The following is a 57,671-nucleotide window of genomic DNA, read 5'->3' as shown; positions in this document are numbered from 1 at the left end:
GGGAGCAACGGTGCGCTCATCGATCTCGGGATCGAGGATAACCATCAGCTCGTACTGGTGCATGACTAACCCACCTCCTTCGGACTCAAACGGCTGCAGGATCTCTGCAGCAGGAGGGTTGTGCATACGTCACCCGAGGAGGCCTCACATTCGAGGCGCACGGGCAACCTTGACAGTCTAACGGATGCCGCGCGCAGGCGCCATTCGGTCGCCATGCCGCCCGCTGCGGCCACCGGTCGGGTCGACCTCAGGCCTCGCCGCGCTCGGCCCACCAGGCCCGCAGGCGGTCGGCCGCGGCATCCGCACCGATGGGGCCCTCGTCGAGGCGCACGTCGAGCAGGTACTTGTAGGCCTGCCCGACGACGGGCCCCGGCTTCACGCCGAGCAGGGCCATGATCTGCTGGCCGTCGAGCTCGGGGCGCACTGCTGCCAGTTCCTCCTCCTCGGCGAGCACGGCGATGCGCTCCTCGAGGTCGTCGTACGCGAATCCGAGGCGGTCGGCCTTGCGGCGGTTGCGCGTCGTGACATCCGCCCTCGTGAGGATGTGCAGGCGCTCGAGCTGGTCGCCCGCGTCGCGCACGTAGCGGCGCACGGCCGAGTCGGTCCACGCGGCATCCGCATAGCCGAAGAACCGCAGGTGCAGCTCGATGAGGCGCGAGACGGCGTCGATCGTGTCGTTGTCGAAGCGCAGCGCGCGAAGGCGCTTCTTCGCGAGCTTCGCGCCCACGACATCGTGGTGGTGGAACGAGACGGCCCCGCCCGACTCGAGCCGACGCGTGTTCGGCTTGCCGATGTCGTGCAGCAGCGCCGCGAGGCGCACGACGAGGTCGGGGGAGTCGAGGTTGCCGCGCGAGACCTCGTAGTCGATCGCCTGGTCGAGCACGGTCAGCGAGTGCTCGTACACGTCCTTGTGGTGGTGGTGCTCGTCGACCTCGAGGCGAAGGGCGGGCACCTCGGGCAGCACGCGCTCGGCGAGCCCCGACTCCACGAGCAGACGGATGCCGCCGCGGGGCGACGACGTCAGCAGCAGCTTCGAGAGCTCGTCGCGCACCCGCTCGGCCGAGATGCGGTCGATCGCGGGGGCGAGGTCCGAGAGCGCAGCGCGCGTGCCCGCTTCGACGTCGAACCCGAGCTGGGCCGAGAACCGTGCCGCGCGCAGCATGCGCAGCGGGTCGTCGCCGAACGAGCGCTCGGGCGCGGCAGAGGTGCGCAGCGTCTGCGCGAGCAGGTCCTCGACGCCGCCCGTCGGATCGACGAGCTCGAGCTTCGGCAGGCGCAGCGCGAGCGAGTTCACCGTGAAGTCGCGGCGCACCAGGTCGCCCTCGAGGCTGTCGCCGAAGACCACCTCGGGCTTGCGCGACTCGCCGTCGTAGGCGTCGGCGCGGTAGGTCGTGATCTCGACCTGCTCGCCGGCGATCTTCGCGCCGATCGTGCCGAACGCGCGCCCGATGTCCCAGTGCGCCTCGGCGATGGGCTTCACGACCGCGAGGATCTCGTCGGGCGTGGCGTCGGTGGTGAAGTCGAGGTCGTTGACCGGGCGACCGAGGAACGCGTCGCGAACCGGGCCGCCGACGAGCGCCAACTCGAACCCGGCCCGCTCGAACGCCGTGGCGAGCTTCGAGACCGTCGGCGAAGCCGCCAGCTCGCCCAGCCGGTCGAGGGCCGCCGCGACACTCTGCATGACGTCCATATTAAGCGGGACGGATGCCTCGGGCCGCCCGCGCTTCCGGCGCGCACGCCTGCGCGGCCCGCCGGGGCGAGGCCGCGAGCACTTCGCCGTAGCTGTGCACATACGCACAAGCGGCGGGCAGCCACGCCGTAGAATCCCTGCATGGCCGACTCGAATGCTGCGCGTCGTCGCGCCCGCAGGCGAGTCGGATCCACCGCCGCGACGGGCACGCGCCGTGCCCTGCTCATCACCGGCGCCTGCCTCGCGGCCGCGACCCTGGCGCTCCTGCCGCTCAGCGCGGCCACCGACGCCTCGGGGCCGGTGCGCGGCATCCAAGACGTGCTGTTCGGCACCGAGAACGCCGGCGACCCCGAAGCCGCGTCCGGCGCGGAGGCCGCGAGCAGCACCTCCATGCTGCACGCGGTCGACCCCGAGGGCGGGGTGGAGGGCGTGGTGCTGAGCATCGCACCGACCCTCAGCTCCACCTTCTCGATCGGCGATGCGAACACCCCGGTGACCATCACCGTCGAGCTCGAGAACCGCAGCGCCGCGATGGTCTCCGCCGGAACCGTGCGGCTGGTGCGGGCGTCGACCTCGATCGACAACGACGCCGAGCTCGACGCATGGCTCGCCGCACCGAGCGCGGGTACGGGCTTCGGCGCCGGCAGCGTCGCGCTCGGCGAAGCGCCGTCGCGCACGCTCGCGGCGGGCGGCGTCACCCAGGTCTCGTTCACGGTTCCGTCGTCGGCGTTCGCCGACCTCGCCGACTCGCCTGTCATCGGCCTCGGCGCCGAGCTGGTCGACGGCGAGACCGTGGCCTCGACCGGCACCGCGTCGTTCGCGAACACGGCGGTCCCCACGGCGGGCACGCCGCTGGCGATGGCGGCGCCGATCACGGTGCCCGCGACATCCTCCGGCCTCATCGACAGCGACGACCTCGAGACGTGGACGTCTCCCGAGGGCCTCCTCACACGTCAGCTCGACGCACTCGACGGCCGCCAGGTGGCGATCGGCGTCGACCCCCGCATCATCGCCTCAATCCGCGTGCTCGGCACGTCGGCGCCGCAGAGCGCCGTCGACTGGCTCGACCGTCTCTCGGCGGTGCCGAACGAGACCTTCCCGCTCGCGTACGCCGACGCCGACCTGGCACTGCAGGCGCAGATCGGCCTGTCCGCACCGCTCCAGCCCACGTCATTCGCCGACGTGCTCGACCCCGACGACTTCGTCGCCGAGCCGACGACCGAGCAGGGCACCGGCGTCGACGACGCCCAGGCCGGCGCACCGGAGCCCACGCCGAGCCCCACACCGACACCGACCGAGGGCGCTCCGGCCGTGCCGAGCACCGAAGAACTGCTCGACTGGCCCTATACGCGCACCGACATCGCGTGGCCCGGCGACACCACGGTCACCTCGGGCAACCTCGCGTTCTTCAACTCCGCGGGCCTGACGACCACGGTGCTCGACGCGTCGAACGTCGCCCCGCTCGCGGGGGCCCGTGCCTCGGCCCTCGTCGACGGCGGCACGGCGATCGTCTCCGATCCCGAGATCACTGATGCCCTCCGCGCCGCCACCACCGCGGAGACCGATCTCGAGGTGCGCGACGCAGCAGGCGAAGTGCTCGCGCGCGCCGCACTCGACTCGGCCTCGACCGGCTCGAACTCGTCAGGTGCGCCGTTGCTCGCGACGTTCGGTCGGCAGGGCGGCCAGGTCTCCGATCGCGTGGGCGACCTGATCGACGAACTCGCGACCAGCCAGTTCGTCACCCTCACCGGGCTCGCACAGGCCATCGGGGCGCCGCCGACGGCTCGAACGCTGGTCGACTCCGGCGAGACCGAGCCGCGCCGCTCCCTGGCCTCCGACATGGTCGAGGTCGAGACCGACGTCGACGCGTTCGCGTCGGTGCTCGACGAACCGACCGACCTCACCGCACCGGTTCGTCGCGACCTGCTCGCCCTCCTCGACGTCGGCTGGCTCGACCGTTCCGTCGAGTGGAGCAGCGCCTCGTCGGACTGGCTGACCGCGCAGCGCGAGGTCGTCGACTCCGTCTCCGTGGTGCCGAGCAGCACGGTGCTGGTCGTCGCGAGCGAGACCGGAATCCCGATCACCGTGCAGAACGCCTCCGTGTTCCCGGTCACGGTCGAGGTCGTGGTCGAGCCCTCGAACGGACGACTCGTCGTCGATGAGCCCGTGCAGGTCGCCGTCGAGCCCGAGTCGCGCAACACCGTGAGCGTTCCGGTCGCGGCGGGCGTCGGCAACGGCGAGGTGCGCCTCGCCGTGTCGCTCCGCTCGGCCACCGGAGTCTCGGTCGGCTCCACGGTGATGATCACGGCCGACGTCCGCGCCGACTGGGAGGGCCTCGGCGCGGCGTTCCTCGCCGGCATCCTGATCCTCGTGTTCGGCATCGGGCTGTGGCGCAACATCCGCCGGCGTCGTCGTTCGCGCGCGGCCGAGGCTGCGGCGGCGGCGGCGGCCGACACTGTCGTCGAAACCGACACCGCCGTCCCGGGCGCCGACACCCCAGACGCCGACTCCGACATCCCGGCCACCGAGGCGTCCCCTGAGGGCGTTACCGACGATCCAGCTCCCGCGGCAGCCTCGTCCGCAGACGGCGACCGATCGGATGCCTCAGCGGAGCATGGCGGGCTCTCGGATGCCTCAGCGACCGAGCGCCCCGAGAACCCCGAGAACCCCGAGAACCCCGACAACCCCGAGAACGATGACGCTCCCGAACCCGACGAATCGAGCGAACGACGCGATGACTGACGACCGCATCGGGCGCGCGAGCCTGTTCCTCGCCTCCGGCACCCTGGTCTCGCGCGTGCTCGGCTTCGTGAAGGCGATCGTGCTCGCCGGCACGATCGGCGTCGTGGGCTCGGTCAGCGCCGACGCCTTCGCGGTCGCGAACGGCCTGCCGAACACGGTGTACGTCATCGTCGCGGGCGGTGTGCTGAGCGCTGTGCTCGTGCCGCAGATCGTTCGCGCATCCGCGCACGCCGACGGCGGAAGCGGGTACATCAACAAGCTCCTCACGCTCTCGATGGTGATCCTGCTCGGTGCGACCGTCGTCGCGACAGCCGCGGCGCCGCTCCTCACCTCGCTCTACGCGGGCTCGAACGACGAACTCCTCCCGCTAGCGATCGCCTTCGCCTGGTGGTGCATGCCCCAGATCTTCTTCTACGGGCTCTACACGCTGCTCGGCGAGGTGCTGAACGCGCGCCGGAGCTTCGGCCCGTTCACCTGGGTTCCGGTGCTCAACAACATCGTCGCGATCGCCGGCCTCGTGGTGTTCGGAATCGCATTCGGCTTCGATCCCGACGGCGCTCGAACGGTCGCCGACTGGACACCCGGCATGGTCGCCCTGCTCGCCGGGTCCGCGACCCTCGGCATCGTGGCGCAGGCGGTCGTGCTCTTCTGGTTCTGGCGCCGCATCGGGCTGCGATTCAAGCCCGACTTCGCATGGCGCGGTGTGGGCCTGCGCACCGCGGGCAGGTTGGCCGGATGGACCTTCGGCATGCTGCTGCTCACCACGCTCGCGGGCATCGTGCAAACCCGGGTGCTCGTCGTCGCCTCGAACCACGGCGCATCGGTCGCGGCATTCGACACCGCGTGGCTCGTCTTCATGCTGCCGCACTCCGTGATCACGGTGTCGATCGCAACCGCGTACTTCACCCGCATGAGCGAGCATGCGGCGGTGGAGCGGATCGATGGGGTCCGCGAGGACTTCTCGAGTGCCGTCCGCGGCGTACTGGTCATCCTCATGCTCGCCGCAGCCGGACTCATCGTGGTGGCGTACCCGTTCGGCGCGGTGTTCCAGACCGGCTTCGCCGCGGCATCCGCCATCGGTAACATCCTGATCGCGCTCGCGATCGGCCTCGTTGCGTTCAGCCTGCTGTTCGTCGTGCAGCGCACGTTCTACGCGCTGAACGACACCCGCACGCCGTTCTTCTTCACGCTGTTCCAGGTGATCGTGTTCTCGGCCGCGGCCTTCGCGTGCCTCCTGCTGCCCCGCGAGTGGATCGGTGTCGGCGTCGCCATCGCGACCACGATCGCCGTGCTCGCGCAGTTCACGCTCGCGACCGTGCTGCTGCGCCGCCGACTCGCGACGCTCGACGGGCGTCGCATCGCAGTCGCCGTCGGTCGCTCGCTGCTCGCGTTGGTGCTCCCCGTCGCTGCTGGCCTCGTGCTGCTCGTCGCGCTCGGCGGAACTACCGATGGTGGTTACGCCGTCTCGAGTCGTGCGGGTGCCATCATCTCGATGATCATCATCGGTGTCGTCATGTCGGGCCTCTACTTCGGTGGGCTGTGGCTGCTGCGTTCGCCCGAGTTCCGCGGTTTCGCGGAGCCCGTGCTCGCACGACTCCGACGTCGCTGAGAGGCAGCGAGCTGCGGCGAAGCCCACCGGTCGCCCCGCCCATGACCCCGTGGGAAACGCGGTGAGCCGCGGCATCCGTCACATACCGCGTGCGACTCGGGCGTCGGAATACGCGACGCCTAGACTGTGTTGACCATGTCGGTGCCTCCGATCGAATCCATCGATGCGGATGACACGAACCGCAGAACGACGACAGGAGCTTCCTTGCGCGACATCATCATCATCGGCTCAGGTCCCGCGGGCTTCACCGCGGCGATCTACGCGGCCCGCGCAGAACTCAAGCCCCTGCTCATCGCGAGCTCGGTCGAGATCGGCGGCGAGTTGATGAACACGACCGAGGTCGAGAACTTCCCCGGCTTCCCCGAAGGCATCATGGGCCCCGACCTCATGGGCAAGTTGCAGGCGCAGGCCGAGCGCTTCGGCACCGAGGTGGTCTACGACGACGTCGTGTCGCTCGACATCGACGGCCCCGTCAAGCGCGTCACCCTCGGCAACGGCGAGACCCACGAGGCCGCCGCGCTCATCTACGCGACCGGCTCCGCCTACCGCAAGCTCGGCCTGCCCGAAGAGGAGACCCTGTCGGGTCACGGCCTCTCGTGGTGCGCGACGTGCGACGGGTTCTTCTTCCGCCAGAAGACGATCGCCGTCGTCGGCGGCGGCGACTCGGCCATGGAGGAGGCGACGTTCCTCACGCGCTTCGCCGACAAGGTCTACGTGATCCACCGCCGTGACTCGCTCAAGGCGTCGAAGATCATGCAGCAGCGCGCCGTCGACAACGAGAAGATCGAGTTCGTCTGGAACTCCGAGGTCGCCGCGATCCAGGGCGAGGCTGCCGTGACCGGCGTCACCCTGCGCGACACCGTCACCGGCGAAGAGCGCCTGCTCGAGCTCGACGGCCTCTTCGTCGCGATCGGCAACGACCCGCGCACGCACTTGGTGCACGGCAAGCTCGACCTCACTCCCGAGGGCACGATCTGGGTCGACGGCCGCACCTCGAAGACCTCGATCGAAGGCGTGTTCGCCGCCGGCGACGTCATCGACCCGCACTACCGCCAGGCCATCACCGCCGCGGGCTCGGGCACGGTCGCCGCGCTCGACGCCGAGCACTTCCTCGCCGCACTCGGCAACGAGAACGCCGCCGAGGCGCTGCTCGAGAACGAATTCGTCTCGGTCGACTGACCCCGACATCCTCATCGTCAGAACCCCTCATCAAGGAGAGATCCACATGACTGCACGTGCTGTGACCGAGGCGACCTTCGAGCAGGAGGTCCTCAACAACGAGAAGGCCGTTCTCGTCGACTTCTGGGCCGAGTGGTGCGGCCCGTGTCGCGCGGTGAGCCCGATCCTCGACCAGATCGCCTCCGAGCACGCCGACAAGCTCGACATCGTCAAGCTCAACGTCGACGAGAACCCGCAGCTCGCGATGAAGTACCAGATCACCGCGATCCCCGCGTTCAAGGTCTTCGAGAAGGGCGAGGTCGTCAAGACCGTCATCGGCGCCAAGCCGAAGCCCGCCCTTGAGGCCGACCTCGCCGCCTACATCGCGTAGTCGGCCGCCTCGCAACGCTTCGAGACCCGCCCGGCATCAGCCGGGCGGGTCTTTCGCATCTCCGGAGCACCTCGCGGATGCCACGGCATCCGATCTGGCCTGCTTCGCGCAGTGACATGGGGCGGGCACGCCCGCTCATGCCAATTAGCATGGAACGATCCCCGAACAGAACGGATGAACCCTCGTGACCTCTGACGGCGTCCCCCAGCGGACCGGCAACAACCTCGACCCGTGGTACGCGAACTACGCCGAGCGAGCCGCCGGCCTGGCCGCCTCCGAGGTCCGAGCCCTGTTCGCCGTCGCCTCTCGGCCCGAGGTCGTCTCGCTCGCCGGCGGCATGCCGTTCGTGTCGGCGCTGCCGCAGGACCTCATCATGTCGTCGATGGACCGCGTCATGCGCGAGAACGGGCCGACAGCCCTGCAATACGGCTCTGGTCAGGGAATTCCCGCCCTGCGTGAGCACATCCTCGACGTCATGGCACTCGAGGGCATCCAGGGTTCCGTCGACAACGTCGTGACGACGACGGGCTCCCAGCAGGCCCTCGATCTCGTGACCAAGCTGTTCATCGACCCGGGCGATGTCATCCTCGCCGAAGCACCGAGCTATGTGGGCGCCCTCGGGGTCTTCCGGTCGTATCAGGCGAGTGTCGTCCACGTCGCGATGGACGAGCACGGGCTCATTCCCGAGGCCCTCCGCCAGACCATCGCGCACCTTCGCGGCCAGGGCCGCCGGATCAAGTTCCTCTACACGATCCCGAACTTCCACAATCCCGCGGGCGTCACCCTCTCAGCGGAGCGTCGGCCGGAGATCCTCGAGATCTGCCGATCGAACGAGATCCTGATCCTCGAAGACAACCCATACGGCCTCCTGCACTTCGACGAGCCCGTGCCGAACGCCCTCCGGTCTCTTGATCCAGACGGGGTCATCTACCTCGGCTCCTTCTCGAAGACGCTCGCCCCCGGCTTCCGTGTCGGCTGGGCTCTCGCTCCGCACGCGATCCGCGAGAAGCTCATTCTTGCGGCGGAGTCGGCGATCCTCTCGCCGAGCTCTTTCAGTCAACTCGTCGTCTCGGAGTACCTCTCGACGGCCGACTGGCGCGCACAGATCGACACCTTCCGAGGCGTGTACCGGGAGCGCAAGGACGCCATGATCGAGGCACTGGGGGAGCACCTGCCACAGTTGTCCTGGACCAACCCGAACGGCGGATTCTACGTCTGGGTCACGATGCCAGACGTGCTCGACTCGAAGCAGATGCTTCCGCGCGCCGTGAAGGAACTGGTCGCGTACACGCCCGGCACGGCCTTCTTCGCAGACGGTCGAGGCCGCCACGCCATGCGCCTCTCCTTCTGCTACCCGACCCCCGAGGCGATCCGGGTCGGCATCCGTCGTCTGGCGACCGTCGTCAACGGCGAGCTCGACCTGCTCGATACCTTCGCGGGCACCGGCCCACTGCAATCCCCAACCCGGCCCGGCATCGAGCTGGCACCCCCGACCGACCTCAAGTAGTGGAGAAACCCCAGATCATGAGCGATTCCAGCGGGCTGTACGTCGTCGTCCTCGCGGGTGGCATCTCCCACGAACGCGACGTCTCTCTTCGGTCAGGGCGACGGGTCGCCGACGCGCTCGTCGCGGCCGGCCACCGTGTCGTGCTCCGCGATCCGGATGCCGGTCTGCTGCCGTTCCTCGTCGAGGAGCGGCCCGATGTCGTCTTCCCTGCTCTGCACGGCTCGAGCGGTGAAGACGGCTCGCTGCTCGGCCTGCTCGACGCCATCGGTATCCCGACCGTCGGATCCAGTGCGGCCGCAGCACGACGTGCGTGGTCGAAGCCGGTCGCGAGCTCGCTCCTCGGCGCGTCGGGCGCGTCGGTTCCCGAGTCGATCGTGCTCTCCCACGAGTCGTTCCGCGAGCTCGGTGCCGCCGGCGTGCTGCGCGTCGTTCGCGACGCGCTTCCCGGCGATCTCGTCGTCAAGCCCGCGATGGGCGGCTCGGCGCAAGGGGTCGGCATCGTCACCGACCCGAACGACCTTCCGCGCGCCATGGTCGATGCCTTCACGTACTCCGATGTCGTCGTGATCGAGCGACGCATCGTGGGCACCGAGATCGCGGTCGGCGTCATCGACACCGGCGACGGCCCTGTCGCCCTGACTCCGGTCGAGATCGAACCGACGACCGGCATCTACAGTTTTCAGGCGCGGTACAACGCAGGGGAGACCACCTTCTACGCGCCCTCGCGTCTCGACACGGCAGCCATCGAGACGGTGGCCGCAGCGGCCATCCATGCCCACCTCACGCTGGGCCTTCGCGATCTTTCGCGCGTCGACTTCATCGTCGACGGTGCCGGCGTGCCATGGTTCCTCGAGGCGAACGTGCTGCCGGGTCTGACCGAGACCTCGCTCGTGCCGCTCGCGATCGATGCCTCGGGCACCGACGCCGCCACGACGTACTCGGGCCTGGTGCAGGCCGCGCTCGCTCGCGCCGGGCGGAACTCGAAGGTCTGAATCGAAACTCCTCGGCCGCGGACGAAGGCTTCGCCACGAAAACGGGCACCCGATCCGAATGGATCCGGTGCCCGTTTCTCGTCGGTTTCAGTTCGTCAGGAACGATTCTGAGCCGACTCGCGATTCACACGCCGTCGAGATCCTCACCGAGATCCGTCAGAATCCGTCGAAGGTCCTGGACCGTCGCGAAATCTATGCTGATCTGGCCTTTTCGAGCGCCGAGAGAGATCCGGACCCGGGTGTTCAGACGATCTCCCATGCGGGTCGCGAGATCGTCGAGAAAGTCCTGGCGTTTGCCGGCGGCGGGCTTCACTCGAGATGCGGCGGGCGCCTCGGAGGTGGCGGCCGCCTCGGCTGCGCGCACCGAGAGCTCCTCGTTCACGATCTTGTCGGCGAAGCGCTGCATCGTGGCCGTGTCACCACCCGTGGCGAGGATCGCACGGGCGTGTCCGGCGCTGAGCACGCCGGCCGCGACGCGGATCTGCACCGGCTCGGGGAGCTTCAGGAGTCGAAGCGTGTTCGAGATCTGAGGACGCGAGCGACCGATGCGGGAAGCGAGCTCCTCTTGCGTGATACCGAAATCAGCGAGGAGCTGCTGGTAGGCCGATGCCTCTTCAAGCGGATTGAGCTGTGATCGGTGCAGGTTCTCGAGGAGGGCATCGCGAAGCATGTCCTCGTTCGCGGTGTCCTTGATCACTGCCGGGATCGAGTCGAGGCCCGCAGCCTTCGTCGCGCGCAGTCGACGCTCGCCCATGACGAGTTCGTACTTGCCGTTTTGCTCGGGGTGGGGGCGAACCACGATCGGCTGAAGCACGCCGAACTCCCGCACCGAGTGCACGAGTTCCGCGAGATCATCCGGGTCGAAAACGCTTCGCGGCTGCACGGCATTGGGCACGATGTCTTCGGGATCCAACCGGGCGAGCCGCGCCCCAGGTACGGTCAGGAGCTCGGACTCGACAGCCTGCTCGATCACGGCCACGGAAGCGACCGGGGCAGCGGACTCGGAGCCCGCACCTGGGAAGAAGACATCCACCGGGCGTGCGGCGCCCTCTTGGGTGTCGGTCGAGGGGATGAGAGCGCCGATGCCTCGACCGAGACCGGTCCGCTTGGTGGCCATCAGATTCCTTCCTTCTGAGCTGCGATCGCTGCACGCTGCGCGATCTCAGCTGCCGCCTCACGATATGACAGCGATCCCGACGACGAGTAGTCGTAGCTGATGACGCTCTGGCCGTAGCTCGGAGCTTCGGAAACGCGCACCGACCGCGGAATGATCGTCTCGAGCGTCTGGCCCGGGAAGTGGTCGCGCACCTCCTGTGCGACCTGCTGTGCGAGGTTCGTTCGCGAGTCGTACATGGTCAGCAGAATGGTCGACAGTCGCAGTTCGGGATTGAGGTGCTTCTCGATCAGTTCGATGTTGCTGAGCAGCTGAGAGAGGCCCTCGAGTGCGTAGTACTCGCACTGGATCGGGATGAGCACCTCGCGCGCAGCCACGAACGCATTGATCGTGAGAAGACCGAGCGAGGGCGGGCAGTCGATGAACACGTAGTCGTATGGGCGTTCCATCTTCGCGAGATGCTTGTCGATCGCACGACGAAGGCGCTGCTCTCGAGCGACGAGCGAGACGAGTTCGATCTCGGCGCCGGCGAGGTGAATGGTCGCGGGAACGCAATCGAGGCGCTCGTGCTCGGTCGACGGTCGGATGACCTCGGCGAGTTCGAGGTCGGCGACCAGCACCTCGTACACGCTCTGCTGGTCGGAGCGGTGATCGACGCCGAGCGCGGTCGATGCGTTGCCCTGGGGATCGAGATCCACCACCAGCACGTGGGCACCCGATCGAGCGAGTGCCGCAGCCAGGTTCACCGCGGTCGTCGTCTTGCCGACGCCGCCCTTCTGGTTCGAGATGGTGAAGACGCGGGTGGTCGCCGGCAGCGGGAGCACTGCCGTTTCGAGAGCGATACGCCGACGAGTCTCATCGGCAATCTGGTCAGCCAGGGGAGTTCCTCCGTATTCGGATGACGTTTCACGTGAAACGTCCGTTTGGTGCGAGATCTGCGCCTGCGAAGATGCAGCCGCGGCCGATCCTTGAGCGGCTGCAGCCGGCTCTTGCGGCAGGGTTGGAACCTCGGTCTGCAACGACACCGCTGGTTCGGCGACGACTGCATCCGTTTCACGTGAAACATGGAGGTCGGCCGGCTGGTTCGTCGCCAGGTCTTGTTGCGGCGTGGGGGAGTCGATGAATGCGGCAGTCGGGTCGGCGACGGGTGCCGCCGGCTCGGGGGAGTGGTCGAACGCGGTCGTGGGTTCGGGCCCACGATCCGCGAGCGGCTCGCTGGTCGTCTCGGCGGGCCCCGCGGACTTCTCGGCGGGCCCCGCGGACTTCTCGGTGGTCTCGGCGATCGTCTCAGCGGGCTCGACGATGATCGCCATCGGCTGAGCCTGGGCCTGCGTTGGCTCGGGCGTTGCAGATTCGAGAGTCTTCCGCTCGCCGGCCAGAGCTGTCGGGTCGGGAACGGGAACGACGGGGTCAGCGACCGCGAGCTGCGGTGCTGTTGCATCCACGCTATGGGGTGCGTCCGACTCGGCATCCGTCGCGTGCACCTCGCGGTCACTCGTGCTGCTGGCGTCGCTCACCGTCGGGGCGGATGACGACGCTGGAGAGCCAGTCGCGCTCGCCAGGTTGTCTGACCCAGTTTCTGACTCCGCCTCTGACGGGGTCGGATTCGACGCTGCACGGGCGGAGTGGAGCGAACTGACGGTCTCGACGGCTGCATCACCGACGATTTCTCGAATGATGTCTTCAAGAAGGCGTTCGGATTCAGTCGTCGCGTGCGGACTGGTGGGTTGCGCAGGCGCTGGCGCGTCGGAATCAGCGAACGCCGCCGCCGTCGCGGCATCCCAATCGTATGAAGCATTGCGGGTGACCGGGGGAGAAGTCGTGGCCGGCTGAGAGGTCGGCGCGGGCTCGGCAATCGGCGCCGAATGCACGGCAGGCGCCGGCTCGTCATGCGTGCTGCTCTGCACATGGTCAGGCGTGCCCGCGGTTGTTCCCGGGTTCGCAGACGCGGGCACGGCGGCCGGGGGAGCAAAGAGGTTCGCGTTCAGGTCGCCTTGCGAAGTGGACGCGTGCAATTCGCCTTGCGTCGTCGAGGCAGGACGACCGAGAGCGGCTGGGACCAGAACCGGTGGAGCGCCCACTGCGAACGAGGAGCCGTCCGCTGAAGTCAGCGGACGCGTAGGGTCCAAAGATGATGGCACGGGTTGTTCCGACTTCGTAGGGGGTGTGGACGATTCATTCTGAGAAGCCGGCTCTGGCTGGGATCGACGCCGATGGAACCATCCGCGTCCTCCACCCTGCGCCATACCGCACTCTCCAAACCTGATCCGTCATTCCCCACGACCTGGTGCCCCGCTCTGTGCGACGCGTCGTTTCCGACGCGTCAGACAGTCAAGCTTAACCGTCGGCACCGACGTGGAAAGACGGATCTCCGACGATTCACACCTTCCTTGACCCCCGATCGCCAACGGACGTGCCCGGCGCATTGGCCGCGTAGTGGCCCGGATGCGACTCGTCACCGTTTCACGTGAAACACTTGCCCTCGCTGGCCAGAATCTGGAGCGACGAATGCTGCGGTTCTGGGGTGGGCCAACGAAGGAGAGACAAGGGCTGTGCTCGCGACACATCCCATCGAGATTTCTAGTCGGTCGATCGATCGATCGATCGACCGACGCGACCCGACCGGACCCGACCGGATCCGACCCGACCGGACGGGACCTGCCGGACCCGACCTGTCCGACCCAACCAACCCGACGCAACGCCCAACGTCCTTGATCTCGCCACCCCAGCCGATTCCACAGATCCAGCTGGTGAGAATTGCGAGACTGATCTCACCCGCTCGATTCCACGGATCTGTCTTCATACATCAGCCGTTCGACACCCCAGAGCACCTCGGTCGGTGGTAACCCGATCCTGTACGGCATCGCGAAGATCTGGTGTACCGGCCTCGTTTCCGCGCCCCGCCGGCTCATGCGAGACAACCGACGGTCAGCTGCGCGAGCTCAAGGCGAGAGGTGTGTGTACATCGCGATCGACGAATTCGCTTGCTCGATCGATCGATCGATCGACCCAAACGCCGCACCCGTACGGGCGAGGCATGTTTCACGTGAAACATCACTCGCCATGACTTGATTCGTTGTTCGTCGGTCGCATCACCACCGCGCTCGCGCGAAGGGGACGGAGGGAAACGCCATGGAATCGAAGAGGCCCGCTGTCGCGTGCAGCGGGATGGCTCCCGATCCACAGAACCCTGGAGATGCAGATGCAGGGGGCACGAGTGGTTCCACAACCGGAGCCGGCCAGGTACGGGTTAAAGCTGTCTTGTGTGAAACTTGCGGGGGAGTACCGAGCCAGGCTCTTCTGAAGGCGGGCGGCTGCGCCGCGACACGCACTGACAATCCGTGGGCCAGAACCCGTTCTTCGTAGCCCACCGCGGCACGGGCTCCCAGCGCCCACGCCCTGGACTCGTGGGCCGTTAGCTGTGGGCGCGTGGGGTGGAGGTGTGCGGTGTGGTTGGTCTTTGGCCCCGGATCCGTGATCGGTGATCGGTACGGTGCGGTAATCCACCGTCGGTGATCGGTACGGTGCGGTAATCCACCGTCGGTGATCGGTACGGTGCGGTAATCCACCGTCGGTGATCCGTGATCGGTGCTCCACCGTCGGTGATCCGTGATCGGTGCTCCACCGTCGGTGATCCGTGATCGGTGCTCCGTGGCCTTGGCGCCCCGGAGCTGTGGTCGACTCGCCGTGGGCGCTGGTGAGCATTCACAACCGGCGGTCGCTTGGTCCTCTCAGCTGCCTGGGTATGAGGTGCGTGAGAACCTGACCACCCCAGACACAGCGGCGGCCCCGCACTCCGCTGCCAGACACCGCGTAGCCGTGGCATCGCACGCGTCCGTCTCGCGCCTGGGTGAGTGATCCGGCCAGCGAGCCGGTGCGATGAGCAGGTCGGCACACTAGATCTCCACACGAGTCCGCCGGCTCCATCGATCGCCGGCAGAAAGCGGCGGAGCATGAACACCGCACGCACAGATCAAGGGAGGCCTCGCAGCTCGAGCTGCAACGCGTGAGCACCCCCGGCAAAGGGTGGCATCGCACGAAGCACCGACTTTCACGTTCGCAAGCACGAGGCGCGCCGACTTGGAAGCACGCACGCAGGAAGAGATACGCGTCGCAGCCGCACACGCGCGCAGCCACACACACGTGCATCTAGACACGCGCAGCCACACGCGGGCACCGGCACAGGCACAGGCACAGGCACAGGCACAGACACAGACGCACGCGCACTGCCTCGAAGCACGCGACCATAGGCAGCTACGGCGCGAGCACGGTCGTTCCTTGAGCACCTCAGGCTGCGGAGACCAGATGTTCGATTGCCCGCGAGACCCCGAAGAATGGTGCCAAACCATGTCCCAGCCGACAGTCCGCGCGCACCTGCCTGACAATTCACCGAAGTCCGCGCACACGATCCGCCCACCCAACACGACCCCGGCACCGAGGGCCGGAGGAACACGACCCAGACGCCGAAGGCCGAAGACCGCTCGAGACGCGGCCGAAGAGGACTTCACCCCGACAACCCAAACGGGCGGCGCACCGAGAGGCGCACCGAGCGAAGGAGAGGGGTTCTCTTGTCCGAGTCTTAGGAGTCGGCGATCCGTGCGCGAAAGACGCGGGTGATCTCGGTATCGAGGTCCGCGCCGAGCTCGACGACCTCAGGATCGACGACACGGTACTTGCGGAACACCTTCTCGGCAGCGCCGATCTCACCGGCGACGCCGGCTCCCTTGAGCAGCACGAACTCTCCGCCCGCCTTGAGCAGGGGAGCGGTGACGGGAATCAACGTGCGCAAGGCACTCACCGCTCGAGCGGTCACCTGATCGAACTGACGCTTGAACGCCGAGTCCTCGGCGCGGGCGCGCTCGACGACCACGTTCTGCAGTCCGAGTTCGCCGACCTGACGGGTGAGCCAGTCGACTCGCCGTTCCATCGGTTCGATCAGCGTGAACGACACGTCGGGCCGGATGATGGCGAGCACGATGCCGGGAAGGCCCGCGCCGGACCCGACATCCGCGACCCGACCCGGTCGAAGCAGCGGCGCGACGAGCCCGGAGTTCACGATGTGACGCGTCCAGAGGCGCGGAAGTTCGAGCGGGCCGATGAGACCGAGTTCCTCGCCGTGACGGGCGAGAGACTCGGTGAACCGGCGCCCGAGCTCCAGCTGTTCGCCGAAGACCGCCGCGGCTGCTTCGGGCTCGGCCTCGAGCGCCGCAGTCGTCGCGCCGTCGCCGTGGGGGCTCAGATCGGGGGTCATCGTTTCACGTGAAACGGTCAGGCCGAGCGCGTGATGACGGTGTGACGATCTGCGCCCTCGCCGCGGGATGCCGAGTGGAAGCCGCGCTCGCCCACCAGGTCGTGCACCAGCTTGCGCTCGTACGACGACATCGGGGGCAGCGATGCCTCAGCCGAACCTGCCTCGATGCGCTCGACCGCGCGATCCACGAGACGCGCCAGTTCGTCGCGACGAGCGTCGCGCGAACCGCCGATGTCGAGAATGAGGCGCGAGAAGGCACCAGTCTTGGTCTGCACCGCGAGACGCGTGAGTTCCTGCAGCGCCGTCACCGTCTCGGGCTTCGAGAGCAGGTTCAGGTTGGCCCCGTCGCCGGCGTTCACCGAGACGTAGGCGCGGCCGTTGCGGGCGTCGATGTCGATGTCGCCGTCGAGGTCGCAGATGTCGAGGAGTTCCTCGATGTAGTCCGCGGCGATGTCGCCTTCTTCTTCGAGCTGCGGAACGGTGCGCTCGTCATTCACGTGCTGGACGTCGGTCATGGTCACTTTCCACCCTGCTGCTTCTTCGCGCGGTTCTTGCCCACGGGCTGCTGACGCTGCGTCGTCTTCTTCTCTTCGACGACGATCGTCGTCGACTCCTGGTCTTCGACCACGAGCTTGCCGCGCTTGGCGAGGCGAGCCTCGCGAGCCTTGGCGGCTTCGCTGCCCGGGGTCGGCATGTTGCGGATCACGAGGAACTGCTGGCCCATGGTCCAGAAGTTCGAGACGAGCCAGTAGAACATGACGCCGATGGGGAAGGCGACACCGGAGAACGCGAAGACGAGGGGGAGCAGGTAGAGCATGATGCGCTGCTGGCGGAACATCGGGCTCGCCTTGGTCTCGGGCGACATGTTCTTCGACACGATCTGCAGCTGCGTGATGAACTGCGACGCAGTCATGAGCACGATCATCGTGGCTGCGATGACCATGACCTGCCACGGGTACTCGCCGTTCATCGCACCGATGAACGTGCCCTTCAGCGGAGCGCCGAGGAACTCGGAGTTGGCGAACGAGTTCGCGAGCTCCTGCGTGAAGACGCCGACGCCGGCCTTGTCGTGCTGCGCGTCGTTGAGCACCGAGAAGAGGCCGAAGAAGATCGGCATCTGGAGCAGGAGGGGAAGGCAGGAGGAGAGCGGGTTGGTGCCCGTCTTCTTGTAGAGCTCCATGGTCTCGCGCGACATCGCCTCGCGCGAGAACTGGTCCTTCTTGCCCTTGTACTTCTCCTGGATCTTCTTGAGCTGCGGCGCGACCTCGAGCATGCGGCGCTGGCTCTTGATCTGGCGCACGAAGATCGGGATGAGCGCGGCGCGCACGACGATCACGAGGCCGACGATCGACAGGATCCAGGTGAGACCCGCGTCGGGATCGAGACCCGCGAAGGTCCACAGGGAGTGGAACGCGACGAGGATCAGCTCGATGACCCATTTGATGGGCCAGAGAATCAGGCTGATGATATCCATTGCTGCGGGTCAGTCCTTTCGGGACAATGCGGGGGAGGCCATGAGCACCGGCTCGCCGTGGAGCGGGTGGAGTTCGGGGGAGTCGACGTCTGCTTCGACGTCGAGATGCGCCTGCTCGTGCGCGAGACGTGCTGCCGCGGCATCCGCCTCGGCCTTGGGGAACATGCCCTTCGGAACGACCCAGCCGAACTTCGTCGTGCGGTAACGGTCGTGAGCGGGCGAGCGGACGTCGTCGATACCGCCGGCCGTCCAGGGGTTGCAGCGGAGAATGCGCCAGGCCGTCAGCGCACTGCCGACGACGAGTCCGCGCTGCTGCACCGATCCCAGTCCGTATGCGGAGCAGGAGGGGTAGTACCGGCACACGTCGCCGTAGAGCGGCGAGATCGCGGCGCGGTATCCGCGGAGGAGCAGGACCCCGAAGTTGCGAGGGATGAGCCCGACGAAGAGCAGGACGTCACGCATCGCGCACCGTCTTCGCAGGGTCATCGACCGAGACGGCGGAGCCGGCAGCGTCTCGGGACGGTTCGACTGCGCGAGCTGCGGTCTCGAGCCGCGACGGGTCGAACACGTGGCGGCGGGCCAGCGCAGTGAGCACCTCGGCGCGCAACTCGGGCCACGTGGTCTCGGCGGCTCCGGGAAGGGCGCGCACCACGACGTCGACGTCGTGCGCGCCGGCGAGGAGCGCCTCACGACTGACTGCCTTGAGGCGGCGGCGCAGACGGTTGCGACGCACGGCGGTGCCGACCTTCTTCGAGACGATGAACCCGAAACGCGCGTCGCTCTCAGCGACGCGCGATCGGATGTAGCTCACCGTATGCGGGGTCGCCACCTTCGCACCACGGCGCACGACGACTCGATAGTCATCGGCGCTCGTGATGCGATTGCCCTTGGCGAGCACCGAACGACTTATGCCGAGAGTTCGGTGCGACCCTTGGCGCGACGTGCCGAGAGGATGGCACGGCCGGCGCGGGTGCGCATGCGAAGGCGGAAGCCGTGCTTCTTGGCGCGACGACGGTTGTTCGGCTGGAACGTACGCTTGCTCATTCTTCTTCTCCGACTTTCGGATCTCCGCGTCTCACAGAGCGGCCGGCGCGAGCCGAACCAGGCGGTGACGGGAAAACTGGGTGCCCAAACGGGCTGGGGTCAACTGATTAAAACTACGGCCTCGAGGCCACATGGTCAAACCGGGCGGGAATCGAATCGGCGTAGCGCAAACGAAAGAGTATCCCGCGATCCTTCGGAATGCCTGTGGATAGACACGCCGAGAATGCTGAATCCCTCGATCGGCATTTGTCCGCAGGGCCGACTTTCGCTACCGTTTGAGACCAGTTATCCCCAGCTTCGGGCGCGGAATCACGGGCATCGCCCAGAATCTTCCCACAGCCAGTGGATAACACTGTGAATACTTCGCCTCGCGCCGCTCGCTCCGTCGTTCGGGGGGACGACGAGCGGATGACGAGAGCACCGAGAATGCGGGGAAAGATGACCGAACAGCCCGTCGGAGACACCTGGGCGTCCGTGCTCGATCGACTTTCCGAAGACGCGGCGATCACGCCGATGCTGCAGGGCTTCCTCAGCCTGGTTGAGCCGAAGGGCATCGCGGGCGGCACCTTCTATCTGGAGGTTCCGAACGACTTCACGGCGACCATGCTGAACCAGCGCATGCGCGTCTCGCTGCTGTCGGCCATGAGCGTCATCGCGGAGCCGGCGCCTGTGACCTCGTTCTACGTCGTCGTGAACCCCGAGCTCGAGGAGACCCGCGTTCCCGAACCGGAGCCGCTGTCGCCGGTGACGCTCTCAGCGGTGGAGGATCGTGTTGATCTTCCGGCCTCGCCGCAGTCCGTGTTCGAGAACACGAGTCCCGACCGACCGGGCGACACCCGCCTGAATCCGAAGTACGCATTCGAGAGCTTCGTCATCGGCCAGTCCAACCGATTCGCGCACGCCGCGGCGGTCGCCGTGGCCGAGGCGCCGGCCAAGGCGTACAACCCCCTCTTCATCTACGGCGACTCGGGGCTCGGCAAGACCCACCTCCTGCACGCCATCGGCCACTACGCGATGAGCCTGTATCCGGGCATCCGGGTGCGGTACGTGAGTTCCGAGGAGTTCACGAACGACTTCATCAACTCGATCGCGAACAACCGCGGCTCCCTGTTCCAACAGCGCTACCGCAATATCGACATCCTCCTGATCGACGACATCCAGTTCCTGCAGGGCAAGGCTGAGACGCAGGAGGCCTTCTTCCACACGTTCAACACGCTGCACGACCACAACAAGCAGGTCGTGATCACGAGCGACGTGCCGCCGAAGCACCTCACGGGCTTCGAGGACCGCATGCGCAGCCGGTTCGAGTGGGGCCTCATCACCGATGTGCAGGCGCCCGACCTCGAGACGCGCATCGCGATCCTCCGCAAGAAGGCGCAGTCGGAGCGCCTGCAGGTGCCAGACGAGATCCTCGAGTACATGGCGTCGAAGGTGTCGAGCAACATCCGCGAGCTCGAGGGCACGCTCATCCGGGTCACGGCATTCGCCAGTCTCAACCGCACCCCGGTCGACATGCCCCTGGTGCAGACCGTGCTGAAGGACCTCATCACCGACGACGCCGACAACGTCGTGGCGCCGGTCGACATCATCACCGCGACCGCCGACTACTTCAAGCTCACGGTCGACGACCTCTACGGCTCGAGCCGTTCGCAGGCGGTCGCGACCGCACGCCAGATCGCGATGTACCTGTGCCGCGAACTCACGAGCCTGTCGCTTCCGAAGATCGGGCAGCTCTTCGGCAACCGCGACCACACGACGGTGATGTACGCGAACAAGAAGATCTCGGAGCTCATGAAGGAGCGCCGCTCGATCTACAACCAGGTCACCGAGCTGACCGCGCGCATCAAGCAGACGAGCCGGTACCGCTGATCGGATGCCGCGGCACGGCGTCGAACGCACGCCGGCGCCGTTCGGCGACCGCTCGAACGCCCGCCGCAGGGGCGGGACACGCCCGGAACGCGACCGGCAGCAACATCCGGAACAGATTCCCCACCTGTGGACAGCTTGTGGATTGTTAACGAGCAACCGCCTGAACACTGTGAACCTTTCGCACAGGCCTGTGGAGAACTGCAGACGGCGTGCAGAGTCGACGAACCGCGACCGCACCGGAATCCACACACCGTGCACAGATCCGATGGGCCCCGATCGGCACCGTTCCGGGGATCTCCGAACACCATCCACAGTTTCCACAACGGTTAACACCGTTAAGAGAACTGGTTAATCCCGAAGGGCTCCACAACATGTGCGGCCGGCGCACGCTCCGCGCACCCATCCGCGGAATCGCTCGGCGTCGGCGTGCGCCCTGCGGATAGCATGGGAGCCATCCAGCACCTCCACGACGGGAGAACCGTGAAGTTCCAGGTCAATCGCGACGTCTTCAGCGAAGCCGTATCGTTCGCCGTCAAGCTGCTGCCGCAGCGCACCACGCTCCCGATCCTGTCCGGCGTCCTCATCCAGGCGAACGACGACGGTCTCGTGCTCTCCTCGTTCGACTACGAGGTGTCGTCGCAGACCGAGATCCAGGCCGATGTCGAGGAGCCCGGCACCGTCCTCGTGTCCGGCCGCCTCCTCGCCGAGATCGCGGGCCGACTGCCGAACGCGCCCGTGCGCATCGCGACCGAGGAGTCGCGCATCACGGTCAGCTGCGGATCGGCCAACTTCACGCTGCTCTCGATGCCCGTCGAGGAGTACCCCTCGATTCCCGAGATCGGCGAGCAGTCGGGCGTCGTGCCGGCCGAGGAGTTCGCGGCCGCCGTCGCGCAGGTCGCGGTCGCAGCGTCGCGCGACGACGTGACCCCGGTCATCACGGGCGTGCAGCTCGAGGTCCGCGAGAACAACCTGGGCCTCGTCGCCACCGACCGCTACCGCGTGGCGGTGCGCGAGATCGACTGGGACGGCGGCACCGTGGCATCCGAGGAGTCGGTCACCGCGCTCGTTCCTGCCCGCACGCTGCAGGAGGTCGGCAAGACGTTCGGCCATTCCGGCACCATCTCGGTGTCGATCACGAGCCGTGACGACCGCGAGCTCATCGCGTTCAGCGCCGACAAGAAGACCGTGACGAGCCTGCTCATCAAGGGCAACTTCCCGCCCGTGCGCCGGCTCTTCCCCGAGACCGTCGACAACTACGCGGTGATGAACACGGGCGAGCTCATCGAGGCGACCCGCCGTGTCGCCCTCGTGCTCGAGCGGGAGGCGGCCCTGCGCTTCACGTTCTCGGCCGACGGACTCACCCTCGAGGCGATCGGCAGCGAGCAGGCCCAGGCTCAAGAGAGCATCGACGCGATCCTCACGGGCGACGACACCGTCGTGTCGCTGAAGCCCCAGTTCCTGCTCGACGGTCTCGGCGCGGTCAACTCGGAGTTCGTGCGCATCTCGTTCACGAAGACCGAGAACCCGAACAAGCCGGGCCCCGTGCTCATCACCAGCCAGACCTCGCGCGAGCAGGCCGGGGCCGACACGTACCGGTACCTCCTGCAGCCGAACCTCCTGCTGCGCTGAGTCGTTCCGTCGCGGCATCCGTCATGAACTGTCGGAATCAGGACGATGACGGATGCCGGTGGCAGGCCACGACGCGATGGTCATGGTGCTCCCATGGCCGGTCGAACCCGAGCGCCGCGGCGCGGTGCGGAGGTGTCGGCGGCCGCGAGTACCGTTGATCGGGTTCAGTCGAAGGGAGCCGATGTGCACGTGGTGCGGCTCTCGCTGACCGACTACCGCAACTACGCGCGTGCCGAGCTCGAGCTCGGCCCGGGCACGACGGTCTTCGTCGGGCGGAACGGGCAGGGAAAGACCAACCTCGTCGAGGCGATCGGCTACCTGGCCACCCTCGGTTCGCACCGCGTCTCGAGCGACCAGGCGCTCATCAGGGCCGGCGCCGAGGCGGCGATCGTGCGTGCGATGCTCGCCCACGCCGAACGCGAACTGCTGCTCGAGCTGCAGCTGAACCGCAAGGGCGCGAATCGCGCGCAGGTCAATCGCGCTCCAGCCAAGACGCGCGAACTGCCCCGGTATGCGCACAGCGTGCTCTTCGCGCCCGAAGACCTGGCGATCGTTCGCGGCGAGCCGTCGGTGCGCCGTCGACTGCTCGACGAGCTGCTCGTGCAGCGCACGCCGCGACTCGCCGGCGTGATGGCCGACTACGACCGGGTGCTCCGGCAGCGGAACACGCTGCTCAAGAGCGCCCGGGCGCGCGGTCTCGCGGCGGACAAGCTCACGACCCTCGACATCTGGGACGAGCGCCTCGTGCAGTTCGGTTCGGAGATCATCGATCGCCGCGTCGGCCTGATCGACGAGCTCGCCGGGCCGCTCGCTGCCGCGTACGCCTCGATCGTCGACGCCGATCATGCGCCCGGACTGCGGGCGATGCTCTCGATCGACGGAGCAGATCCCGACGCCGAGACAGGTGATCCCGCCGGTCAGCCGGCGGTCGCGCGCGAACTCTCCGCATCGGATGCCGCATCGGATGCCGCTTCGGATGCCGCTTCGGATGTCGGGGCGCAGGTCGCGGCATCCGGGTCGGCCACGGCGCAGCGATTCGCCGAGGCGCTCCGAGCACTTCGGGCGAAGGAACTCGAACGCGGGGTGACGCTCGTGGGCCCGCACCGCGACGACGTGCTGCTCATGCTGAACGGCCTGCCGGCCAAGGGGTACGCCAGCCACGGAGAATCCTGGTCGTTCGCGCTCGCCCTGCGGTTGGCGTCGGCCGAGCTCCTGCGCCGCGACTCCGCGACCGGCGATCCGGTGCTCGTGCTCGACGACGTGTTCGCCGAGCTCGACCGGGCTCGCCGCGAACGCCTCGCCGCCGCCATCGGCGGATACGAACAGGTGCTGGTCACGGCGGCCGTGCTCGAAGACGTGCCCGAGCATCTCGTCGCGCGCGTCATCCGCATCGATCACGGCACGATCGTGTCCGAAGCCGAAGCCGAAGCCGAAGCCGAAGCCGAAGCCGAAGCCGAAGCCGAAGCCGAGGCCGAAGCCGGATCGACGGCCGGCGGGGGAGCGACCGATGCCTGAGCAGCCTGCCGAGTCGGAGCCGCTGCGCGTCTACCAGCACTTCCGCGAGGTGTTCGGCGGGCAGCCGCGAACGGGCGGAGCCCGTGCCCGGCGTCGTGTGCGCGAGCGCTCGGGCGGCGAGCCGTTCACGCCGGGGCGCGATCCCCGGCCGCTCGGCGATGCCATCGACGGACTCACCTCGCAGCTCGGATGGAGCGCGCCGCTCTCGCAGCACGAGCTGCTCGCGTCGTGGTCGACGCTCGCGGGCGAGGAGATCGCCCAGCACTCCGAACCGATCGGCGTCGAGCACGGTGTGCTCCAGGTGAGGTGCGAGTCGACGGCATGGGCGACCCAGCTTCGGCTGCTGCGCGCCGACCTCGTCACGCGCATCCTCGACCGGTACCCAGACGCGGGGGTCGAGAGCATCCGCTTCCAAGGGCCGGACGCCCCCACCTGGAAAAGGGGCCCCAGATCGATTCCAGGGCGCGGTCCACGCGATACCTACGGCTGAGACGGCAAATTCGGTCGCCCCGTGTGCGACATCGTCTGAGAACGGCGCTTCCCGGCGGTTCCGGCGGCTCCGTTTGATAGGATCGAGAGTCGCCAGAACGACGGTTTGGAGCCCGATTCACCCATGACAGCGGAACCGACCAAGGCCGAGAGCGCGCCCGAATACGGCGCAGATGCGATCCAGGTTCTCGAGGGCCTCGAAGCGGTTCGCAAGCGGCCCGGAATGTACATCGGATCGACCGGGCCACGAGGACTCCACCACCTCGTCTACGAGATCGTCGACAACTCCGTCGACGAGGCGCTTGCGGGCTATGCCGACACGATCGACGTCAGGATCCTCGAAGACGGCGCAGTGCGCGTCGTCGACAACGGCCGTGGCATCCCGACGGGCATGCACCCCACCGAGAAGAAGTCGACCGTCGAGGTCGTGCTCACGGTGCTGCACGCGGGCGGAAAGTTCGGCGGCGGCGCCTACGCCGTCTCGGGCGGCCTGCACGGCGTCGGTTCGTCGGTCGTCAACGCGCTGTCGACGCGCCTCGAGGTCGAGGTCCGTCAACTCGGTCACGTCTGGGCGCAGTCCTACCGCAACGGCGGCGTGCCGCAGGCACCCCTCGCGCAGGTCGGCGAGAGCAGCGAGACCGGCACCACGATCACGTTCTGGCCCGACGGCGGCATCTTCGAGACCGTCGAGTTCGACTACGACACCCTCCGCACCCGCTTCCAGCAGATGGCGTTCCTCAACAAGGGGCTCCGCATCACGTTGACCGACGAGCGCGCCGGCCACGGCGACATCTCGCCCGAAGACACCGCGGAGCACGAGGGCGACGCGGTGCAGCCGCGCGCCGACACCTTCTTCTACGAGCGCGGCCTCGTCGACTACGTCGAGTACCTGAACCGCTCGAAGAAGTCCGACGTCGTGAACGAGGAGATCATCTCGTTCGAGTCCGAAGACACGGAGCGCAAGATCTCGCTCGAGGTCGCGATGCAGTGGACCACCGCCTACTCCGAGTCGGTGCACACCTACGCGAACACCATCAACACGCACGAGGGCGGCACGCACGAAGAGGGCTTCCGCGCCGCGCTGACGACGCTCGTCAACAAGTACGCGCGCGAGAAGAACATCATCAAGGAGAAGGACGACAACCTCTCGGGCGACGACGTTCGCGAGGGCCTCACGGCCGTCATCTCGGTCAAGCTCGGCGAGCCGCAGTTCGAGGGCCAGACCAAGACCAAGCTCGGCAACACCGAGGCGAAGTCGTTCGTGCAGAAGGTCACCGCCGACCAGCTCGGCGACTGGTTCGAGCGCAACCCCACGCAGGCGCGCGAGATCATCCGCAAGGCGATCCAGGCCGCGACCGCGCGCATCGCCGCCCGCAAGGCGCGCGAGGCGACCCGTCGCAAGGGCCTGCTCGAGTCCGGCGGAATGCCGGGCAAGCTCAAGGACTGCTCGTCGAAGGACCCATCGGTCTCCGAGATCTTCATCGTCGAGGGCGACTCGGCCGGCGGCTCCGCCGTGCAGGGCCGCAACCCCGAGACGCAGGCCATCCTGCCGCTGCGCGGCAAGATCCTCAACGTCGAGAAGGCCCGACTCGATCGGGCGCTCGCGAACGCCGAGGTGCAGGCCATGATCACGGCCTTCGGCGCCGGGATCGGCGAGGACTTCAACACCGAGAAGGCCAGGTACCACAAGATCGTGCTCATGGCCGACGCCGACGTCGACGGCCAGCACATCACCACGCTGCTGCTCACCCTCCTGTTCCGCTACATGCGCCCGCTCATCGAGCTCGGCTACGTGTACCTGGCGCAGCCCCCGCTGTACCGCCTCAAGTGGACGAACGCCGAGCACGAGTACGTCTACTCCGACCGGGAGCGCGACGTACTGCTCGTCGAAGGCCAGGCCAGGGGCTGGCGCATCCCGAAGGACAACGGCGTGCAGCGCTACAAGGGTCTCGGCGAGATGAACCACCAGGAGCTCTGGGAGACCACGATGAACCCCGAGACCCGCACGCTGCTGCAGGTCACCATGGACGACGCGGCAGCCGCCGACGAGATCTTCTCCACCCTGATGGGCGAAGACGTCGAGAGCCGCCGCAACTTCATCCAGAAGAACGCGAAGGACGTGCGTTTCCTTGACATCTGACGTGATCGAGCCCGGCGCGGCCGGCGACGAGACCACCGGCGGCCACGGCATCCACGGCAAGATCGACCAGGTCGATCTGCAGCTCGAGATGCAGCGCTCGTACCTCGACTACGCCATGAGCGTCATCGTCGGACGAGCGCTGCCCGACGTGCGCGACGGCCTGAAGCCCGTGCACCGCCGGGTGATCTATGCCATGTACGACGGCGGATACCGGCCCGACAAGGCGTTCTCGAAGTGCGCGCGCGTCGTCGGCGACGTCATGGGCCAGTTCCACCCGCACGGTGACACCGCGATCTACGACGCACTCGTGCGCCTCGTGCAGCCGTGGAGCCTGCGGTATCCGCTCGCGCTCGGCCAGGGCAACTTCGGCTCGCCCGGCAACGACGGCGCCGCCGCCCCTCGATACACCGAGACCAAGATGGCGCCGCTCGCGCTCGAGATGGTCCGCGACATCGACGAGGAGACCGTCGACTTCCAGGACAACTACGACGGTCGAACGCAGGAGCCGTCGATCCTTCCGGCGCGCTTCCCGAACCTCCTCGTCAACGGCTCGGTCGGCATCGCGGTCGGCATGGCGACGAACATCCCCCCGCACAACCTGCGCGAGGTGGCATCCGGTGCCCAGTGGTACCTCGAGAACCCCGAGGCGAGTCGCGAAGAGCTCCAAGAGGCGCTCATCCAGCGCATCAAGGGTCCCGACTTCCCGACCGGCGCCCAGATCCTCGGCGTCAAGGGCATCAACGACGCCTACCGCACGGGTCGCGGGTCCATCACCATGCGCGCGGTGGTCTCGGTCGAAGAGCTCCAGGGCCGCACCTGCCTCGTCGTCACCGAGCTGCCGTACCAGGTGAACCCCGACAACCTGGCGATCAAGATCGCCGACATGGTGAAGGACGGCAAGATCGGCGGCATCGCCGACATCCGCGACGAGACCTCGGGCCGCACCGGCCAGCGTCTCGTGCTCGTGCTCAAGCGCGACGCGGTGGCGAAGGTCGTGCTGAACAACCTCTACAAGCACACCCAACTGCAGGAGAACTTCGGCGCGAACATGCTCGCGATCGTCGACGGCGTGCCCCGCACGCTCTCGATCGACGGCTTCATCGCGCACTGGGTCGACCACCAGATCGACGTCATCGTGCGCCGCACGCAGTTCCGCCTGCGCAAGGCCGAAGAGCGCATGCACATCCTCCGCGGGTACCTCAAGGCGCTCGACGCGCTCGACGAGGTCATCGCGCTCATCCGCCGATCGCCCACGGTCGAAGAGGCGCGCGACGGGCTGATCGAGCTGCTCGACATCGACGAGCTGCAGGCCCGTGCCATCCTCGAGATGCAGCTCCGTCGCCTCGCGGCACTCGAGCGGCAGAAGATCATCGACGAGGCCACCGAGCTCGAGGCGCAGATCACCGACTTCCGTGCGATCATCGCGTCGCCCGAGCGGCAGCGCGCGATCGTCTCCGAGGAGCTCGCCGAGATCGTCGACAAGTACGGCGACGACCGCCGCACGCAGATCATGCCCGGGTTCGACGGCGACATGTCGGTCGAGGACCTCATCCCAGAAGAGGAGATGGTCGTCACCGTCACGCGCGGCGGATACGTCAAGCGCACCCGCAGCGACAACTACCGGTCGCAGCACCGCGGCGGCAAGGGCGTCAAGGGCGCGCAGCTGCGGGCCGACGACGTGGTCGAGCACTTCTTCGTCACCACCACGCACCACTGGCTGCTGTTCTTCACGAACATGGGCCGCGTGTACCGTGCGAAGGCGTACGAGATCCAGGAAGGCGGCCGCGACGCGAAGGGCCAGCACCTCGCGAACCTCCTCGAGCTGCAGCCCGACGAGCAGGTCGCCGAGATCCTCGACATCCGCGACTATGCGGTCGCGCAGTACCTGGTGCTCGCGACGCGCGACGGCCTCGTCAAGAAGACAGAGCTGACGGCGTACGACACCAACCGCGCACGCGGCGTCATCGCCATCAACCTCCGCGAGGGCGACGAACTCGTCTCGGCGATGCTCGCCGACGAGCACGACGAGATCCTGCTCGTGTCCCGCAAGGGCATGTCCCTGCGCTTCGAGGCGACCGACGAGGCCCTGCGGCCCATGGGTCGTTCGACGTCGGGCGTCAAGGGCATGAGTTTCCGCGGCGACGACAGTCTGCTCCAGGCATCCGTCGTGGCGCACTCGAACGGCGATGACGTCGAGAGCGGTGCGGATGCCGCGGCCGACGTGGCCGGCCAGAAGCTCAGTCCGTCGGACACCTACGTGTTCGTGGTGACCGAGGGCGGCTACGCGAAGAGCACCCGGATCGAGGAGTATCGCAAGCAGCAGCGCAGCGGACTCGGCATCAAGGTCGCCAAACTCAACGACGATCGGGGCGATCTGGCGGGTGCCCTGATCGTCTCGCGCACCGACGAGGTCCTTGTGGTTCTTGCCAGTGGCAAGGTGGTACGCTCTGACGTCGCCGAGGTTCCCGCCAAGGGCAGGGACACGATGGGCGTCGTCTTCGCGAAGTTCGCGGAGACCGACCGGATCATCGCGATCGCGAAGAATTCCGAACGGAATCTCGTGGAGGAGTCCGCAGAAACCGATGCAGACGAGCCCGCGGGAGAGGAGTAAGCGTCTATGAGTAGCGTTGCCGAGAAGCTCGCACGCAAATCGAACCGCCGACCGCAGGCGAAGCAGGTCCGCCTGCGCCTGGTGTACATCGACTTCTGGTCGGCGGTGAAGCTGTCGTTCCTCATCGCCGTGGCCCTGGCCGTCGTGAGCATCGTGGTGACCTTCCTCGTGCACACCGTGCTCAGCTCGACGGGCATCTTCGAGAACCTCAACTCGCTGGTGCAAGACGTCGCCGGAGCCGGCACCGACCTCACGGCCGTGCTCTCGCTCGGCAACGTCATGGGATTCGCGATCGTCGCGGCACTGCTCAACCTGGTCGTGACCACCGCGCTCGGCGCCATCCTCGCCGTGCTCTACAACCTGAGCGTCAAGATCACTGGCGGCATCCTGGTCGGGTTCACCAACAACTGACCGGCCCGGCCGCGGGAGAACAGTCTCGATTCGGAGTTTCGCGAATCGTCATGTAACCTATCCAAGGCCGAAAACGGGGATATAGCTCAGGCGGTTAGAGCGCTTCGCTGATAACGAAGAGGTCCGAGGTTCAAGTCCTCGTATCCCCACTCCACAACTCCACACCGAGTGCCTCGGCACTCGATCCGGGGCCTTAGCTCAGTTGGTAGAGCGCCTGCTTTGCAAGCAGGATGTCAGGAGTTCGAATCTCCTAGGCTCCACAACAGAAAGCGCTCGACCTGCAGAGGTCGGGCGCTTTTGCGTTGGCGGGAGGTTGTCGGTGAGCCGGCGGTCAACGGATACAGTGTGCGGATGGACATCCGCATCGCCGCCTACGCCGTGATCATCCGCGACGGGGAGATCCTGCTGTCGCACTGGAACGAGCACGGTCGGTCGGGTTGGACCCTTCCAGGGGGCGGTATCGAGGGCACCGAGCATCCGGCTGCGGCGGTGGTGCGCGAGGTGTTCGAGGAGACGGGGTACGACGCCGAGGTCGACCGCCTGCTCGGTATCGACACAATGGTGGTACCGGCTGCCAAGCGGATCTCGGGCGATGCTCCTCTGTACGGCATGCGCGTCGTCTACCGGGCGCACGTCACGGGCGGCGAACTCCGTAACGAGGTCGGCGGTTCGAGCGATGAGGCCCGTTGGTTCCCGCTCGACGAGGTCAGCTCGCTGAAGCTCGTGAGCCTCGTCGAGATCGCGCTCCAGTTGGATGCGGACGAGCCGGCGAACGGCGTTCCCGGCGGCGGCCGCTGGGAACGATCGCGCGAGCGCCGCTGACCGGTCGAACCGGGAGCCCGACGACATCCGGCCGGCAACGGAACGGGATGCCGCACGTTCCGCTCTCGGCAGGATGCCGTCGGTGCGGCCGTGCACGGACCGGACCCTGGGCTCGTGCCAGGGATCCGATCCGTGCCGGTCGTGGGTGATGGTCGCCGCGTTCATCAGACGAGCGGGCTTCCGAGCGTGCCGAGCTGGTGCTGCAGGTCGGCGAGGGCGAGCTGTGCGTCGCGCTCCGCGCGGCGGCGGAGCAGCACGGTCTCGGGGGAGCGGAGTGCCGAGCGGCGCTCGCTCCAGTCGAGCAGGGCCTGGCCGAGCCGGCGCGCCGTGCGCTCCTGCAGGCCGTGCGCCTTGGGCTGGTAGAGATTCGCGCGTGCCTGAAGCGGGCGTGCGGCGATGGTGGTGGTGTTCACGGTGATTCCTTCGTCGGATCTCGATGTGAGTGAGTACCCGCCGGCGGATGGCCTGCGGGGTGGTGCGTGCCGGACGGCGCGGATGCCGGACGGCGGGCCGCCGCGCGGAGGCAGCGGGGCCGGGGAGACGCGAGCGGCGCCGAGAGGCGGGCGGTGCGTCGTCTCGATCAGCGGATCCGGCGGGGCTGCATCGACGACGTGCGTCGAGACGGCTCGAGGAGGATCACGCCCGATCGGGCGGAGTGACGGCTACGCCGAGCGGCGTGTGCAGTCGGGGCGGTTCAGCAGGCCGGAGACACGAGGAGGAATCCGGTGTGAGGCTGCGTGTACGTGAGCTTGTTCATAGGACTCAACTCCTCTCTCGATCGGGGCGGTTTCGCCGAAAAATGAACTTACCGGCATCTTCACAGAAAGCGCAAGTGCGAATCGCAGAATTCTTCGGACTTCAGTGCCAGCCCTGAGTCCGTGCGGGTGTTCGCGGGCACGCGAAAGGCCCCGCCGACGGGCGGGGCCATTCGCGAAGCCCGGGTGTTACAGGGCGGGCGACGACGGCGCCGGAGCGGGCTCGTCGTCGGCGACCCAGAGTTCGTCGTCAGCGCGGAACGTCTGCCAGACGGCGTAGGCGATGCCGGCAGCGACGGCGATGCCGGCGCCGATCGCGAGCACGGCGCCGAATCCGGGGCCGCTCTTGGTCGCCACCGGCGCAGCCGCCTTCGGCGCCACGCGTTCGACAGCGCGGCGGACGCGGGTGTCGTTCGCGATGTCGCCGATCGACAGCACCGAGCCGAGCGCGGATCCGAGTGCGCGCTCGACGCCGTCGCCGGCGGTCGCTGCGAATTCGCGGGCCTGGCTGAGCGAGGGACGCACGTAGTTCTCGTAGCCCGTGCGGACGCGCGGAACGACCTCTTCGTGGTGGAGCGCGCTCAGTTGGCGGCTCGCCTCACGTGCGACGGCGTTCGCGCGATCGAGTACCTGCTGCTGATCTCCCCACAGATCCTCGGCACTACTGCGCAGCCGCTTGAGTTCCTTCTGGCGCTTGCGTGACAGGCTCATCTGACCCTCCATCGATGTGCAGCGAATCACTCCATCTTGCCACCGAAACAGCTGGAAGCGAGGTGAGAGTCGCAAACGTGCATTCCCCTTGACGAATCAGCGCGTGACAGAATACAAGAATGCCGATTCCTACCGCAGTCGCGACGCTCAACACCAACCTCGGACCCATCAAGGTCGACCTCTACGGCCACCACGCGCCGAAGACGGTCAAGAACTTCGTCGGCCTCGCGACCGGCGAGATCGAGTGGACGCACCCGGCCACCGGGCAGAAGTCCAACGACCCGCTGTACGACGGCGTCGTCTTCCACCGCATCATCCCCGGCTTCATGATCCAGGGCGGCGACCCGCTCGGTCAGGGCATCGGCGGCCCGGGCTACCAGTTCGACGACGAGATCAACCCCGAGCTCGACTTCACCGAGCCGTACGTGCTCGCCATGGCGAACGCCGGCATCCAGGCCGGCCACGGCACGAACGGCTCGCAGTTCTTCATCACGGTCGGTCCGACCACCTGGCTGCAGGGCAAGCACAGCATCTTCGGCAAGGTGACCGATTCGGCGAGCCAAGCGATCGTCGACAAGCTCGCGTCGGTGCCGACCGACGGCCGCGACCGCCCGCTCGACGACGTGGTGATCGAGAGCGTCACCATCGAGCAGGCCTGACGATCAGGTGACGGATGCCGGCGCGGAACGCGCGAACTTCTGCTACCGGCATCCCGACCGTCAGAGCTTCGTGCTCTGCCAGCGCTGCGGGCGCACGGTGTGCGGCGAATGCCAGACCGCTGCGCCCGTCGGCGTGATCTGCCCCGAGTGCATGCGCGAGCAGCGCGCCTCGGCACCTCGGACCAAGCCCGCGGTCTTCACACGCTTCCGCGCAGCCGCGGGTCGTGGTGCCCCCGTGGCCACGTATTCCCTCATCGGAATATCGGTCGTCGTGTACGTGCTGCAGTGGCTCACCGGGTCCCTGCTGACGAACCTGTTCGCGTTCACGCCGCTGGCGATGTCGACGGGCACCTACGAGCCGTGGCGTGCCCTGACGAGCGTGTTCCTGCACGGCTCGATCCTGCATCTGCTGCTGAACATGTACACGCTCTGGCTGTTCGGCCAACTGCTCGAACCCATGCTCGGACGCGCGCGGTTCCTCGCGCTCTACCTGATCAGTGGGCTGGCGGGTTCGGTCGGAGTGGTGCTGCTCGCAGACCCGCTGGGCTGGGTCATCGGCGCCTCGGGCGCGATCTTCGGCCTCATGGGCGCCTTCGTCGTGATCCAACGCCGGCTCGGCGGCAACATGACCCAGCTGTACATCCTGCTGGCCATCAACCTCGGCATCGGCTTCCTGCCGGGCGCGAACATCTCGTGGCAGGCGCATCTCGGCGGCCTCGTCGGCGGCGCCTTGGTCGGCCTGATCCTGCTCGAGACGCGCAAGCGGTCCCGTCGCGGCATGCAGATCGCACTGCTCGTCGCGCTTGCCGTGCTGCTGCTCGTCGTCGGCACGGTCGTCGCCGGTGCGAAGATCGCCGCGTTCTGATTATCCACAGCCTCTTCCACATCTGGGGAGAGAGTTACACCGATGTAATTGCTGCGTCAGCCGGTGCAGGCACAGGCATCAAGGGACGACGAAACGGGCGGATGTCGCATCCGCCCGTTCGGTGACTCCAGTGGTTCCGGCTCAGCGCCAGCGCGTCGTCATCAGGAAGCCGATGAACGCGATGCCGAAGCCGATGAGGATGTTCCACGAGCCGAGGTCGGCGATGGGCAGCTTGCCCTGGCTGACGTAGAAGACGATGATCCAGGCGAGCCCGAGCAGCATGAAGCCGAACATGACGGGCTTGAACCAGACCGGGTTCGGCGCTTCTTCGCCGCTCGCCTGCTCCGCTCGTGCGGGCTTCGATGATTTCGTGCGTGCCATGCGGGCGATTCTATCTGAGACTGCGCGGGACTCACAGCCGAGCGCTCCTCGGGCGGAATAGAATCGACCCCATGTCCGAGTCGCCGCCCGAAGGCCGACGCCGCGACCGTGGGCGACGCAGCGCCCAGGGCGACGGTGCGAAGCCGCGACACCGCGTCAGCGTGGTGGGCGTGTTCGGAGAACTCCTGCTGACCGCCGGCGTGCTGATCCTGTTGTTCCTCGGCTGGCAGCTCTGGTGGAACGACGCGATCATGGCCGGGCAGCAGTCGGCCGCGGCATCCGCCCAGAGCGCCGATTGGATCGAGCAGGCGCGAGCGGCCCGCGGCGACGAGCCGGCGCCCGACCCCGCCGACTACGGCGAGCCCGTCGTCGGCCCGGCCGAGTACCCGAACGGCGAGGCGTTCGCGGTCATGTACGTGCCGCGCTTCGATACGCCGGGCACCCACGACTCGGTGCGGCAGATCGCCGAGGGCTACGGACTCGACGTGCTCAACAGCTTCGAGACGGGCGTCGGCCACTACCCGGGCACGCAGATGCCGGGCCAGGTCGGCAACTTCGCGATCGCGTCGCACCGCAGTGCCTACGGCGGCGGCATGCACGAGATCGAGCAGTTCCAACTCGGCGACCCGATCTACATCCAGACGAAGGACGGCTGGTACACCTACCGGTTCCGCGACTTCGAGTACGTGACGCCCGACACGGTCGACGTGCTCGCGGCGGTGCCGCACCAGCCCGACGTGACGCCGACCGATCGCGTCATCACGCTGACGACCTGCAACCCGCTCTACTCGACCGCCGAGCGCCTCGTCGCCTACGGCGTGCTCGACTCGTGGCAGCCCGCCTCCGCCGGTCCGCCGGCCGAGATCGCCGACATCGTCGCAACCTGGGGGTCCTGAATTGTACGGAGCTCTCTGGCGGGTCCTTCCGGGCCCGATCTGGCTGCGCATCATCCTGCTGCTGCTCATCATCGCGGCAGCGGTCTACGCCCTCTTCACGTGGGTGTTCCCCTGGGTCGACGGCATCGTCAACCCGATCGACGTCACGGTGGACCAATGACCCGAATCCTCGTCATCGACAACTACGACAGCTTCGTCTACACGCTGAACGGCTACCTCCAGGAGCTGGGCGCCGAGACCGAGGTGCTGCGCAACGACGCCTTCCCCGAGAGCGAGGTCGCCGAGCGCATCGCGGGCTTCGACGCCGTGCTGCTCTCTCCCGGCCCGGGCAAGCCGTCGGACGCCGGCGTGTCGATCCCGTTCGTTCGCGCTGCGCTCGAGTCGGGCACGCCGCTGCTCGGCGTCTGCCTCGGCCACCAGGCGATCGCCGAGGCATTCGGCGGGGTCGTGACGAACGCCGAAGAGCTCATGCACGGCAAGACCTCGAGCGTCGAGCACGACGACAGCGACTTCTACGTCGGAGTGCCCCAGCCGTTCACTGCGACGCGGTACCACTCGCTCGCGGTCGTCGATGGCACGCTTCCCGATGAGCTCGAGGTCACGAGTCGCACGCAGGGCGGCATCATCATGGGACTCAGGCACGTCGAGGCGCCCATCTACGGCGTGCAGTTCCACCCCGAGTCGGTGCTCACCGAGGGCGGCTACCGCATGCTCGGCAACTGGCTCGCGGTCGCCGGGCTCGCCGAGGCACCCGAGCGCGCAGCGGGCTTCAATCCGCTGCTGCGTGCAGCTGACTGAGCTCGAGGGCTCAGCCCGCGCAGTAGGTGAGCTCGACCGAGGAGTGCTGCGGCACGTCGCCCGGCGAGAGCGACTGGTGGGTCACGGGCGAACCGGGCTGCGACGCGCATCCGGCGTCTGGCTTGGGAACCGGCGTCAGCTGCAGGTTCTCGGCCGTCAGCAGCGACGACGCGGCGTCGAGCGACTGCTCGGTGAGGTCGGGCAGCGTGACCATGCCGTTCGAGATCTGGAAGTTGACGGTCGAACCGGCCTCGACCGACGCCCCCGCTTCGGGGTCGGTGCCCAGCACGACGTCTGCCGCGACGGTCGGCGACGTTGTGCGGGTCTCGGAGCCCGCGGCCAGACCGGCGTCGGTGATCGTCTTCTTCGCCTGATCGATCGTCGCGTTGCGCACGTCGGGCACCTTGATCGACTCGCGACCGGACGAGACGTACACGGTGATGGGCGTGTTGGCATCGACGATCTCGCCAGCCGGCGGGTCGGTGCGGATCACGAGGCCGGCTTCGATGTCGGTGCTGGTCTCGTCGATGCGGGAGGCGGGAAGGCCGAGCTGCTGCAATTGCTCGACGGCGTCTTCGTACGTGGTGTCGACGAAGGCGGGCACCTCGCGCGCGTTCGAGGGCACCTCGACCGTGGGCTGGAGGTTGAACGCCCAGTACATGACCGCGATCACGATGACGATCACGCCGATGATGCCCGACCAGATCCAGATCGCCGGTGGGCGCCGCTGGGTACGGTTCATCGTCTCGTCTTCGGTGAGCTGGCGGAGGGCGAGCTCTGAGGTCGAGAGAGAACCGGTGGGCGCACCGAACAGCATCGCCGACTCCTCTACGCGCTGGTGCGTGGGAACACGACCTGATGCCGCGGTGTCGATGTCGGCCCGGAACTCGGCGGCCGTCTGATAGCGGCCCTCGCGCGTCTTGACGAGGGCGTGCATGACTACCGCATCGAGCGCGGGTGAGACCTTGGGGTTGATGACGCTCGGCTTGACCGGTCGTTCGCTCACGTGCTGGTAGGCGACCGCCACCGGGGTGTCGCCGCGGAACGGCGGGCGACCGGTGAGCATCTCGAAGAGCACGACGCCGGTCGAGTACAGGTCGGTTCGTGCATCGACGGTCTCGCCCTTGGCCTGTTCGGGCGAGAAGTACGAGGCCGTGCCGAGGATCGCCGTGGTCTGCGCGACCGTCGTCGACGAGTCGGAGACCGCGCGGGCGATGCCGAAGTCCATGACCTTCACCTGGCCGGCGGTGGTGATCATGATGTTGCCGGGCTTGATGTCGCGGTGCACGACGCCAGCGCGGTGCGAGTACTCGAGGGCCGTGAGCACGCTGTCGATGACGCGCACCGCGGCAGCGGGCTCGAGGGGGCCGTCGTGGATGATGTCCTTGAGCAGGCGGCCCTCGACGAACTCCATCACGATGAACGGGAGCTGCACCTCGTGACCGGACGCGTCGGCCACGGTCTCCTCGCCGGCGTCGAACACCCGGACGATGGTCGGATGGGCCATTCGTGCGGCCGACTGCGCCTCCTGGCGGAACCGCATCCGGAAGGCAGGGTCGGTGGCGAGCTGCGGCTTCAGGAGCTTGATGGCGACCTGACGGCCGAGGCGGGTGTCCTGACCCACGTGCACGTCGGACATGCCGCCGCGGCCGATGAGCTGGCCCACACGGTAGCGTCCGGCGAGAACCTGTCCTTCGTCAGTCACGTGCGCCCGGTTCCTCTCTCATTCACGTCGCGGTCGATGCAGCAGCGAGTCCTCCCGTCTCGTCGAGACGGGAGGCCGACTTCAGTTGCCGTCGTCCGTACCGCCGGTGCCTCCGGCATCGGGAGTCGGGGCGGGAGACGCGGCGACGGTGACCGGGGCTGCCGGCGAGGCATCGGAACTCAGCGCACCGCAGAAGTACAGGTAGCTGATGTTGATGACCGAACCGTCGGCGGCATCGGCGTTCACCGTGATGGTCACGTTCGTGGCATCGGCACCGAGCGGGGGAGCAGCCGATGCCGGGCCGTCGACGTTGACCTGGTAGCCGGAGCGGGTCTGGCCGGCCGGGCACTGCGCCGTGGGCCACGAGACTTGGATCGAGGCGCCGGGCGCCGCGGTCGACGGCGAGACGCTCGGGGCGGCTCCAGGTGCTGCGGGGGTCTCGGGGGCGGCGTAGTAGGTCACCGTGACCTCGGACCCGATCGGAACCGGTCCGGTCGGGTTGACCTCGTACACGATGCCCGTGCCGGACGGGTCTGCGGCGGGCTTGCCCTCGACGCCGTTCGCGACCATGCCGAGCTCGCCGAGCTTCGCGCGGGCGTCGTCGACCGACAGGCCGACGAAATCGGCTGCGTTGATCTCGGCGGTCGTGGGCGCCTCCGAGGTCGGAGGGGCCGAGCTCGGAGGGGCGCTGCGGGTCGTCGGCGGCTTGCTGGTGGACGCCGGGGTCTTGTCGCCTCCGTTGTTGAGCGACAGGGCGATGATCGTGCCGATGAGCACGATCGCGAGCACGGCGATGAGGACGATGAGCGGCCAGGTCCAGGGGCTGCGCTTCTTCTCCTCGACCTCTTCTTCGGCGTCCTCCTCGCCCGGAGCGGGTGCGCCGGTGGAGAGCACGGTCGTCGCGGCGGTCGCGCCTGCCTGGGGCATGAGCATCGTGGCCGCGGCGGCGCCGCCCGCGACGCCGAGCACGGCCGGAACGGCGACGGCGGCGCCCTGCACGTCGCCGCGGCGGAGCGCGGATGCGGCCCTCGCGAGGTGCGCGGCCGTCTGCGGCCGTTCGGCCGGGTTCTTCGCGATGCACGCGTAGACGAGGTTGCGCACCGGCTCGGAGACGGTGACGGGAAGGTCGGGCGGCGTCTCGTTGATCTGCGCCATCGCGATCGCGACCTGCGACTCGCCCGTGAACGGGCGACGGCCGGCGAGGGCCTCGTAGGCCACGATGCCCAGCGAGTAGATGTCGGTGGTCGGCGAGGCCGGGTGACCCGACGCCTGCTCGGGCGACAGGTACTGCACCGTGCCCATGACCTGGCCCGTGGCGGTGAGCGGCACTTGGTCGGCGATGCGCGCGATGCCGAAGTCGGTGATCTTCACGCGTCCGTCGGGCGTGATGAGGAGGTTGCCGGGCTTGATGTCGCGGTGCACCAGGCCGGCCGCGTGGGCGGCCTGGAGCGCGTTCGCGGTCTGCGCGACGATGTCGAGCACCTTGTCGGTCGAGAGCACGTGCTCCCGCTCGAGGATCGTCGAGAGCGCCTCGCCGGGCACGAGTTCCATGACGAGGTAGGCGCTGCCCTCCTCCTCGCCGTAGTCGAAGACGTTGGCGATGCCCTCGTGGTTCACGAGCGCGGCGTGACGGGCCTCGGCGCGGAATCGCTCGAGGAACCCGGGGTCGCCGAGGTATTCGTCCTTCAGGATCTTGATCGCGACCTGTCGGCCGATGACGAGGTCGGTGGCTTGCCACACCTCGCCCATCCCGCCGATCGCGATGCGGGATTGCAGTTCGTAGCGCCCCCCGAAGGTGAGCCCTGCGCTCGGTCTCATTTGTTCAGCACCGCCTCTAGTACCTGCTTTGCGATGGGTGCGGCGATGAGATTGCCGTACCCCTCCTGACCAAGTCCCCCGCCATCCTCCACGAGTACCGTGATCGCATACTGAGGGTTGTCCGCGGGGGCAAAACCGGTGAACCACAAGGTGTAAGGGTCGTCCTCGCCGTTCTCCGCTGTACCCGTTTTACCGGCCACGCTGACGCCGTCTATTCTTGCATTACTCGCGGCCCCGGAATCGACGCCGTTGACCATCATCTGGGTCATGGTCTTGGCGGTATCCTCACTGATCGCACGGCCGAATTCGGATGTCTCGAACTCCTGCAGCGGCGTGAAGTCGGGAGCCGTGATCTGGTCTACGAGGTTCGGGTTCATCACGATGCCGCCGTTGGCGATCGCGGCCGACACGACGGCCATCTGCAGCGGGGTGGCTCGCACGGTGTACTGGCCGAAGGCGCTGAGCGCGGTCTGCGGCTCGTCGAGACCGCGCGGGTAGACGCTCGCCTCCGTCGCGGTCGGGATCTCGAACTCGTGGTTGAAGCCGAACTTCTCGGCCTGCTCGCGGATCGCGTCGTCGCCGAGCTCCATGCCGAGCTCGGCGAACGGGATGTTGCACGAGTACTTCAGCGCGTCGGCGAGCGTCACGGTCGCGCCGCCGCCGCCGCAGGTGCCGCCGCCCGAGTTGATCACGACGGAGTCGGTTCCGGGGAGCGTCAGGCTCCCGGGGTTCGGGAACGTGCTCTCGGGCGTGTACCGGCCGGACTCGAGCGCGGCCGCGGTCACGACGAGCTTGAACACCGAACCGGGAGGGTTCATGTCGCCGCCGGTCGCGCGGTTGATGAGGGGCTCGCTCGGATCAGCGAGCAGGCCTTCGTAGGTCGCCTGGACCTCGGCGCCGTCGTGCACGACCATCGAGTTCGGGTCGAACGTCGGCTTGGTGACCATCGCGAGGATGCGTCCCGTCGCCGGCTCGGTCACGACGACGGCGCCCGAGTAGTCGCCGAGGGCGTCCCAGGCGGCCTGCTGCGCGACGGGGTCGATCGCGACGTCGACCGAGGCGCCCATGGGGTCCTGCCCGGAGATGAGCCGGTTGATCTTGTCGAAGAACTGCGACGACGACTGCCCGCTGAGGTAGTCGTTGAGCGAGCTCTCGAGGCCGGTCGCCTCGCCGTTCACGGGGATGTACCCGGTGATGCCCGCGTAGAGCGGCCCGTTCGGGTACACGCGGAGGAACTTGTAGTCGTCGTCGGAGGGCTGCGAGAACGCGACGGGCGTGCCGTCGACGAGGATCGGACCCCGCTCGACCGAGTAGCTGGCGTAGAGCGTCCGCGCGTTGCGCGGGTCGGCCGCCAGGGAGTCGGCGCTGAAATACTGGATCACCGTCGTCGAGACGAACAGGGCGACGAACATCAGCAGGGCGAAGATGCTGACGCGCTTGAGTTCGCGATTCATCCGTCGATCACCAGCCTCGGATGGTTTCGGACCGTGTCGGACAGCCGCAGGAGCAGCGCGACGATGATCCAGTTGGCCACGAGCGACGATCCGCCCGCGGCCAGGAACGGTGTCGTCAGGCCCGTGAGCGGGATCACCCGGGTCACGCCTCCGACGACGATGAACACCTGCAGGGCGATGACGAACGCGAGGCCGACGCCCAGCAGCTTGCCGAAGTCGTCCTGACCGGCGAAGCCGATGCGGAATCCGCGTGCGACGAGCAGCACGTACAGGGCGAGGATCGCGAACAGGCCGGCGAGGCCGAGCTCCTCGCCGAGGCTCGCGATGATGTAGTCGCTCTGGGGCACCGGCGTCAGCTCGGGGCTGCCGCGGCCCCATCCGGTGCCGATGAGTCCGCCGTTGGCCAAGCCGAACAGGCCCTGCACGAGCTGGTAGCTGCCGCCGGGATCGGCGTTGTACCGGGCGTCGCTCAGCGGGTCGAGCCAGTTCTGGAAGCGGTTGTTGACGTAGTCGAGGGTCTGGCTCGCGATGAGCGCGCCCGCGACGAACAGCGAGAGGCCGAGCACGACCCACGACAGCCGGCTCGTCGCGACGTAGAGCATGACCAGGAACAGGCCGAAGTAGAGCAGGGCGGTGCCGAGGTCGCGCTGGAACACGATGACGCTCATCGAGAGCGCCCACACGATGAGCAGAGGTCCGAGGTCGCGGGCGCGCGGGAACCGCATGCCCAGGAACTTCTTGCCGACCATCGAGAGGGAGTCGCGGTTGCGCACGAGGTACCCCGCGAAGAACACGGCGAGGGCGATCTTCGCGATCTCGCCCGGCTGGAACGTGGCGATGTCGCCGATGCCGATCCAGACCCTGGCGCCGCCGCGGGACTGCCCGAGGCCGGGCACGAGCGGCAGCATGAGCAGGATGATCGCCACGAAGCCCGCGACGTAGGTGTACCGGAAGAGCACCCGGTGGTTGCGGATCAGCAGGATCGTTGCGATGCCGCACACGATCGCGATCGCGCTCCACGCGATCTGCCTCACCGCCGCGCTCTCCCACCCGGTCTCGCCGTCGGCGATGTCGATGCGGTAGATCATGGCGATGCCGAGCCCGTTGAGCAGTGTCGCGATGGGCAGCAGGAAGGGGTCGGCGTCGCGCGCGACGAACCGCATCGCGATGTGCAGCCCGAAGACCAGCAGCGAGAGCCCGGCTCCGAGCAGCACCAGCTGCGTGTCGATGCGGCCGAGCGCGCCCAGCTGCACCAGCACGATCGCGCCCGCGTTGATGACGCACGCCATGAGGAGCAGCCACAGTTCGAGGTTGCGCAGTCGCTGCGGCATCCGGATGCGACGGATGCCGGAGGGAGGCGTCGACGCGGGCGCTTGGCCGGTCGTGGCCTGGCCCGGGCTCGCTCCGCCGAGGCCGACGTCACTCAAGGGATTCCTCCAATCGCGACACGATCTTCATCGCATCGGCGAGCGATCCGGCCGTGATGGTCTTCTCGACGCGCTGCTGGTCGTACGTGCGCAGCTCGGAGACGTCGACCGAGGTCTCGCGGTAGAGCTCGTGCAACGAGATCGGCCCGAGGTCCTGCTGGATGCCCTGGAAGATCGCCACGCGGCCGTTGGACTCGCCGACGTAGTAGCGCGTCTGGGTCCACTGGTAGCCGAGCACGACGACCGCGACGATGGCGGCGATGAGCGCGAAGATCCAGAAGCCCCAGACCCAGCGGCGCCGGCGCCGGCGCCTGGCGTCCTCTTCGAGGATCTCGTCGAAGAAGTCCTCGGAGTCGGGCTCGAAGTGGGTCTCCTGCACCGGGTGCGGTCGGAACGGCGTGAGGCGCATGGGGCGCGCCCGCACCGGCTCGGACGGCGCGCCGAATGCGAGCGGCGCTGCCGCGGAGCCGACGACGAGCGGCGGGGTCTCGGGCGCAGGCGGGTCGCCGATGTCGACGATCACGACGGTCACGTTGTCGGGGGCGCCGCCGTCGAGCGAGGCCTTCACGAGCCGGTCGGCCACCTGCTTGGCGCCCGCGTCGGCCGAGAGCTGCTCGTGCAGGTCATCGAACGACACGACGCCCGAGAGCCCGTCGGAGCAGATCAGCCAGCGGTCGCCCGGCCTGGTGTCGAGCACCATCGCGTCGATCTCGGGCGAGGCCTCGACGTCGCCGAGCACGCGCATGAGCACGGATCGGCGGGGATGCACCATGGCTTCTTCTGCCGTGATGCGCCCGGCGTCGACGAGCCGCTGCACGAAGGTGTGGTCGGTGGAGATCTGGCTGAGCTCGCCCGAGCGCAGCAGGTAGATGCGCGAGTCGCCGATGTGCGCGATGACGACGCGGTCGTCGTGCAGCAGCAGGGCGCTCGCGGTCGTGCCCATGCCGGTCAGCTCGGAGTGCTCGGAGACCGTCTCGGCGAGCCTCCGGTTCGCCGAGATCAGGGCGCCCTCGAGCGCGGCGGCGGCCTCGGGCGCGGAGTGGTACTCGGCGTCGGCGTCGGCGACGCGCTGGGTGACGATCGCGCTCGCGACGTCACCGCCGGCGTGCCCGCCCATGCCGTCGGCGACGAGGAACAGCCGCCGGCCCGCGTACCCGGAGTCCTGGTTGTTGGAGCGGATGCGTCCGACGTGCGAGACCGCGGCGCTCGCCTTGATCGAGGCCATGGGCTACCGCCGCAGCTCGAACGTCGTCGCCCCGACCTTGATGGTCGCTCCGAGTGGGATCTGCACGGGCACCGTCACGCGGGCGCCGTTGAGGAATGTGCCGTTCGTCGAGTCGAGGTCCTGCAGCATCCACTGCCCGTTCCACAGCATCATGCGGGCGTGGTGGGTCGACGTGTAGTCGTCGCGGATGATGATGGCCGAGTCGCTCGAGCGGCCGATGGTGATCTCGTCGCGCCCGAGGGGGAACTCGGTGCCGGCCTTCTGGCCGCTCGTGATCACGAGCTTCATGGGACCGTCGCCGGACGACGGCGTCGCAGCGGGTGCCGCCGGTCTCGAGACGGGCGACGTGGGCGCCGCCGCAGCGGCAGCCGCTGCGGGAGCGGCGGCCGGGAACGCCGAGGCGGGGGAGGACGTCGCCGCCTCGGGCTGCAGCTTGCGCACGCGCTGCCCGAAGAGGTCGCTGCGCAGGGCGTAGACGATCGCGAAGATGAAGGCCCACAGCAGCAGCAGGAACCCGAGTTGCAGGACGAGCAGCGTCAGTTCGCTCATTCGGCCGGCCCCCAGAACCCGCCGATGTCGTGACGTTCGGTCGCGGGGTCGACGCGGGGCGCGGGGGTTGCGGCTTGGGCGAGCACCCGGAACACGATACGCGAGCGCCCGATGGTGATCACGGAGTCGGGCTCGAGGATCGCCTCGGTGATGCGCGCCCCGTCGAGTTGGGTGCCGTTGGTCGAACCGAGGTCGCGCACGCGGGCCCGCGAGCCGTCCCACTGCACCTCGGCATGACGTCGCGATGCGCCGGAGTCGTCGATCGTGACGTCGGCCTCGCTGCCGCGGCCGATGACCGTGCGGCCCTTGATGATCGGATGCCGCGTGCCGCCGATGTCGAGCACCGGGGTCCAGGCGACCTGGCCCTTCACGTTGCGCGAGTCGACCTGCACGAGCCCTTCGGACAGGCCCTCGTCGGGCCGGAGCGCGATCGTGATGCCGCCTGCGAACTGGAAGTGCTGGCTCGCCGCGTGCTTCTGCACGAGGTCGACGAGCTCGTCGGTCAGCGCCGGGCCGAGGGCGGCCATGCGCTCGTGGTCGGTCGGAGACATCCGCACGACGAACTGGTTCGGCACGAGCACGCGGTCGCGCGAGACGACCGCCGCCTTCGTGTCGATCTCGCGCTTCAGTGCCGCGGTGATCTCGACGGGCTGCAGCCCCGAGCGAAAGGTCTTCGCGAAGGCGCCGTTGACGGCGCGCTCGAGACCTTTCTCGAAGTTGTCCAGTAGGCCCACAGGTCTCCCGATCCGGTTCCGTGATTGTGTGACATGCTAGCCCGCTCGACTGGGAACGGGATTCCTCAGTCCACCGGAATCGCGGTTTCGTCGGTATCGAGGTCGAGCGACAGGGTCGGGATCGACGCGGTCAGCAGGGTTCCGTCGGAGCGCCTCGATCCGGTGACGTCCCGCATGTGCGGGGCCCCGACGAGGCGCGGTCCCTGGCCGTCGAGGGGCACCGAGACATCCGTGCCGGCCCTGACGAGCACCTTCTCGCCGCGCACCGAGACCTCGGCGAAGTCGCCGGCCTCGACGTGGAACGAGATGGCGTCGGGCTCGAGCTCGACGCGCAGGCGCGTGCCGCGCAGGGTGACGCGGAACTCGAGCCGCGACCATCCGTCTGGCAGGCGCGGGTCGAACGTGAAGACACCGCCGTGGTCGCGGAACCCGCCGAACCCGTTGACGAGCGCCCCCCACACCCCGCCGGTGGACGCGACGTGCACGCCGTCGGCCGCGTTGTGGTGGAGGTCGGCGAGGTCGACGTAGAGCGCCGAGCGGAAGTACCGCAGCGCGAGGTCGTGGTAGCCCACCTCGGCGGCGATGATCGACTGCACGACCGCCGACAGCGTCGAGTCGCCGGTGGTCAGCGGGTCGTAGTACTCGAAGTCGGCGAGCTTCTGCTCGGCCGAGAACCGGTCGCCCTGGAGGAACAGCGCGAGCACGACGTCGGCCTGCTTGAGCACCTGGAACCGGTAGATCACGAGCGGGTGGTAGTGCAGCAGCAGCGGTCGGCGCGTGTCGGGCGTGTTCTCGAGGTCCCACAGCTCCTTCTCGAGGAACGCCGCGTCTTGGGGGTGCACGCCGAGCTGCTCGTCGTACGGGATGTGCATGTGCGCCGCGGCGCGCCGCCATTCGCCGACCTCGCCCGGCGTCACGCCGAGCCGGGCGACGAGCTTGGCGTACGCGACCGGGTCGCGCATCTGTAGCGAGTCGACGGCGGATGCCGCGGACGCGAGGTTCGCCCTCGCCATCACGTTCGTGTAGAGGTTGTCGTTCACGACGGTGGTGTACTCGTCGGGTCCGGTGACGCCGTGGATGTGGAACACGTCGTCGGTGCTCGCGCCGGAGCGCCAGAACCCCAGGTCCTCCCACATGCGGGCCGTCTCGACGAGGATGTCGATGGCGCCGCGGCCCATGAAGTCGGTGTCGCCGGTCGCGGCCACGTACTGGCACAGCGCGAAGGAGATGTCGGCGTCGATGTGGTACTGCGCGGTGCCGGCCGCGTAGTACGCCGAGGACTCGAGGCCGTTGATCGTGCGCCACGGGAACAGCGCGCCGCGCTGGTTGAGCTCCAGTGCGCGGGCTCGGGCGTTGTCGAGCATGCGCTGGCGGAACCGCAGCACGTTGCGCGCCACGATCGGCGCCGTGAAGCTGAGGAACGGCATCACGTAGATCTCGGTGTCCCAGAAGTAGTGTCCGCCGTAGCCCGAGCCGCTCACGCCCTTCGCGGCGACGCCGTCGCCGTCGGTGCGGGCGGTGGCCTGCGCGAGCTGGAAGAGGTTCCACCGCACGGCCTGCTGCAGTTCGGGTTCACCGTCGATCGCGACATCCGATCGCTCCCAGAAGTCGTCGAGCCACGCGCGCTGGTGCTCGAACAGCTCGGCGACGCCCAGCTCGGCGCCCCGGTCGAGCGTGCGGTCGCAGCGGTCGACGAGTTCGCGCGCCGGCACCTTGCGGGCGGTGTGGTAGCTGACGTACTTGGTGACGCGGATCGGCTTGCCCTGCTCGGCGCGCACCCGGTAGATGTGCTTCGCGAGGTCTTCGCCGATGCTGCCCGACTCGGTGAACGCGTTGTCGGTCGCGATCGAGTGCTCGACGCCGACCGCGATGGTCATGCCGGAGTTCGTGCACTGGTAGCCGAGCATGTACCGGCCGCCCTCGTGGCGCTGCACGCGCGGCTGCAGCACGCGGTCGGCGAAGGACTCGGCCTTGCGCGGGTCGAATGCGCCCGGCGCCTCCTGCACGCCCGAGCGGTACTCGTCGCGGCCGTCTTGGCGGTTGAGGATCTGGCTCGAGATCGTGACCGCCGCGTCGGCGTCGAGCATCTCGACCTCGTAGTCGAGCACCGCGAGGTGGCGGTCGGTGAACGAGACCATGCGGCGGCTCGTGATGCGCACGTGCTTGCCCGACGGGGTGCGCCAGTCGATCGATCGCGAGAGCGCCCCCTGGCGGAAGTCGAGCCGACGGTCGTAGTCGACGAGCTCGGCGATCGTGACCACGAGCGGCTCGTCGTCGACGTAGAGCCGGATGACCTTGGCGTCGGGGGCGTTCACGATGGTCTGCCCGACGCGCGCGAACCCGAACGCCTCCTCGGCGTGGCGGATCGGCCAGGTCTCGTGGAACCCGTTCACGAACGTGCCGTGCAGGTGGCCGTCGCGGCCCTCCTCGATGTTGCCGCGCAGGCCCAGGTAGCCGTTGCCGACGGCGAACAGCGTCTCGGTCGTGCCCATGTCGTCGAGTCCGAACTCGGTCTCGACGAGCGCCCACTCGTCGATGGGGAACCGGTTGCGGTCGAGGGGGTCGGTGTCGGCGAACCTCATTCGGCGTCCCTTCCTTCTGCGGTGTCGCGTCGCTGGGCTTCGGGGGCGGGTGCCGCGGGGGCGGATGCTTCACGGGCGGATGCCGCGGGGTCGCCGGGGCCGGCCGCGGCCGCGCGTTCGACCGCGGGCAGGAGCTCGTCGAGCTCGTCGACGATGACGTCGGCACCGAGTTCGCGCAGGGTGTCGCGGCCCACCCCGCGGTCGACGCCGACCACGAGGGCGAAGTCGCCGTCTGCACCGGCCTTGATGCCCGACTCGGCGTCTTCGACCACGGCGCACGCCGTCGTCGGCAGGCCGAGCAGTTCGGCCGCGCGGTCGAACATGTCGGGAGCGGGCTTTCCGGTGATGCCCTCGCGTGCGGCGACGAGGCCGTCGACCACGACGGTGAACCGGTCGTCGATGCCGGCGGCGGCCAGCACCGACGGGGCGTTCTTCGAGCTCGAGACGACGGCCACGCGGCATCCGCTCGCGATGACCGCGTCGAGGAAGGCGACGCTCGCGGGGTACGGGGCGACGCCCTCGTCGGCGAGCGTGGCGTTGAAGGCGTCGTTCTTACGGTTGCCGAGGCCGTGCACCGTGTCGTCGTCGGGGGAGTCGGTCACGTCGCCCTCGGGAATGCGGATGCCGCGGCTCTCGAGCAGGCTCCTGACCCCGTCGTACCGGGGCTTGCCGTCGATGTACGCGAAGTAGTCGCCCTCGACGTAGGGCGCGGCGCCGTGCGCCTCGAGGTACGGCGCGAACAGGCGCGACCAGGCGTGCATGTGCACGATCGCCGTCGGCGTGAGCACGCCGTCGAGGTCGAAGAGCCAGCCCCGGATGCCGGTCAGATCGAGGTCTGCGGGCCGGGGGTCTGCGTGCGTGTTCGGGGGGAGTGCTGAGCTGTCGGGCGATGTCACGGCGGTCCTTTCGTCGTGCCGGTCACGGCTGTGGGACCCGCCGTTCGATGCTATTCCGGTGGGGCGGGAGAGCGCGAGGGGCGGATGCCGCAGATCGGCGTGGATCGGCGCGTCTGCGCGGGTCGCGACGGGCGTTCTCAGGGCCTTCCCGGCTCGAATGGCCTTTGCCCGCCCAAGATGTTAGGCTCTCGTGGCTGGTCACACCACGGTGCGACCGATTCACAGATGCGCGAGTGGCGGAATTGGCAGACGCGCTGGCTTCAGGTGCCAGTACTCGCAAGGGTGTGGGGGTTCAAGTCCCCCCTCGCGCACGACGACCGAACGGCCCGGAACCTCGATGAGGATCCGGGCCGTTCTCGTTCTCCGGGCCGTTCTCGCTGTCCGGGCTCGCACGGACTCCGACGGGCTCGCAGGGAGTCCGACGGATTCGGGGTTCGCGAAATTCAGGAGATCCGCGTCGATGGGGTCGCAGGGCGGTCTGACGGCCGGGATCTCCTGAATTCCGAGAACCCGATCGGATCGGTCGGGGATCATCGGGTGCAGCGGCATCCGCTCGACGAGGCTCGTGGTGAAGGAGGGACCGTGATCGGGATTCTGAACCGGGTGGTCGAGGCCATCGAGGGAGACCTCGAGGCCGACGTCGACCTCGCCGCGCTCGCGTCGGAGCTCGGCACGACCGAGTACCACGTGCGGCGCATGTTCTCGTCGCTCGCGGGCATGCCGCTGTCGGAGTACGTGCGCCGCCGCCGCATGACCGTCGCGGCAGCCGACCTGCTCGGCGACGGGGGCCTGCTCGACATCGCCGTGCGCCACGGCTACGGCTCGACCGAGGCGTTCAACCGGGCGTTCCGCTCGGTGCACGGCGTCGCGCCGGCCGACGTGCGCCGCGACGGCGGCCCCCTTCGTTCGCAACCGCAACTCAGGTTCCGCCTGACCGTCGAAGGGAACACACCCATGGACACCCGTATCGCCGAACGATCGGCATTCCGACTCGTGGGGCACGCCGCGCGCGTGCCGCTCGTGCATCGCGGCGTCAATCCGCACATCCAGGCGCACATCGCGTCGATCCCGCCGGAGGAGCACGTCCGGCTCAAGGCGCTCGGCGACCAGGAGCCGGCGGGGCTCCTGCAGGTGAGCGCCGACGTCGACCCCGACTACGAGGAGGGGAGCGAGCTGACGTACCTGCACGGTGCGGCCGTCGGCGTCGAGACATCCGTTCCCGACGACCTCGACGTGATCGACGTGCCTGCGGGGGAGTGGGCGGTGTTCCGGACCTCGGGGCCGTACCCCTCGGCGCTGCAGGAGACCTGGGCGGCGACCGCCACGGAGTGGTTCCCGTCGAACCCGTGGCAGCTGCGCCCCGGCCCCTCGATCGTGGCCGTGCTCGATCGGGCGCCCGACTTCAGCACGGCGACGTGCGAGCTCTGGCTGCCGGTGGAGCGGGCGCGGCCGTGAGCGGGGCCGTGCCTCTCGGGTGAGCGACGGGTCGACGGCAGAAAACCGACATGCATGTCGGTTTTCTGTGTAGAGTGCCGTGAGCGACGACCGAACGTCGTGGCCGCCGCCTGAACGGCCGCAGCGACATCCGTCACCACACCTTGAGAGGGCTCGATGGAGAGCATCACGAAGAATCGGCAGACCACGGAGGTGCTGCGGCGCCTCGTCGAGCGGACCTACGGCGCCGAGAGCGTGCCCGTCGACGAGGACTTCGCCCACGAGATCACCGAGGGCTGGTTCAACGTCGCCTACCGCATCACGCTGCGCGACGGGAGGCGGGTCGTGCTCAAGATCGCCCCGCCGGCCGAGATCGCCGTGCTCACGCGCGAGGTCGGCATGATGCGCGCCGAGATCGAGGCGATACGCCTCGTGGCCGAACGCACCACCGTGCCGGTGCCCCGCATCGACCACGTCGACCTCACCCACGAGGTCGTCGATGCCGACCTCTTCTTCATGGAGTACGTCGATGCCGACAACTTCGGCTTCACCGCCGGAGCGGGCCTCCTCGACGACGAGGTCGTGGCCTCCGGCAACCGCCAGCTCGGAGCGCTCAATCGCGAGATCAACACCATCGTGGGCCCGCACTTCGGTCCGCTGCTCGGCGCCGGGTGGCCGACCTGGCGCGAGGCGTTCACCAAGATGATCGACGACACCCTCGCCGACGGCGAACGGGTCGGCATCGACCTCGGCTGGAGCTCCGCCGACATCCGCGGGGTGCTGGCCGAGAACGCCGACGCCCTCGACGAGGTGACCGAGCCGCGGCTCGTCGAGGTCGACCTCTGGGCGAAGAACTCGATGATCCGCGACGGCCGGATCGTCGCGGTGCTCGACCACGAGCGCGCCGTGTACGGCGACCCGCTCATGGAGGCCGGGCTGACCGGCATCGACATGCCCTCGTTCGGCGACCCGAGCGACTTCATGGTCGGGTTCGGCCTGACGACGATGACCGAGGCCCAGCGCGCGCGCCGCCGCCTGTACTCGCTCTACCTGGCCATGATCATGGTCGTCGAGACGAAGTACCGGGGGCACACCGACACCGAGGTGTACGACTGGGGCCGTCGCGAGCTCGACGGCGTCATGGCCGCGCTCGGTCGCGTGCGGGTGGCCGGGTGAGGAGCCGGGAGGCCGCGTGACCGACGTCACCGCCCCGGACCGCTCCGAGGACCTGGCCACGCGGCCGATCGGACGGCTGCTGCTGTGGGCGGGCTCGCAGACCACGCTCTCGGTGGGGGTCTACGGCGTCTACGCGCTGACCAACGCCTGGTTCGTCGCGCGCGGGGTCGGCGAGACCGCCCTGGCCGCGGTCAACCTCGTCGCGCCCGTGCTGCTGCTGCTCGGCGCGGTCGCCACGACGGTGGGGGTGGGCGGCGCGTCGCTCGTCTCGCGGTCGTTGGGAGCACGGGACTCGGATGCCGCGGCGCGCGCGGCCGGCAACGCGTTCGTCGTGTACTGGGTCACCGCGGTCGTCGTCACGGCGACCGGCCTGGCGCTCCTCGATCCGCTGCTGCGGCTCATGGGCGCCACCGACGAGACGCTGCCCGATGCGAGGGCCTACGGCGCCGTCATCATCGGCGGCGCGATCTTCGCGACCGGCTTCTCGGCCCTCGTGCGCGCCGAGGGACGGATGCTGTTCTCGACCCTGTTGTGGGTCGTGCCGGTCGTCGTGCAGATCGTGCTCGATCCGATCCTGATCTTCGGGTTCGACCTCGGCGTGGTCGGGGCCGGTCTCGGCACGGTCGCCGGTCAGGCCGTCTCGGCGGCAATGGCGGTCTGGTTCTTCTTCATCCGGCGGCGTCGGCCGTACCGCATCGAAGGCCGGCACCTGCGCCCGCGGTGGAAGACGGTCGGCGAGTTGCTGTCGATCGGCGCACCGTCGTTCCTGCTCGGCATCGGGGTGACGGCGCTCGCCGTGCTGGTCAACGCGCTGCTCGCCGCCGCCGGCACGGTCGTGCTCGCCGCCTACGCGGTCTGCAGTCGCGTGCAGACCTTCGTGACCATGCCGCAGATGGGCATCACGCAGGCGGTCCAGCCGATCGTGGGCTTCAACGCAGGCCGTGGGCTCGGCGCGCGAGCGGATCGAGCCCGCACGTTGGCGCTGCGGGCGACGATCGGGGTCGGAGCCGCGGCATCCGCCACGGTCGTGATCGCGGCCGAGCCGCTCGCCTCGCTCTTCCTCACCGACGCCGTGAGCGTCTCGACGGCGGCGACCGCCCTCCGCGTCATCGCGATCGGCTTCGTCTTCTCGGGCATCGCACCGCTCATCTCGGCGACCTTCCAGGCGCTCGGGCGACCCGCGCCGTCGTACGCGATCTCGGTCGGCACGCTCGTCGCGGTCAAGGCGCCGCTCGTGCTGCTGCTCGCACCGTTCGGGCCGATCGGCGTGCTCGTCGCGCTGCCCATCGGCGACGCGGTCTCGGCGGCCGGGGCGTGGCTGGTCTTCCGGCGAGCCCGGACCAGGTCGCGGGCGGGTTCGGCGTCGGCGGGTTCGGCGTCGCCGGGTTCGCCGTCGGTATCCTCGAGACGACCATGACCTCAGAGCCCGCCGCGACGACTCCCGCAGTACCGCGCACCTACCCGAAGGGCCGACGTCGCCGCGCCGAGATCATCGCAGCCGCGCTCGCCGCCTTCGCCGCTGGCGGCTACCGGGGCGCGAGCATGGTGCAGATCGCGGCGGCGTGCGGCGTCTCGAGGGCTGGGCTGCTGCACCACTTCCCGGCGAAGGAGCTGCTGCTCGCCGCGGTGCTCGAAGAACGCGACCGGGTCAACGGCGAGCTGTTCTTCGTCGGGGTCGACCCGCGACGCGACGGCGTCGACTACCTCGAGCACCTCCTGCGGCTCGTCTCCCACAACGCCGGCCAACGCGAGCTCGTGCAGCTCTTCGCGACCTTGTCGGCCGAGGCCGCCGACGAGGCGCATCCCGCGCACGCGTACTTCGTCGAGCGATACCGCCTGCTCGAGGCCGACTTCGACCTCGCGTTCCGCGAGATCGCCGGGCGGGGCCTGCTGCGGCCGGGCATCGGGCTCGACGGCGCGGCACGCGACCTCATCGCGCTCATCGACGGGCTGCAGGTGCAATGGCTCCTCGACCCCGCGGGCATCGACATCGCCGAACGGGTGCGCCTGCGGCTGCGCGAGGTGGTCGACGCCGAGTTCGCGCCCTGAGCCGCTCGGCGCCCGTGGCATCGGACGGCGGCTCTGCGCCCGCTAGCGTTGGGCCATGGCCCGCACCGCTCGCCCGACCCCAGCAGAGCTCGCACCCGGCTGGCCCGATGCACCGTCGGCGGATGCGGCCGGCGAGGCCGCGAGGCGGTTCGCGGTCCGCCTCCGCGAGGCGATCGGCGATCGCAGCATCCGCGCCGCCGCCCGCGACGCCGAACTGAGCCACGCCGCACTGCTCGGATACCTGAACGGGTCGACCTGGCCCGACCTCTACGCCATCTCGCGCCTGCAGGCGGCGCTGGGGCAGCGACTCGTCGAGTAGCGCCGCCGTGCCTGCTCGTCGCTGCGCCTCGCCGCTCGGAGTCGTTCATCGCTGCCGCTCGGCCGCCACACGACCCCTCGCGCCCCGGCAGCTCGCGCCATACGCTTGAGCCGAGCCGTGCGGGGGCGCGGCGGATCGGGGACCGCGCAGATGGGCACCGGCACCGATACGTCCGATCGACGCTCCGGGCGCGCCGGCCGAATCGCAGTCCGGGCGGCGGTCGCGGCGCTGGTCGGCGCCGCGGGGGCGTTCGTCGGGCTCGCGACGACCGCGCTCCCGGAGCCGGGCACGGTCGCCGAGGCATCCGTCATCGGGAACTCGGATGTCGCCGCGGCCGCGGCCGGGTCGCTGACGCCAGGGTCGCGGTCGGCCGGGCCGGTGCCGGGAGGGCCGGTGCCGGCCGAGCCGCTGCCGGTCGACCCGCTGCCCGACGAGAGCGAGACGCCGACCCCGACGCCGACCCCGACGCCCACACCGACGCCTACGGAGCCCCCGACCGACGAGCCCACGCCGGACCCGACCGGCGAACCGACCGAGGAGCCCACCGTGCCGCCCGAGACGGTGGAGCCGAGCGAGACCCCTCCGCCCACGGCGCCGGCGACCGAGACCCCGGCGTCCACGGTGGTGCCGGGCGTTCCGCCGGCGGCCGCCGACCCGACGACGTCGGTGATCTCGTGGGTGATCGCCGCGGGCGTGCTCGTGGTAGCGGCGGGCATCCTGCTCATGGTGCGTCGCAGGACTCCGGATGCCGCGGGCTCCGCCGGCGCCCACGACGGCGACGGCGACGGCGCACGACCGACGGTCGCCGTCGAGGGGGCGCCGGAGAAGCCCGACGCGGCCGGCACCCTCGGTGCGATGGAGGACATCGGCGTCGCGATGACCGACGCGGGGTACTCGGTCGCGACGATCCACGAGACGCTCAGCGACGTCGCGCACGCGAACGGCCTGGCCGGCACCGAGATCGTGGTCTTCCCGACCGCGCTGCTGGTCTCCGCGCGCGGGTTCGACGCCGTGAGCACGGGCGCCGTGGCGAGCGGCGAGCGCACCCTGCTGCTCCACCAGATCGACGACCTGCAGCACATCGTCGAGGACGCGCGCACGGGCGCGGCGCCCCCGCGCGACATCCGCACCCGCATCGATCGCATGCGGAGGCTTCCGCGGCCGTACTCACCGGTGCAGCGCGGTGCCGCGTACGTGCTGCTGAGCGCAGGCCTGTCGGTGCTGCTCGGCGCGTCGTGGACGGGCGTCGTCTTCGCCGGCCTGCTCGGTGCTGCAGTCGGCGCCGCGCTCCTGGCGGGCGAACAGCTCTCCGGCCGCTATCGCGCGCTGCTCACGGTCGGCATCGCCTTCGCGGTCGCCATCGTCGTGCTGCTGTCGCTGCACCTCGGCATCGATTCCGGTGTGCTGCCCGCGCTCATCGCACCGCTCGTCGTGCTGCTGCCCGGGGCGCTGCTGACCGTCGGGGCGATCGAGCTCGCGACCGGCCAGATGCTCTCCGGAGCCGGCCGGCTCGCCGCCGGCGCCATGCAGCTCGTGCTGCTCGCGGTCGGCATCGTGGCGGCGGGCGCACTCGTGGGAATCCCGTCGCTCCAGACGGCGGGATCGGCGACGACGCTCGGCATCATCGCGCCCTGGATCGCGGTCGCGCTCTTCGGCATCGGCATCGTCGTCTACCAGTGCGGGCCGCGCTCGTCGCTCGGATGGATCCTCGTGGTGCTCTACGTCGCCTACGGCGCGCAGGTGCTCGGCGCGGTCTTCTTCGGCGGCGTGCTGTCGGCCCTCATCGGCGCGCTCGTCGTGACGCCGGTGACCGCGATCGTCGCCAGGCAGAGGTCCGGACCCGCGGCCATCGTGAGCTTCATGCCCGCGTTCTGGCTACTGGTTCCCGGTGCCCTCGGACTCGTCGGCGTCGCCTCGGTGCTGGGCGGCGAGGCGACGGGCCCGAGCTCGCTGGTCACGACGTTGGCGACGATGGTCGCGATCTCGCTCGGCGTGCTCGCCGGAACCGCGCTGTCGAGCCGCTTCGGGCGGCCCGTGCTCTGACCGCGCGCGTTCGACGGACGCGTGCCGACGACGACTTCGGCGCGACCAGTGCTGCCCCTGATGCCGCCCCCGTGCCCGCGGCGAAGCATCCGGATCACGACCTCGATCGGCCGTGCATCACGTGAGAGGAGTCGGACGATGTCCCTGAAGTCCTACGGAGTGCTCAAGGGTCGTGCCGTCGCGAAACGGCGCGAGGAGCGTTCCGGATCGAGTCCCCACTACCAGATCCACCTCGTCGACGACGCCGGCACGGACTACCGGATCGCCGTCAACGTGCTCTCGAAGCTCGCGCCGTCGGAGTTGCTGTTCGTCGCAGACGACGACTTCCGGCATCCGGTGCTCGATGCGCTTCCGACCGCCTCCGGCTGGAACCCGCTGCCGTCGGCCCCGGGTGGCGCCAGCCTCGACTTCATCCGCGGCAACCTCTTCGACCGCACGAGCATGCGACTGCTGCCGCCGAGTGCCGACGGCCCCGACAACGACCTGGCCGACGTGTTCGACCACTACGTCGAGCGCGCGATCGCGACGCCGAGCGTGGACGTGTACGCATTCGGGGAGCGGTGGGGGCCCGAGCAGGGCAAGCCCGACAAGATCTTCGGGTTCGCGCCGGGCAACGGCGTGCACGACATCCACATGAATCAGGGCAACTCCGGCACCTTCGCCGGCGACGACGGGGTGTTCCAGGACGGCGGCATCCTGTTCCACTTCGTCGACGACGGCCGCTGGGTCGCGGTGTTCCTCGCGTTCCAGAGCCAGGCCTGGCATACGGATGACGTGACGGGCCACACGCTCGTGGGCGGGGCGCCCGGCACGCAGCCGGGGTCCGGCACGATGCCGGCGGGCGGGCAGACGGGATCGGGCACGTCGGGCTCCGGAACGACCGCACCCGCCACGACGCCGGTCGGCGACGGCGATCACCGCGTGCGCATCGTCGGCGCGCTCGTGAACCCGGTCGGCCCGGCACCGGAGGCCGAGACCGTCACGCTCATCAACACGACGCCCGCGGCGATCGAGCTCGCGGGGTGGGAGCTCGCCGATCGGCAGAAGCACCGCGGGCCCGTTCCCGTCGGCACGCTGGCGCCGGGGGCGACCGTCGCGTTCGCCATGCCGTCGGGCGTCGAGCTCGGCAACCGCGGCGGCATCCTCACCCTGCTCGACGAGCAGGGTCTCAAGGTCGACGGCGTCGCCTACACCGCGGACGACGCGCGGAACGAGGGCTGGACGATCGTGTTCTGAATGCCCGACCCGGTCGGGCACGGCAGGCGCGGTCCGGTACAGCGGGAGCGGTTCGTCGGCGGGCGCGGGCCGGCCCGGCCGCCTCAGTCGGCGACCGGCTCGGGTGCGTTCGACTCCGCGGGCGGTTCGATCTTGACGACCTCGTCGGCGTGATCCGACGCGAGCGCGGCCTCGGTGGCCTTGAGCTGCTCGGGCGTGAGCCGCAGGCGCTCGGCCTTCGACGGGCGGATGGCGGGCACGTCGCCGACGATCGGCACTGGCGTGCGGTACCGCCGGAACGCGTAGCGCGCCCAGAGCCCGCTCATGGTGCTCAGCCGGTTGCGCGATCCCAGCAGGCTGTTGATGTGCACGAACAGCCAGGCAGCCCAGGCCGGGTAGCCGGTGAGCCCGATGAGCCTGCGGAACCCGGGAACGTGGCGGAGGAACGACATCGAGTGCAGCACGGGCAGGTTGGCCATGCCCGGGATCTCGCCGACGGCCGACCGGCGGCCGATGATGGCGAGCTGGCCCTTGTCGTAGTACTCGAACCGCTCGGTCGGCTGCCCCGCGAGGATGCGGATGATCTGCTTGCCGATGTGGTGCCCGCCCTGGATCGCCGGTTGCGCGAGCTGCGGCAGGTCCTGTGGTGCGGCCGCGATGTCGCCGGCCGCGAAGACCCCCGGGAGCCCGACGACCTGGAGGTCTTCACCGACCCGGATGCGGTCGTGCTCGTCGAGCGGGAGGCTCCAGTACTGCACCTCTTCGTGCGGCGCCACGCCGGTCGCCCAGATGGTCATGTCGGAGGGGATCGACCGGCCGTCGGTGAGCACGACGGCGCGCTCCTGCACCTCGGCCACGCCCGTGCCGAGGCAGAGCTCGACATCGCGGTGCACGAGCTGCTTCGCGGCGTAGCTGCGCAGCTTCGGGATGAACGGCTTCAGCAGTTCCTGCCCGCGCTGCACGATCGTGATGCGGAAGGCCTCGCCCTCGAGCTCGGGGTACGCGGGGCGGAGCCCCTGGTCGCGGAGCTCGGCGAGGGCGCCGGCCATCTCGACGCCGGTCGCGCCGCCGCCGACGACCACCACGTGCAGGCCGTCGGTGCGGCCCTCCTGCTGGGTGGCCAGCTCGAGTCGCGTGAAGAGGGTGTCGCGGATGCGGATCGCCTGCGACCGCGAGTACACGGCGAACGCGTGCTCCTTCGCGCCGGGCGTGCCGAAGTAGGCGGTGGTCACGCCGTTCGCGAGCACGAGGTAGTCGTAGTCGATGGTCTTGCCGTCGAGCAGGCGCACCGACTTGGCGTCGGGGTCGATCTCCATGAGGTGCTCGTGCACGATGTCGAGGTTCGGCTGGTGGATGCGGAGGCTCCGCAGGAAGTGCGTGACGTCGCCCGGGTTCAGGCCGCCGGTCGCGACCTGGTACAGCAGCGGTTGGAAGGTGTTGTACACGCGCCGGTCGATGAGCGTCACGCGCACGGGGGCCTTCGCGAGGGCCTTCGCGGCGTTCACGCCGGCGAAGCCGCCGC

The 57,671-nt window shown here is 68.7% G+C and carries 48 protein-coding genes, 3 tRNA genes and 1 pseudogene (2 of these 52 running past the window's edge); 29 read left to right on the top strand and 23 right to left on the bottom strand.

From position 1 onward, the window contains the following. Positions 1-63, bottom strand: partial view of a 30S ribosomal protein S6 gene (gene rpsF, locus ACFVS8_RS16110; protein ID WP_387064413.1) — the 5' portion only. It extends 309 nt beyond the left edge of the window; the window shows 63 of its 372 coding nt (coding positions 1-63); it begins with the start codon at positions 61-63; the stop codon falls past the left edge of the window. A 184-nt stretch (positions 64-247) separates the two neighbouring features. Further along, positions 248-1,681 (bottom strand): CCA tRNA nucleotidyltransferase, encoded by a 1,434-nt coding sequence (locus ACFVS8_RS16105; RefSeq protein WP_387064410.1) that lies wholly within the window; start codon positions 1,679-1,681, stop codon positions 248-250. 150 nt (positions 1,682-1,831) lie between these two features. Here ACFVS8_RS16105 and ACFVS8_RS16100 point away from each other — a divergent pair, with 150 nt between their 5' ends. From ACFVS8_RS16100 to ACFVS8_RS16075, 6 genes are all read left to right on the top strand, one after another. After that, the gene (locus ACFVS8_RS16100) at positions 1,832-4,432 is read left to right on the top strand and encodes a DUF6049 family protein (protein ID WP_387064407.1); all 2,601 of its coding nucleotides are present in this window, start codon (positions 1,832-1,834) and stop codon (positions 4,430-4,432) included. Next, the gene (murJ, locus tag ACFVS8_RS16095; protein WP_387064404.1) at positions 4,425-6,041 is read left to right on the top strand and encodes a murein biosynthesis integral membrane protein MurJ; all 1,617 of its coding nucleotides are present in this window, start codon (positions 4,425-4,427) and stop codon (positions 6,039-6,041) included. The genes ACFVS8_RS16100 and murJ overlap by 8 nt, the downstream gene beginning before the upstream one ends. 204 nt (positions 6,042-6,245) lie before the next feature. Further along, complete coding sequence (gene trxB / locus ACFVS8_RS16090) at positions 6,246-7,220, top strand: thioredoxin-disulfide reductase (protein WP_387064401.1); 975 nt, start codon at positions 6,246-6,248, stop codon at positions 7,218-7,220. Between the two features lie 46 nt (positions 7,221-7,266). Beyond that, positions 7,267-7,590, top strand: a complete 324-nt coding sequence (gene trxA, locus ACFVS8_RS16085) for a thioredoxin (protein WP_387064398.1) — start codon at positions 7,267-7,269, stop codon at positions 7,588-7,590. A 184-nt stretch (positions 7,591-7,774) separates the two neighbouring features. Continuing rightward, positions 7,775-9,097 (top strand): PLP-dependent aminotransferase family protein, encoded by a 1,323-nt coding sequence (locus tag ACFVS8_RS16080; protein ID WP_387064395.1) that lies wholly within the window; start codon positions 7,775-7,777, stop codon positions 9,095-9,097. Between the two features lie 17 nt (positions 9,098-9,114). Further along, complete coding sequence (locus tag ACFVS8_RS16075) at positions 9,115-10,089, top strand: D-alanine--D-alanine ligase (RefSeq protein WP_387064392.1); 975 nt, start codon at positions 9,115-9,117, stop codon at positions 10,087-10,089. A 124-nt stretch (positions 10,090-10,213) separates the two neighbouring features. On the opposite strand, the gene ACFVS8_RS16070 is transcribed toward ACFVS8_RS16075, so the two are convergent. From ACFVS8_RS16070 to rpmH, 8 genes and pseudogenes are all read right to left on the bottom strand, one after another. Next, the gene (locus ACFVS8_RS16070; protein ID WP_387064389.1) at positions 10,214-11,206 is read right to left on the bottom strand and encodes a ParB/RepB/Spo0J family partition protein; all 993 of its coding nucleotides are present in this window, start codon (positions 11,204-11,206) and stop codon (positions 10,214-10,216) included. Further along, positions 11,206-12,138: a ParA family protein gene (locus tag ACFVS8_RS16065; protein ID WP_387064886.1), complete on the bottom strand. Its 933-nt coding sequence runs from the start codon at positions 12,136-12,138 to the stop codon at positions 11,206-11,208. Before ACFVS8_RS16065 ends, ACFVS8_RS16070 begins: the two co-directional genes overlap by 1 nt. A 3,644-nt stretch (positions 12,139-15,782) precedes the next feature. Further along, positions 15,783-16,454: a 16S rRNA (guanine(527)-N(7))-methyltransferase RsmG gene (gene rsmG, locus ACFVS8_RS16060; RefSeq protein ID WP_387064386.1), complete on the bottom strand. Its 672-nt coding sequence runs from the start codon at positions 16,452-16,454 to the stop codon at positions 15,783-15,785. 17 nt (positions 16,455-16,471) lie between these two features. Beyond that, complete coding sequence (locus ACFVS8_RS16055) at positions 16,472-16,969, bottom strand: protein jag (RefSeq protein WP_387064384.1); 498 nt, start codon at positions 16,967-16,969, stop codon at positions 16,472-16,474. A 2-nt stretch (positions 16,970-16,971) separates the two neighbouring features. Then, positions 16,972-17,928, bottom strand: a complete 957-nt coding sequence (gene yidC, locus ACFVS8_RS16050; protein ID WP_387064381.1) for a membrane protein insertase YidC — start codon at positions 17,926-17,928, stop codon at positions 16,972-16,974. Positions 17,929-18,099: 171 nt separating this feature from the next. Then, positions 18,100-18,390, bottom strand: a pseudogene (gene yidD, locus ACFVS8_RS16045) (membrane protein insertion efficiency factor YidD); the annotation flags it as partial. Next, positions 18,383-18,826, bottom strand: coding sequence for a ribonuclease P protein component (gene rnpA / locus ACFVS8_RS16040; RefSeq protein ID WP_387064378.1), 444 nt, complete (start codon positions 18,824-18,826; stop codon positions 18,383-18,385). The gene rnpA and the pseudogene yidD, both read right to left, overlap by 8 nt. A gap of 8 nt (positions 18,827-18,834) precedes the next feature. Beyond that, positions 18,835-18,972: a 50S ribosomal protein L34 gene (rpmH, locus tag ACFVS8_RS16035; protein WP_022889115.1), complete on the bottom strand. Its 138-nt coding sequence runs from the start codon at positions 18,970-18,972 to the stop codon at positions 18,835-18,837. 438 nt (positions 18,973-19,410) lie between these two features. On the opposite strand from rpmH, the gene dnaA reads away from it, so the two are divergent. From dnaA to ACFVS8_RS15985, 10 genes are all read left to right on the top strand, one after another. Further along, positions 19,411-20,841 carry a chromosomal replication initiator protein DnaA gene (gene dnaA, locus ACFVS8_RS16030; RefSeq protein ID WP_387064375.1) on the top strand — a complete coding sequence of 477 codons (1,431 nt, stop codon included), beginning with the start codon at positions 19,411-19,413 and terminating at the stop codon, positions 20,839-20,841. Between the two features lie 480 nt (positions 20,842-21,321). After that, positions 21,322-22,470, top strand: coding sequence for a DNA polymerase III subunit beta (gene dnaN / locus ACFVS8_RS16025; protein WP_387064884.1), 1,149 nt, complete (start codon positions 21,322-21,324; stop codon positions 22,468-22,470). Positions 22,471-22,653: 183 nt separating this feature from the next. Beyond that, a complete protein-coding gene (recF, locus tag ACFVS8_RS16020) occupies positions 22,654-23,985 on the top strand; it encodes a DNA replication/repair protein RecF (RefSeq protein ID WP_387064372.1) in 1,332 nt (443 codons plus the stop codon). Further along, complete coding sequence (locus ACFVS8_RS16015) at positions 23,978-24,475, top strand: DUF721 domain-containing protein (RefSeq protein WP_387064369.1); 498 nt, start codon at positions 23,978-23,980, stop codon at positions 24,473-24,475. Before recF ends, ACFVS8_RS16015 begins: the two co-directional genes overlap by 8 nt. Positions 24,476-24,598: 123 nt before the next feature. Beyond that, positions 24,599-26,614: a DNA topoisomerase (ATP-hydrolyzing) subunit B gene (gene gyrB, locus ACFVS8_RS16010; RefSeq protein WP_387064366.1), complete on the top strand. Its 2,016-nt coding sequence runs from the start codon at positions 24,599-24,601 to the stop codon at positions 26,612-26,614. A gap of 88 nt (positions 26,615-26,702) precedes the next feature. Further along, a complete protein-coding gene (gene gyrA, locus ACFVS8_RS16005) occupies positions 26,703-29,225 on the top strand; it encodes a DNA gyrase subunit A (RefSeq protein ID WP_387064881.1) in 2,523 nt (840 codons plus the stop codon). A 6-nt stretch (positions 29,226-29,231) separates the two neighbouring features. Then, the gene (locus tag ACFVS8_RS16000; protein ID WP_387064364.1) at positions 29,232-29,636 is read left to right on the top strand and encodes a DUF3566 domain-containing protein; all 405 of its coding nucleotides are present in this window, start codon (positions 29,232-29,234) and stop codon (positions 29,634-29,636) included. 75 nt (positions 29,637-29,711) lie between these two features. Beyond that, positions 29,712-29,785, top strand: a tRNA-Ile gene (locus ACFVS8_RS15995). A 38-nt stretch (positions 29,786-29,823) separates the two neighbouring features. After that, positions 29,824-29,896 (top strand) — tRNA-Ala (locus ACFVS8_RS15990). A 91-nt stretch (positions 29,897-29,987) separates the two neighbouring features. Beyond that, a complete protein-coding gene (locus tag ACFVS8_RS15985; protein ID WP_387064361.1) occupies positions 29,988-30,458 on the top strand; it encodes an NUDIX hydrolase in 471 nt (156 codons plus the stop codon). 164 nt (positions 30,459-30,622) lie between these two features. Here the strand turns inward: ACFVS8_RS15985 and ACFVS8_RS15980 are convergent, their stop codons facing one another. Together ACFVS8_RS15980 and ACFVS8_RS15975 are read right to left on the bottom strand one after the other, a co-directional pair. Next, positions 30,623-30,871: a hypothetical protein gene (locus tag ACFVS8_RS15980; protein WP_387064358.1), complete on the bottom strand. Its 249-nt coding sequence runs from the start codon at positions 30,869-30,871 to the stop codon at positions 30,623-30,625. Between the two features lie 531 nt (positions 30,872-31,402). Beyond that, complete coding sequence (locus tag ACFVS8_RS15975; protein WP_387064356.1) at positions 31,403-31,924, bottom strand: hypothetical protein; 522 nt, start codon at positions 31,922-31,924, stop codon at positions 31,403-31,405. Positions 31,925-32,043: 119 nt separating this feature from the next. Here ACFVS8_RS15975 and ACFVS8_RS15970 point away from each other — a divergent pair, with 119 nt between their 5' ends. Continuing rightward, positions 32,044-32,583 (top strand): peptidylprolyl isomerase, encoded by a 540-nt coding sequence (locus ACFVS8_RS15970; protein ID WP_387064353.1) that lies wholly within the window; start codon positions 32,044-32,046, stop codon positions 32,581-32,583. A gap of 7 nt (positions 32,584-32,590) precedes the next feature. After that, complete coding sequence (locus ACFVS8_RS15965) at positions 32,591-33,448, top strand: rhomboid family intramembrane serine protease (RefSeq protein ID WP_387064350.1); 858 nt, start codon at positions 32,591-32,593, stop codon at positions 33,446-33,448. Positions 33,449-33,589: 141 nt separating this feature from the next. Here the strand turns inward: ACFVS8_RS15965 and ACFVS8_RS15960 are convergent, their stop codons facing one another. Continuing rightward, positions 33,590-33,829, bottom strand: coding sequence for a cell division protein CrgA (locus ACFVS8_RS15960; RefSeq protein WP_387064347.1), 240 nt, complete (start codon positions 33,827-33,829; stop codon positions 33,590-33,592). A 71-nt stretch (positions 33,830-33,900) separates the two neighbouring features. On the opposite strand from ACFVS8_RS15960, the gene ACFVS8_RS15955 reads away from it, so the two are divergent. From ACFVS8_RS15955 to ACFVS8_RS15945, 3 genes are read left to right on the top strand one after another with little or no spacing between them, the layout of a single operon-like run. Next, positions 33,901-34,725 (top strand): class E sortase, encoded by an 825-nt coding sequence (locus ACFVS8_RS15955; protein WP_387064344.1) that lies wholly within the window; start codon positions 33,901-33,903, stop codon positions 34,723-34,725. A 1-nt stretch (position 34,726) separates the two neighbouring features. After that, complete coding sequence (locus ACFVS8_RS15950; RefSeq protein WP_387064341.1) at positions 34,727-34,885, top strand: hypothetical protein; 159 nt, start codon at positions 34,727-34,729, stop codon at positions 34,883-34,885. After that, entirely contained in the window at positions 34,882-35,523 is a 642-nt protein-coding gene (locus tag ACFVS8_RS15945) for an anthranilate synthase component II (protein ID WP_387064339.1), read from the top strand. Before ACFVS8_RS15950 ends, ACFVS8_RS15945 begins: the two co-directional genes overlap by 4 nt. Before the next feature lie 10 nt (positions 35,524-35,533). Here the strand turns inward: ACFVS8_RS15945 and pknB are convergent, their stop codons facing one another. The 9 genes from pknB to ACFVS8_RS15900 all read right to left on the bottom strand — a co-directional run bounded on the left by pknB (position 35,534) and on the right by ACFVS8_RS15900 (position 47,913). Continuing rightward, positions 35,534-37,228, bottom strand: coding sequence for a Stk1 family PASTA domain-containing Ser/Thr kinase (gene pknB / locus ACFVS8_RS15940; protein ID WP_387064337.1), 1,695 nt, complete (start codon positions 37,226-37,228; stop codon positions 35,534-35,536). 81 nt (positions 37,229-37,309) lie between these two features. Continuing rightward, positions 37,310-39,046, bottom strand: coding sequence for a protein kinase (locus ACFVS8_RS15935; RefSeq protein WP_387064334.1), 1,737 nt, complete (start codon positions 39,044-39,046; stop codon positions 37,310-37,312). Further along, entirely contained in the window at positions 39,043-40,500 is a 1,458-nt protein-coding gene (locus ACFVS8_RS15930; RefSeq protein ID WP_387064331.1) for a peptidoglycan D,D-transpeptidase FtsI family protein, read from the bottom strand. Before ACFVS8_RS15930 ends, ACFVS8_RS15935 begins: the two co-directional genes overlap by 4 nt. Continuing rightward, positions 40,497-41,831 carry an FtsW/RodA/SpoVE family cell cycle protein gene (locus tag ACFVS8_RS15925; protein WP_387064878.1) on the bottom strand — a complete coding sequence of 445 codons (1,335 nt, stop codon included), beginning with the start codon at positions 41,829-41,831 and terminating at the stop codon, positions 40,497-40,499. Before ACFVS8_RS15925 ends, ACFVS8_RS15930 begins: the two co-directional genes overlap by 4 nt. Before the next feature lie 88 nt (positions 41,832-41,919). Next, positions 41,920-43,152 (bottom strand): PP2C family protein-serine/threonine phosphatase, encoded by a 1,233-nt coding sequence (locus tag ACFVS8_RS15920; protein WP_387064329.1) that lies wholly within the window; start codon positions 43,150-43,152, stop codon positions 41,920-41,922. 3 nt (positions 43,153-43,155) lie between these two features. Continuing rightward, a complete protein-coding gene (locus ACFVS8_RS15915; RefSeq protein ID WP_387064326.1) occupies positions 43,156-43,701 on the bottom strand; it encodes an FHA domain-containing protein in 546 nt (181 codons plus the stop codon). Further along, a complete protein-coding gene (locus ACFVS8_RS15910; protein ID WP_387064323.1) occupies positions 43,698-44,435 on the bottom strand; it encodes an FhaA domain-containing protein in 738 nt (245 codons plus the stop codon). Before ACFVS8_RS15910 ends, ACFVS8_RS15915 begins: the two co-directional genes overlap by 4 nt. A 65-nt stretch (positions 44,436-44,500) precedes the next feature. Then, on the bottom strand, positions 44,501-47,017 hold the full coding sequence (locus ACFVS8_RS15905) for a glycoside hydrolase family 65 protein (RefSeq protein ID WP_387064319.1): 2,517 nt from the start codon (positions 47,015-47,017) through the stop codon (positions 44,501-44,503). After that, entirely contained in the window at positions 47,014-47,913 is a 900-nt protein-coding gene (locus tag ACFVS8_RS15900) for an HAD-IA family hydrolase (RefSeq protein WP_387064316.1), read from the bottom strand. Before ACFVS8_RS15900 ends, ACFVS8_RS15905 begins: the two co-directional genes overlap by 4 nt. Before the next feature lie 227 nt (positions 47,914-48,140). Between ACFVS8_RS15900 and ACFVS8_RS15895 the strand changes: the two genes are divergently transcribed. The 8 genes from ACFVS8_RS15895 to ACFVS8_RS15860 all read left to right on the top strand — a co-directional run bounded on the left by ACFVS8_RS15895 (position 48,141) and on the right by ACFVS8_RS15860 (position 56,170). Then, positions 48,141-48,224, top strand: a tRNA-Leu gene (locus ACFVS8_RS15895). Between the two features lie 271 nt (positions 48,225-48,495). Then, the gene (locus ACFVS8_RS15890) at positions 48,496-49,368 is read left to right on the top strand and encodes a GyrI-like domain-containing protein (RefSeq protein ID WP_387064313.1); all 873 of its coding nucleotides are present in this window, start codon (positions 48,496-48,498) and stop codon (positions 49,366-49,368) included. Positions 49,369-49,524: 156 nt separating this feature from the next. After that, entirely contained in the window at positions 49,525-50,523 is a 999-nt protein-coding gene (locus ACFVS8_RS15885) for a phosphotransferase family protein (RefSeq protein WP_387064310.1), read from the top strand. 16 nt (positions 50,524-50,539) lie between these two features. Beyond that, the gene (locus ACFVS8_RS15880; protein WP_387064307.1) at positions 50,540-51,940 is read left to right on the top strand and encodes an MATE family efflux transporter; all 1,401 of its coding nucleotides are present in this window, start codon (positions 50,540-50,542) and stop codon (positions 51,938-51,940) included. Continuing rightward, complete coding sequence (locus tag ACFVS8_RS15875; RefSeq protein ID WP_387064304.1) at positions 51,937-52,572, top strand: TetR/AcrR family transcriptional regulator; 636 nt, start codon at positions 51,937-51,939, stop codon at positions 52,570-52,572. Before ACFVS8_RS15880 ends, ACFVS8_RS15875 begins: the two co-directional genes overlap by 4 nt. A 55-nt stretch (positions 52,573-52,627) precedes the next feature. Continuing rightward, positions 52,628-52,891 carry a hypothetical protein gene (locus tag ACFVS8_RS15870; RefSeq protein WP_387064301.1) on the top strand — a complete coding sequence of 88 codons (264 nt, stop codon included), beginning with the start codon at positions 52,628-52,630 and terminating at the stop codon, positions 52,889-52,891. 150 nt (positions 52,892-53,041) lie between these two features. After that, positions 53,042-54,934 carry a threonine/serine exporter family protein gene (locus tag ACFVS8_RS15865; RefSeq protein WP_387064298.1) on the top strand — a complete coding sequence of 631 codons (1,893 nt, stop codon included), beginning with the start codon at positions 53,042-53,044 and terminating at the stop codon, positions 54,932-54,934. Between the two features lie 138 nt (positions 54,935-55,072). After that, positions 55,073-56,170 carry a DUF2278 family protein gene (locus tag ACFVS8_RS15860; RefSeq protein WP_387064295.1) on the top strand — a complete coding sequence of 366 codons (1,098 nt, stop codon included), beginning with the start codon at positions 55,073-55,075 and terminating at the stop codon, positions 56,168-56,170. Between the two features lie 83 nt (positions 56,171-56,253). Here the strand turns inward: ACFVS8_RS15860 and ACFVS8_RS15855 are convergent, their stop codons facing one another. Continuing rightward, positions 56,254-57,671 carry the 3' portion of an NAD(P)/FAD-dependent oxidoreductase gene (locus ACFVS8_RS15855; protein ID WP_387064292.1) on the bottom strand. The gene runs 55 nt beyond the window's last position, so the window shows 1,418 of its 1,473 coding nt (coding positions 56-1,473); its start codon lies off the right edge, out of view; it ends in the stop codon at positions 56,254-56,256.

This window comes from Agromyces sp. NPDC058110 (assembly GCF_042884735.1).
In the GTDB taxonomy this organism is placed as follows: Bacteria; Actinomycetota; Actinomycetes; order Actinomycetales; family Microbacteriaceae; genus Agromyces.
The sequence above is the reverse complement of the archived record's forward strand: the minus strand, read 5'-3'. Positions and strand labels throughout refer to the sequence as shown.

Bases quoted from the DNA above. Each gene is read 5' to 3' on its own strand.
- ACFVS8_RS15870 (WP_387064301.1), top strand. From the start codon at position 52,628: ATGGCCCGCACCGCTCGCCCGACCCCAGCAGAGCTCGCACCCGGCTGG.
- yidC (WP_387064381.1), bottom strand. From the start codon at position 17,928: ATGGATATCATCAGCCTGATTCTCTGGCCCATCAAATGGGTCATCGAG.
- ACFVS8_RS15975 (WP_387064356.1), bottom strand. From the start codon at position 31,924: ATGAGCCTGTCACGCAAGCGCCAGAAGGAACTCAAGCGGCTGCGCAGT.
- ACFVS8_RS16100 (WP_387064407.1), top strand. From the start codon at position 1,832: ATGGCCGACTCGAATGCTGCGCGTCGTCGCGCCCGCAGGCGAGTCGGA.
- ACFVS8_RS15955 (WP_387064344.1), top strand. From the start codon at position 33,901: ATGTCCGAGTCGCCGCCCGAAGGCCGACGCCGCGACCGTGGGCGACGC.
- ACFVS8_RS15960 (WP_387064347.1), bottom strand. From the start codon at position 33,829: ATGGCACGCACGAAATCATCGAAGCCCGCACGAGCGGAGCAGGCGAGC.
- ACFVS8_RS15945 (WP_387064339.1), top strand. From the start codon at position 34,882: ATGACCCGAATCCTCGTCATCGACAACTACGACAGCTTCGTCTACACG.
- ACFVS8_RS16000 (WP_387064364.1), top strand. From the start codon at position 29,232: ATGAGTAGCGTTGCCGAGAAGCTCGCACGCAAATCGAACCGCCGACCG.
- ACFVS8_RS16070 (WP_387064389.1), bottom strand. From the start codon at position 11,206: ATGGCCACCAAGCGGACCGGTCTCGGTCGAGGCATCGGCGCTCTCATC.
- ACFVS8_RS15875 (WP_387064304.1), top strand. From the start codon at position 51,937: ATGACCTCAGAGCCCGCCGCGACGACTCCCGCAGTACCGCGCACCTAC.
- ACFVS8_RS16055 (WP_387064384.1), bottom strand. From the start codon at position 16,969: ATGACCGACGTCCAGCACGTGAATGACGAGCGCACCGTTCCGCAGCTC.
- rsmG (WP_387064386.1), bottom strand. From the start codon at position 16,454: ATGACCCCCGATCTGAGCCCCCACGGCGACGGCGCGACGACTGCGGCG.
- ACFVS8_RS15905 (WP_387064319.1), bottom strand. From the start codon at position 47,017: ATGAGGTTCGCCGACACCGACCCCCTCGACCGCAACCGGTTCCCCATC.
- ACFVS8_RS15930 (WP_387064331.1), bottom strand. From the start codon at position 40,500: ATGAATCGCGAACTCAAGCGCGTCAGCATCTTCGCCCTGCTGATGTTC.
- ACFVS8_RS15925 (WP_387064878.1), bottom strand. From the start codon at position 41,831: ATGCCGCAGCGACTGCGCAACCTCGAACTGTGGCTGCTCCTCATGGCG.
- ACFVS8_RS15885 (WP_387064310.1), top strand. From the start codon at position 49,525: ATGGAGAGCATCACGAAGAATCGGCAGACCACGGAGGTGCTGCGGCGC.
- ACFVS8_RS15920 (WP_387064329.1), bottom strand. From the start codon at position 43,152: ATGGCCTCGATCAAGGCGAGCGCCGCGGTCTCGCACGTCGGACGCATC.
- ACFVS8_RS15865 (WP_387064298.1), top strand. From the start codon at position 53,042: ATGGGCACCGGCACCGATACGTCCGATCGACGCTCCGGGCGCGCCGGC.
- gyrB (WP_387064366.1), top strand. From the start codon at position 24,599: ATGACAGCGGAACCGACCAAGGCCGAGAGCGCGCCCGAATACGGCGCA.
- ACFVS8_RS15985 (WP_387064361.1), top strand. From the start codon at position 29,988: ATGGACATCCGCATCGCCGCCTACGCCGTGATCATCCGCGACGGGGAG.
- ACFVS8_RS16105 (WP_387064410.1), bottom strand. From the start codon at position 1,681: ATGCAGAGTGTCGCGGCGGCCCTCGACCGGCTGGGCGAGCTGGCGGCT.
- rpmH (WP_022889115.1), bottom strand. From the start codon at position 18,972: ATGAGCAAGCGTACGTTCCAGCCGAACAACCGTCGTCGCGCCAAGAAG.
- ACFVS8_RS15970 (WP_387064353.1), top strand. From the start codon at position 32,044: ATGCCGATTCCTACCGCAGTCGCGACGCTCAACACCAACCTCGGACCC.
- ACFVS8_RS16075 (WP_387064392.1), top strand. From the start codon at position 9,115: ATGAGCGATTCCAGCGGGCTGTACGTCGTCGTCCTCGCGGGTGGCATC.
- ACFVS8_RS16015 (WP_387064369.1), top strand. From the start codon at position 23,978: ATGCCTGAGCAGCCTGCCGAGTCGGAGCCGCTGCGCGTCTACCAGCAC.
- dnaA (WP_387064375.1), top strand. From the start codon at position 19,411: ATGACCGAACAGCCCGTCGGAGACACCTGGGCGTCCGTGCTCGATCGA.
- trxA (WP_387064398.1), top strand. From the start codon at position 7,267: ATGACTGCACGTGCTGTGACCGAGGCGACCTTCGAGCAGGAGGTCCTC.
- ACFVS8_RS15860 (WP_387064295.1), top strand. From the start codon at position 55,073: ATGTCCCTGAAGTCCTACGGAGTGCTCAAGGGTCGTGCCGTCGCGAAA.
- ACFVS8_RS15915 (WP_387064326.1), bottom strand. From the start codon at position 43,701: ATGAGCGAACTGACGCTGCTCGTCCTGCAACTCGGGTTCCTGCTGCTG.
- ACFVS8_RS15935 (WP_387064334.1), bottom strand. From the start codon at position 39,046: ATGAGACCGAGCGCAGGGCTCACCTTCGGGGGGCGCTACGAACTGCAA.
- gyrA (WP_387064881.1), top strand. From the start codon at position 26,703: ATGCAGCGCTCGTACCTCGACTACGCCATGAGCGTCATCGTCGGACGA.
- murJ (WP_387064404.1), top strand. From the start codon at position 4,425: ATGACTGACGACCGCATCGGGCGCGCGAGCCTGTTCCTCGCCTCCGGC.